A 56,677-nucleotide genomic window follows, 5' to 3' on the forward strand; every position below is an offset into this window, starting at 1 on the left:
CAACTGTAGACGGGGCCGCCGACAGTTTCTGTGCCGAGAACCCGTTATAGATAAGGGATTCCGTGATTGACCAAAACCCGCCAAGTTGTCCACAGCAACCGTAGACCTGTGGACGCAAGGGTGCCGTATCGGGCCCAGTTGTCCACAGAAACTGGCTCCCCCGAGCGCTAGTACGACAGCCGTAGTTCGTGATGATGCCTTTCGGCAGGGGTCGCGGAGGGCTGGGTGGGTGCGGCCCTGACCAAGAGTGGGGACCTGGGACAGGTAGTCGGGGCCTTGAACACGTTATTTCGTGTCCGCGGTCCCTGTTTGGTGTTCAAGGTCCCCGCTTCGTGACCGCTGCGCGCCACCGGGCCCGTCCCCGCAACATCACAGGGTCCGGCTGTAGTACTAGGGATTCGTGCTGCGGTCCAGCCAGGCAAGGGTAGCTCGGTGATCCGTGGCTGATCTCGGTGGCGGTCACCTCCGGGTTGTCCCACGGATGCTCGGTCAGCAGGTGCGCCTCCAGTTCGGCGTACCGGGTGGTCGTTGTTTTGAGGGTCACCTGCCACTCATCTCCGTCGCCGAATTCGCCGAGGTGCCAGAAGATAGTCGTCACTGGTCCGTGCACCTGGGCGCTGGCGGCGAGGCCCGCCTTGACTGCGGATCGTGCGAGCTTGGTGGCGTCCTCGCGGGTCGCTGTCGTCGTCGAGACCTGCAGGTATCCGGACATGGCGCTGAGTCTACGAATCGCCGTGCCTGCTCACGATTACCTTGCTTATGGCAATGAACTTCGTCTTCGGCACCTTCGGCCAGCTGGTCGACGTCACCGTGATGGCTATCCGGCAGACCGTTACACCCATTCAGCTGCAGGGCCGTGTCGTTGCGACGATCAACTTCATCGGCATGGGACCGACGCCGCTCCTCCCGGTATCGCGGTCAGGCCATGGCGCGGAACTCGCTGGGTAGCTGGGCGGTCACGTGGTTGAACTGTTCGTCGCCGAGGGATTCGTGCAGGGTCGTCAGTACTGCGCGGACGCCCTCGGTGGTATCGCGGACCGTGAGGCCGGTGTGTTCGCTGACGCGGCGGATGAACTCGTCGAAGCCGAAGTTGTCGGCCGCCTCTTTCGGAGTGCCGAGGGAGTCCGTCAGCTCATCGGGGAGTTGTAGCGCGAGGTGATGGACCTCGGTCGCGCTGAGTCGCTCGCCCAACGCCTGCAGCGTCGCCCTGGTCAGATCGGCCGCTTCTTCGCGGGACAGGGCCGAGCGTTCCGCCACGGTCCGGAAGAATTCCCTGGTCTCCACGTCGGTCCTCGTCTCTGTGCAGGTGACGCGTAGCGGTGCCCAAAAGAACTCGGACCATGCGCCTGACGACGCCTCCGTCAGCAGAATGTGCAGCCTGGATGCGGGATGCCGCCGGTGCCGAAACCGAGGAGCGTCGAGGGATAGGCGCGTGCCGCGTGGCGCGCGGCGGCTGACCCGAGGAGGAGCTGTGCAGCACGTCCAGGTCAACTTATTGGCGGCAGATCCGGCGCGGCTCGGCGAGGCGATCCGCTACCTGGAAGAGAAGACGCGACCGCTGCTGGAGGATCTTGTCGGCAGCCAGGGATTGTCCGTGTCCGTGAACGAGCTCGGGGTCGCGGTGATCGAGGAGTTCTGGGTGTCGCACGACGCGATGCGAGAGCACGAGAAGACCGTCGCCCCGAGCCGCGCGGAGGTGGCCCGGTTCAGTGGCGGGACGATCTCGTCCGAGCGCTTCGCGGTTGGCAGCTTCACCCGGGTCGGACGCACACAGCCTGGCGCCGGGATGCGGCTGACCAGGATGGACACCGATGCGTCGAGAATCGACGACGTCGTGGCGGGCTACGAGGACACCGCGCTGCCCTGGCTGACCGAGACGCCTGGGTTCGTCGCAGCGCTGCTGTTCATCGATCGGAAGACGGGACGCTCGATCAGCGAGACCCGATGGGACGATTTCACCACCCTCGATGCCAACCGCAGCGCCGCCGCTGCGATCCGGGCCGACCTGGTTGCGGCGACCGGTAGCTCGATCCGAGCTGTCGAGGAATACGCCCTGCTGGTCGACACCGCGGAGCCGGCCTGAGCACTGCGGGGCGAGTTCCCCCAGCGAATGGGCTAAGAACGCGCTCCTAGGCGGCCGCCACCGACGCAGTTGCTTTCGAGAGAGACGTTGCCTAATGCACCGGACCGACCTAGGGTGAGCCAACCCTGTCCCTTAACCCGCCCGTTGGGGAGAACAATGTCGGTGAAACGTCGGAGCCTGGCGCTGCTCGTGGCAGCCGCGGTCGTAGTACCGCTGGGACTGTCCGCGGTGCCAGCTGAGGCCCACAGCCAGAAGCAGGTTGTCGGTTACTACACCCAGTGGAGCGGTTACGACCGCAACTTCCTGGTCAGTGACCTGGTCAAGAACGGAACGGCCGCCAAGCTCACCCAGCTGAACTACGCGTTCGGGTTCCTGGACGAGCACGGCAACTGTGTCAGCAGCGACCCGTGGGCCGACTACCAGCGGCCCTTCACCGCCGAGCAGAGCGTCAGCGGCAAGGCGGACGAGCCGGGCCAGGCGCTGGCCGGCAACCTCAACCAGCTCAAGCAGTTGAAGCAGAAGTTCCCGAAGCTGCGGGTCAGCATCTCGCTCGGCGGCTGGACCGGCTCGAAGTACTTCTCCGACGCCGCGCTCACCCCGGCCTCCCGGGCCGCGAGTGTGAAGTCCTGCCTGGACATGTGGCTGAAGGGTGACCTGCCGGGTGCGCCGGCCGGTGCCGCCAAGGGCGTCTTCGACGGCGTCGACCTGGACTGGGAGTGGCCCGCTAGCGAGGGCAACCCGGGCAATGTGGTCCGGCCGGAGGACAAGCAGAACTTCACCGCGCTGGTGCACGAGTACCGCAAGCAACTGGACCGGGCATCCTGGCCGTTCAAGGGCCGCTACAACCTGACCGCCTTCCTGCCGGCCGCGCCCGAGCAGATCGACAACGGGTTCGAGGTCAAGCAACTGTTCCGCGACCTGACGTTCGGGACCACCCAGGGGTACGACTACCACGGTGCCTGGGACCCGGTGACGAACCAGCAGTCGGCGATCGACGGACCTGCCGGTGACCCGTCGACGGACGAGTTCAGCTCGCAGGTGACCATCGACGCGTACCTGTCCAGGGGCGCGCCGCGGAACCAGCTCGTCATGGGTGTGCCGTTCTACAGCCGCGGCTGGACCGGTGTGACGAACCAGAACAACGGGCTCTTCCAGACGGCCACCGGACCCGCGCCCGCGACGTACGAGGCAGGCTATGAGGACTATCGGTTGCTGAAGGCGAAGGCGGGTGACTTCACCGTCTACCGGGACGAGAAGGCCGGGTTCGCCTGGCTGTTCGACGGGACCACCTTCTGGACCTGGGACGACCAGACCGAGATGAAGCGCAAGGCGCAGTACATCTCCAAGCGAAACCTTGGGGGCGCGATGATCTGGTCGCTCGACGGTGACACCGCAAACGGGGAGTTGATCTCGGCGTTGCACCGTAATCTTCGCTGAGCCGATCCACGTCGCCTTCTCGCCCACAACGCACACGATCCACCGCAGGGCCCTACTGCCGGGGCCCTGTCGCCTCTGAAATAGCCAAGCGGCAGGACCGTTGAAGGTCCTGCCGCTTGGAATGTGCTGCCTGTACTACCCGCGCGTGATGCTGCCGGTACGCCGTACCGAGCGGGTGGTCAGTTGGATTCGCGGAGTTCGGTGGGGGCGCCGTGGACTGCGGGGATCGAGCCGAGCTTGCCGGCCTGGAAGTCCTCGAAAGCCTGGATCACCTCGGCGCGGGTGTTCATCACGAACGGGCCGGCCATCGCGATCGGCTCGCGGATCGGGCGACCGCCCAGGACGAGCACGTCCAGGTTCGGTTCGGCCTGCGGCTGCGAGGTAGCGGCCGAAGTACGAATGGTGTCGCCGGGGCCGAAGACAGCCAGCTGGCCCTTGCGGATCGGGCGGTGCTCGGCGCCGACCGTGCCCTGTCCGGCGAGGACGTAGACGAGTGCGTTGTAGTCCGGCTGCCAGGGCAGAACCATCTCGGCGCCCGGGCTGACCGTGGCGTGCACGAGGGTGATCGGTGTGTGGGTGGAGCCGGGGCCGTCGTAGCCGCCGACGGAGCCCGCGATCACCCGGATCAGCGCGCCGCCGTCCTCGGTGGACAACAGAGCGGAGTCACCACCGCGGATGTCCTGGTAGCGCGGCGGAGCCCACTTCTGCGCCTTCGGCAGGTTCACCCACAGCTGGATGCCGTGGAACAGGCCGCCGCTGAGCACCAGGTGCTCCGGCGGGGTCTCGATGTGGAGCAGGCCGCTGCCGGCCGTCATCCACTGGGTGTCGCCGTTGGAGATGACCCCGCCGCCGCCGTTGGAGTCGTGATGCTCGAAGATCCCGTCCAGGATGTAGGTGACGGTCTCGAAGCCGCGGTGCGGGTGCCAGGGGGTGCCCTTCGGCTCGCCCGGCGCGTACTCGACCTCGCCCATCTGGTCCATGTGGATGAAGGGGTCCAGATCCCGCATATCCACGCCCGCGAAGGCGCGTCGTACCGGGAAGCCCTCACCCTCGAAGCCGCTCGGCGCGGACGTCACAGATCGGACCGCGCGCTCGTTCGCCACGGCGGGATCCGGCTGGTGGACGCGGGGCAGGACGGTGATGTCGCTGACGGTCACGGCAGGCATAGCTGTCTCCTCAACTCAGGTAGTTCAAGAATAAACTAACCTTCCCAACTCCTGCAAGGCTCTGCTCATTCCCGACACCCGGCCGCGGGTTCACAGGAAGGTCCCAGCCGCCTCGCAGGGCGGTCGCAGTCCTGCTCGGCATCGTTTCTGATGACCGATCAGGCACGACCGACTGGAGGACGACCATGACCAACGTGCTCACGCCGCCGCGGACCTCCGCCGGCACCGACAACCCGGAGGCGCCGCCAGTTGGCCCGGGTCGGCTCGGGCGTTTTGTTCGCGGACCGGCCGACCAGCCTGGGTTCGTCCGGCCGTCGGCTTTCCTGCTGCTAGTGGGCACGGCGGTGCTGTACCTGTGGAACCTGACCGCCTCCGGCTATGGCAATACGTTCTACGCCGCCGCGGTGCAGGCCGGAACCCAGAGCTGGAAGGCCTGGCTGTTCGGCTCACTGGACGCGGGCAACGCGATCACCGTCGACAAGCCGCCAGGTGCCCTTTGGGTCGCTACGGCGTTCGCCCGGGTGTTCGGCTTCTCCAGTTTCTCGGTGCTGGTTCCGCAGGCCTTGATGGGTGTGGCCGCGGTCGCCTTGCTGTACGCGACGGTGAAGCGGACGGCCGGTCCTGCGGCTGGCCTGATCGCCGGGGCAACTTTGGCCGTCACCCCGGTCGCCGTACTGATGTTCCGCTTCAACAACCCTGACGCCTTCCTGGTCCTGTTGATGGTCGCTGCGGCCTATTGCGTCACGCGAGCGCTTGAGAAGGCCAGTGCGAAATGGCTTGTGTGGGCCGGCGTCGCCATCGGTTTCGCCTTCCTCACCAAGATGATGCAGGGATTCCTGGTCCTTCCGGCCTTTGCGCTCGTCTACCTGATCGCCGCGCCGACCTCGGTACGGAAACGGCTGCTGCACCTCGTTGGCGCATTGGGGGCGGTAGTCGTCTCAGCCGGCTGGTACGTCGCCCTGGTCGAGCTGTGGCCGGCGTCGAGCCGACCCTTCATCGGCGGCTCCACCAACAACTCGCTGCTGGAATTGGCGATCGGCTACAACGGCCTCAGCCGCATCCTGGGCGGCGAGGGCGGCAGGGGCGGCGGGGCAGGCGGCCCGGGTGGCGGCGGAGGCGGTACGAACACCTCGTTCGGCGGCAGCACCGGATTGACGCGGATGTTCGGCGACGCCTTCGGCGGCGAGATCTCCTGGCTCCTGCCAGCCGCGCTGATCGCACTGGTCGCCGGCCTGTGGCTCACCCGCCGCGCGCCGCGGACCGACCGGACTCGCGCGGCTCTGTTGCTGTGGGGTGGCTGGCTGATCGTCACGGTTGGGGTCTTCAGCTACATGAGCGGCATCATCCACCCGTACTACGCCGTCGCCCTGGCTCCGGCCATCGCCGGGCTGATCGGGATCGGGGGCTACACCTTCTGGCAGCGGCGGGCGGAGCTCCCGGCTCGCCTGTTTCTGGCAGCGATGGTTGCAGCCACAGCGATCTGGGACTACGTGCTGCTCAGCCGCACGCCGACCTTCGTCCCATGGCTGAAGTTCGCCATCCTGGCAGTCGGCCTGGCTGCGGTCGCCTTCGTACTCGGGGGTCGTCTGTTGGTCGGAGCACGAAGGTTGGTCCCAGCGGTCATCCTCACGCTGGTCCTAGCCCTGGGTCTGGGCAGCACGGCCTACGCGGTGTCGACCGCGGCCCAGACGCACAGTGGATCCATCCCCACCTCAGGGCCGGGCAACAGCGCGATGGGAACCGGCGTCGGCGGTGGTCAGGGCCGGCCGGGTGGTTCGGGCGGTCCGGTCCGTGGTTCCGGTGGCACGCCGCCCGGCGGCGACCGCGGTGGCCAGGCCAACAGCGAGCTGAGCGCGTTGCTGGCGAAGACGACCACGACCTGGGCGGCAGCGACGAACGGTTCGCAGTCCGCCGCCAGCCTGGAACTGGCCAGTGGTAGGGCAGTGATCGGCCTCGGCGGCTGGAGCGGCAGCGACAACGCGCCGACCCTCGCGCAGTTCAAGCAATATGTTGCCGAGGGCAAGATCACCTACTACGTGTCCGGCGGCCAGAACGGCGGTGGCGGTCGAGGCGGCTCGACCTCCGCGGCCAGTGAGATCCAGGCCTGGGTCGCTGCGAACTACACCGCCACGACCGTGGGGAACTCCACCGTCTACAAGCTGATCGGTTGATGGCAGTCCGGCCCGGGGCGCCTGTCCCCGGGCCGGACTACGTGGCGGTCAGTCGATGCTGACGAGTTCCTTCTCGGCGGGTGGCGGGGTGGTGACGCGGAGGTTCTCGCCTTCGATGTCGACCTTCGGGGTGATCCGGTCCAGCCACTTCGGGAAGGACCAGGCCCGGTCGCCGAGCAGGGAGAGCACGGCCGGGACCAGCGTCATCCGGACCACGAAGGCGTCGATCAGTACGCCGATCGCCAGGCCGAAGCCGATCGTCTTGATGATCGGGTCGTGCACCAGGATGAAGCCGGAGAACACCGACGCCATGATCAGCGCGGCCGCGGTGACCACCCGGGCACCGTGTCCGAGCCCTTCGATCGTCGCTTCGGTGGCATGCCGGCCATGCACGAACTCCTCGCGGACCCGGGACACGATGAACACCTCGTAGTCCATCGCGAGGCCGAAAAGGATGCCCATCATGATGATCGGCAGGAAGCTGACCAGCGGCCCCGGTACGTCGACCCCGAGCAGGCTCGCGCCCCAACCCTTCTGGAACACCGCGACCGTGATGCCGAAGGTCGCGCCGATGGTGAGCAGGAACCCGAGCGCGGCCTTCAGCGGTACCAGGATCGAGCGGAACGCCAGCAGGAGCAGGAGGAACGAAAGCCCGATCACGACGATCAGGTACACCGGCAGCGCGGCGGTGAGCTTGGCCGACACATCAACGCCGACCGCGGTGTTGCCGGTCACGGCGACGGACGCGCCGTTCGTGGCCAACGGATGCACGGCGGACCGCAGCGTGCCCACCAGCGCGGCCGTCTCGGCACTCGACGGGCTGCTTGCCGGGATCACGCTGATCAGGCGCGTTGTGCCGCTCGCGCTGGCCGGACCTGGCTGGACGGCGACGACATCCTTCAAACCCTTGGCAGTGCCGAGAACCTGATTGGCAAGGGACCCGGTCGAGGCGGCATCGTTGCCCTTGACAACCACAACGAGTGGGCCGTTGGAACCCGGGCCGAAGGCGGCAGCGGAGAGGTCATAGGCAACTCGCTGGTTCGAGCCCGATGGTGCGGTGGCGCCGTCCGGAAGCGCGAGCTGCAGGTCCATCGTCGGGATCGACAGGACACCGAGCCCGATGATGCCGGCAGCAACGACCGGTACCCGGAAGCGGGTGACCAGTCGGGCCCACCGGAAGCCGAACCCCTCGACGGACTGCTCAGCCGGAGACGCCTGCTGGCGGATCTTGCGCGGCAGGATCCGCTTGCCGACGAAGCCCAGCATGGCCGGCACCAGAGTGATGGCGATCAGTACCGCGGTCAGCACGGTGCCCGCCGCGGCCAGACCCATGGCGGTCAGGAACGAGATGCCGACGAGGCTGAGTCCGGCGAGCGCGATGACCACTGTTGCTCCGGCGAACACGACCGCCGAACCTGCCGTGGCGACCGCCCGGGCGACGGATTCCTTCTCGTCGAGGCCCTCCGCGAGCTGGGTGCGATGTCTCGAGCTGATGAAGAGGGCGTAGTCGATGCCCACGGCAAGACCGAGCATCAGCGCCAGGATCGGCGCCGTCGAGGAGACATCCACCACCGCCGTGACCAGGATCAACGAGGCCATCCCGGCGATCACCCCGATCAATGCCGTCAGCAACGTCATCCCGGCCGCGATCAGCGAGCCGAAGGTGACGACCAGGACCACGGCCGCGACGACGACGCCGATGATCTCGGTCGAGCCGATCTCCGGCGCGCCGCCGACCACGGTGCCGCCGGGCACCACCTGCAAGCCGGCCGGCGTCGTCTTGGCGAGCTGGTCGAACGCGTCCTTGGCCTCGGTGGTCAGCGCGTCAGCCGACTTGCTGAACTGCACGCTGATCAAGCCGGTGGAGCCGTCCTGGCTGATCGCCTTGGTGGTGTACGGACTGATCGCACCGGCCACCTCGGGGACCTTGGCGGCCGCGGCAACCGTTGCCTCGACATCCGCCTTCAGTGCCGGGTTGTTCAGGCTCTGGCCGGCCGGGGCCTTCACGACCACGTTGGCCGAGGCGCCGCTCGCTGCGGGAATCTCCTTCTGCAAGGCGTCCAGTGCCTGCTGGGACTCGGTGCCCGGGATCGAGAAGGTGTTGGTCGTCGACCCGCCGAGCGTCAGGGCGCCGACGCCGAGCACGACCAGCAGCACGGCCCAGACGGCCGCGACCAGCCTGCGCCGCTGATAGGAGAACCGGCCGAGCCGGTAGAGGAGGTTGGCCATCGGAGTCGTCCGTTCGCAGTGGGATGGGTCGAGCAGGTCGGAAGCAGCCGCAGTCAGGACTGACCGGGCGGGGAGGCGTGCGTCGGCCCGGGCGAAGGCCCGGTCAGCAGCCGGCGGACGGCGGTCACGCAGAGCTCCCGCAATTCGTCATCGGCGCGCTGGTGCGGCGACCGGAACTCGCCGAGCACCCCGTTGACGGCGAACCCGGCCAGATCGAGCCGGCGCGGATCGTCGCTGCCGGCCAGCAGGCGTATGAGTTTCTGCCCGTCCGCGACCATCGGACCGAACTCGGGGATCTCGGGCATCGTCGGGACCACCTCGTTGAGCACGGCGAGCAGTCCCCGGAAGCGCACAGCGAGGTCGACGAACCCTGTGATCGCTCGGTCCTGTGCTTCGGCCGGCCTTAGCTGAGTTGCCTCCTCGATCAGCGCGGTGACGGTGGCGGCCGCAGGTTCCACCACGGCGGCGAGCACGGCGGGCTTGCCGTTGAAGTGGTAGAGGACAGTCGCCTTCGAGCAGCCGGCCGCGGTGGCGATGTCCTGCAGCGAGGTGGCCTGATAGCCCTTCTCGGCGAACAGGGCCATGGCCTGCTGCTCGATCTCGCGACGGGTGCGTTCCCGGACCGGTGTGGCTGTCATGGCGACTATCCTCCTGACCGTTCGGTCAGTTCTCAACCGATCGGTCAGTTCTGTGGGTCAGGTCACGCCCGGGCTGGTGGAAAGGGGGCGATGCCAGGCGTGGCAGACTCTTACCTTGTGACGGCGGAGATTCTGGACGGCAAGGCCACCGCGGCGGCGATCAAGAGCGAGCTCGCGGTGCGGGTGGCGAAGCTCGCGGAGCAGGGCGTCGTGCCCGGGCTCGGCACCATCCTGGTCGGAGACGATCCCGGCAGTCGGGCGTATGTGGCCGGCAAGCACCGCGACTGCGCGGCGGTCGGGATCTCCTCGATCGAGATCGAACTGCCGGCCGATGCCTCCCACGACGACGTCGCGGCCAAGGTGAAGGAACTGAACGAGAACCCGGACTGCACCGGCTTCATCGTCCAGCTCCCCCTGCCCAAGCACGTCGACACCAACGAGATCCTCGGCCTGATCGACCCGGCCAAGGATGCCGACGGTCTGCATCCGGTCAGCCTCGGCAAGCTGGTGCTCGGCCAGGACGGCCCGCTGCCCTGCACACCCAAGGGCTGCGTCGAGATCCTCCGCCGGTACGACGTACCGATCGCGGGCGCGCAGGTCGTCGTGGTGGGCCGCGGGGTCACCGCAGGTCGCCCGATGGGACTGTTGTTCACCCGGAAGTCGGAGAACGCGACCGTCACCCAGTGCCACACCGGCACCCGGGACCTGGCCGCGGTTGTTCGTACCGGCGACATCGTGATCGCCGCAGCGGGATCAGCCGGTCTGATCACCGCCGACATGGTCAAGCCGGGCGCCGTACTGCTGGATGTCGGGACCAGTCGCAGCGCCGAGGGGAAGATCGTCGGTGACATCGACAACGCCGCCCGCGAGGTGGCGAGCTGGATCGCGCCGATGCCGGGCGGGATCGGCCCGATGACGCGGGCGATGCTGCTCACCAATGTGGTGGAAGCGGCCGAGTCGGCCGTCGCCGGCTGATGGCGGGCGCGGCCGAGCGGCGCAGCGAATGGCCGCTGGCGCTGTCCGGCGCGGTTGCCGCCGCCGGACTGGTGATTCTCACCTTCTACGACTGGCGCAACGGCGTACTCATCGTCGCCGGAGGTGTCCTGCTGGCAGGGGTGCTTCGCGGGGCACTGAGTGATGACGCCGCCGGTCTGCTGCACGTCCGCGGCCGCATGTTCGACACCTTCTTCTTGCTGGGCGTAGGAGCCGCGATCCTTCTCCTCGGCCTGATCATCCCGAGCTGACTGATCATCCCGAGCTGACTGATCATCGCGGTGCTGCCGGTGGTCGTGGACGCGCTGCGGTTCCTCATTGCGTCCGAAGAGCCGGGGGTCCTGCCCCTCGGCTCTTCGGACGCAAGAAACCTCGGGGGAGGATCAGCCGAGCAGGTTGAGGGCCTGTACTGCGTCGCGCTCCTCGCCCAGCTCCTTGGTGCTGGCGTCGATCCGGGCGCGGGAGAAGTCGTTGATCTCCAGGCCCTGGACGATCTCGTAGTCGCCGTCCTTGGTGGTGACGGGGAAGGACGAGATCAGGCCCTCCGGTACGTCGTACGAGCCGTCGGAGACGACCGCCATCGACAGCCAGTCACCGTCGGCCGAGCCGCGCAGCCAGTCGCGGGTGTGGTCGATCGTCGCGGCCGCTGCCGACGCCGCCGAGGAAGCGCCGCGGGCGTCGATGATGGCGGCGCCGCGCTTCTGCACGGTCGGGATGAAGTCGTTCTCCAGCCAGTTCTGGTCGTTCACCAGTTCGGCCGCGTTCTTGCCGGCCACCTCGGCGTGGAAGATGTCCGGGTACTGCGTGGCCGAGTGGTTGCCCCAGATCGTCAGCTTCTTGATGTCGGTCACGTGCGTGCCGGTCTTCTTCGCGAGCTGGGCCAGCGCGCGGTTGTGGTCCAGGCGGGTCAGCGCGGAGAAGCGCTCGGCCGGGATGTCCGGCGCGTTGCTCCTCGCGATCAGCGCGTTGGTGTTCGCCGGGTTGCCGGTGACGGTGATCCGGATGTCGTCCGCGGCGTGGTCGTTCAGCGCCTTGCCCTGGACGGTGAAGATCGCACCGTTGGCCTCGAGCAGGTCGCCACGCTCCATGCCCTTGGTCCGCGGCCGTGCGCCGACCAGCAGGGCCACGTTCGCGCCCTCGAAGATGGTGTTGGCGTCGTCGCCGATCTCGACCCCGGCCAGGGTCGGGAAGGCACCGTCCTCGAGCTCCATCACGACACCCTCGAGTGCCTTCAGCGCCGGCGTGATCTCCAGCAGCCGCAGCTCGACCGGGGTGTCCGGCCCCAGCAACGCGCCGCTCGCGATGCGGAACAGCAGGCTGTAGCCGATCTGGCCGGCGGCGCCGGTGACGGCGACCTTCACGGGTGTAGTGCTCACGACATCGCTCCTCAGAGGGTTCTCGACAGACTTGCCTTCGGACGCTAGCAAGTCCGTCCTGGTTAGGCGACGGTGGGGCAGGTCTCGCGCTCGAGTCGATGGCGTGGGTGACAAGATGCCACCGTGGAGCGCAAGGTCGGCAGTGGAACCGCCACGGTGGAAGCGGAAGCGGACGGCACCTTCGTCCTCCGGGTCGACGGCTCGCTCCAGTCCCAGATCGATCTCGCCGACCCCACCAACCTCGCCTTCGAGTACGTCCGTCGGATCGGCGACGTCCTGGACGCCGTCGCGCCCCGGAAGCAGCCCGTCTCCGTGGTCCACGTGGGCGGCGCCGGCCTGACTCTGGCCAGGTACGTCGCCGCCACTCGGCCCCGGTCGCGCCAGATCGTGCTCGAGCCGGACGAGGACCTGACCGAGTTCGTCCGCGAGGCGCTGCCCGTGCCGAAGCGGGCCGGGATCAAGGTCCGCCCGACGTCCGGCCGCGCGGGTCTGCCGGGCATCTATGCGGATTCGGCGGATGTCGTCATCGTCGACGCGTTCGTGCGGGAAGCGGTGCCGGCGAACCTGGTGACAAGCGAGTTCGTCGCCGAGTGTGTACGCGTGCTGCGGCCCGGGGGAGTCCTGGTGCACAACCTGATCGACGGGTCGGCCGGCCTTGCCTTCATCCGACGGGTCGCCGCGACTGTTCGCGCCGGACTGGGCGAGGGCGTGGTCCTCGCCGAGCGCAAGGTGCTTCGCGGCAAGGGCTTCGGCAATGTCGTCCTGGTGGCGTCACCGCAACCTGTTCCCGACCTGACCACCTCCGGTCGGCGCGCACAGCCGCCGTACGAGGCAATGCCGTTGAGCGAGCTGGCAGGCAAGGCCGAGCCGCTCACGGACACCGAGCAGTTCGTCTCGCCGGTCGCCCCGGCGGGGACCTTCGGCCGCTGAATCACACGCCGCACGAACTGGACAATCTGCGGTCAGGTTCGGTCAGGTTCGGTCAACGACCGGTCGGGCGCTGCCCGGCCTCAAGGTAGCTTTGGCGAATGTCCGTTGCCAGAGTCGCCGCCTTGACCTACTACCCGGTGAAGGGTCTCGCCGGGGTGTCCGTCGGCAGCGCCGAAGTCACCTCGACCGGGCTGCGACACGACCGGAGCTTCATGCTCGTCCAGCCCGACGGGACCTTCCTGAGCCAGCGGGTGGTGCCATCGATGGCACCACTCCGGGTCGCCGTCCTCGGTGACACGCTGCGCCTGTCCGCGGACGGAGCCGACGACCTCGAAGTACCGATCCTGTACGACGGGAAGCGGCGCGACGTGAGCCTGTTCAACAAGTGGTTCGGCGCGGGGGTGATCCAGAACCCTGCCGCGGACGAGTGGTTCTCGGAGCGGCTCGGGCAACCTGCGGCGCTGGTCCGGGTGACGCCGGAGCACGAGCGGCCGGGATGGGGCGTGCACCAGGGGTTGACCGGGTTCGGGGATGCGCATGCGCTGCTGATCACCTCGCTGTCGTCCCTGGACGGCCTGAACGCGCGGATCGTGGAGTCTGGCGGTGAGGCGATCCCGATGAACCGGTTCCGGCCGAACATCGTCGTCTCCGGTTGGGACGAGCCGCACACCGAGGACCACGTGCTGCGAGCATCTGCCGGCTCGGTAGAGCTCGGGTATTCCGCTCGCTCGATCCGCTGCGCCGTACCGACGGTGGATCAGGCGACGGGTCGCAAGAGTGGACCCGAGCCGACGCGCACGCTCGCGACGTACCGGCGGCAATCCGACTACGGCGGCGGCGTCAGCTTCGGCATGAAGGCGGCAGTGCTTGCCTCGGGCATCATCAGCGTCGGCGATGAGATCTTGGTACACGAATGGTTGCCGGAAGGCCGTGATCCGGCGCCTGACGGTCGGTAGTGTTCGACTCCGCTGACCTCAGGTCGTGGGAGTCGCCGTGCGCCGGACCGCTGTGCTGTCGCTCATCCTGCCGTTGTTCATCCTGCCGTTGCTGATCGCAACTTCTTCGGTTGCTGCTGGCAAGGGAATGCCTACGCCCGGCAGCCCGGCGTACGACGTTCAACTGACCGCGAACGAGAGCGGTAGTACTTGGACAGGGCGTGAGTGGATCTCGTTCACGAACACGTCGACGTCTCCGATGCCTGAGATCTACCTGCGGCTTTGGGGCAACTCATGGGATGGGTGCACGAACTCGCCTGTCCGGGTAAGCCGCATCGAGGGCGGGGTTGTTGGGCCTCTTGCTGTCGGCTGTACCGCGTTGAAGGTTGTGCTGGGGAAGGCGCTTGAACCTGGTGAGCGGGCTTCGATTGCCTTCGACGTGGCGATCACGGCGCCGAACCGTGGTGAGCAGTTCGGGCGGTCGGGCGCCTACAGCTTCTTCGGCAATGCGCTGCCCGTGCTGGCGGTCCACGACCAGGTCGGCTGGCATCTTGAACCGGATGTGGGGATCGGGGAGAGCTACTACACGCTCTCGGCCGACTTCACCGTCCGGCTGGATCATCCGGCGTCGTTGGTGGTGCCTGCGACCGGCGTGATGGCGGGCTCGAACGTGAGCGTCGCCAAGCAGGTCAGGGATTTCGCCTGGGCGGTCGGGCCGTTTCGGCAGGCACTTGTCACCTCGCCGGGCGGCGTGAAGGTGCGACTGTGGTGGACGTCGGCGGTGGCGTCCGCGGCCGTTGCCGATGCGCGGGCCAAGGCGATCGCCGCGATCGACGACTTCGGCCGGCGCTTCGGGTCGTATCCGTACGGCGAGGTGGACCTGGTGCTGAACGACAAGTGGGCGTCGTTCAGCGGGATGGAGTACCCGGGGTTCGTGCTGCTGATCGCGCCGGCCTTTGGAGAGGGGCCGGTCGTGCACGAGCTGGCGCACCAGTGGTGGTACGGGATCGTGGGCAACAACGAGTACGCCGATCCGTGGCTGGACGAGTCGTTCGCGGTCTACGCCACGGATCTCCACGCCGGCGACTCCCGGCCCGGGTGTTGGCCGGGGGGTGCGTGGACGCCGGGGCTCGCGATCACCAACTCGATGGGCTACTGGAAGTCGTACGGATCCGCCTGGGGCAGTTACGTCTACACCCTCGGCGCGTGCATGCTGCACGACCTGGAGCGCCTGATCGGGTCCATCCCGATGGCGCACCTACTGAAGACCTACGCCGGGGAGCACTGGTACGGCGTCTCGACCCCGGCCGCCTTCAAATCCGCCGCCCAAGCCGCCACCTCGATCATCCTCACCAGTTTCTGGGCGGATCACCACATGAACTGAGTACGCCGACCCGGCTTCGCGCCTCCTCCGTCAACGCTCGACCTACGCCCCCACGGTCGGTCGCCGCTCCTCCGTTCGCTCAGCGATGTCGCCAAGCAGGGTCTGGAGTTAAGGCTCAGGTGGCGGCGAGGTGGTCCGATCCAATGGTTGGCGTGGTGGCACGTAGGTGATCAGGTTCGGCTCAGCTGCCCGCCTTCTGTCCTCGGTGCAGTCGCCTTCCCTGCGGCGAGGATTTCGCCTAGATCGGCAGGAATCTCTGGCGCCAGTGGACAATCCCCGCGCCAAACCCTGCCCGATCCGCCACATGCGGCCCACCCCCAGGTTCGACCCGCCCACCGACGGTTCACTTCCCGGATCGACTCGCCGTGGCGGGTTCACTACCGGCCCGACCCGCCCACCGACCGTTCACTTCCCGGATCGACTCGCCCACCTACGGTCCACTTCCCGGATCGACTCGCCGTGGCGGGTTCACTTACCGGCCCGACCCGCCCACACGCCGCCGGAATTCCGGCGGGTCGATCCGTGAAGTGCATCCGACCCGGCGGGCCGATCCGGGAAGTGCGCCACCGTCCGGCGGGTCGATCCGGGTAGTGCGGCCGGTCGGGCGGGTCGAGCCGGGAAGTGCGGCCGGTCGGGCGGGTCGAGCCGGGTAGTGCGGCCGGTCGGGCGGGCCGATCCGGGAAGTGCGGCCGGTCCGGCGGGTCGAGCCGGGTAGTGCGGCCGGTCGGGCGGGTCGATCCGGGAAGTGCGGCCGGTCCGGCGGGTCGAGCCGGGTAGTGCGGCCGGTCCGGCGGGTCGATCCGGGAAGTGCGGCCGGTCGATCCGGGTAGTGCGGCCGGTCGAGCCGGGAAGAGCGGCCGGTCCGGCGGGTCGATCCGGGAAGTGCGGCCGGTCGATCCGGGTAGTGCGGCCGGTCGAGCCGGGAAGAGCGGCCGGTCGGGCGGGTCGAGCCGGGAAGTAGGCCCGCCCCCCGCGTCGGTTCGGGAAGGTCCGCCCTGCAGTCCGACACCGTCGCGCAGGGCTTCGGGTCGCTCGGCCTGATGACCTCGGTGCTGATGACCCCGGACGGCAAGACCGTCGAGGCCGAGGCGGCGCACGGCACGGTCACCCGGCACTTCCGCCAGCACCAGCAGGGCAAGCCGACGTCGACCAACCCGATCGCATCGATCTTCGCCTGGACCGGTGGGCTGAAGCACCGCGGCAAGCTGGACAACACCCCCGACGTGACCGGCTTCGCGCAGGCACTCGAGCAGGTCTGCGTCGAGACCGTCGAGGAAGGCAAGATGACCAAGGATCTGGCGCTGCTGGTCGGTCCGGACCAGGAGTGGCTCACCACCGAGGGCTTCCTGGCCGCGCTGGACGAGAACCTGCAGAAGAAGGTCGGCTGACGACCTCGGACGACAAGCTGAACGGACCGCGGCCCCTGAGGGGTCGCGGTCCGTTGGTTCTCAGCAGCTTCAGAGCAGCAGCAAAAGGGTGTAAAGCGCGGGCGCGGCGAACGTGACCAGCAGGATCCAGGCCATCATCTTGTGCCCGGGCTTGGCGCCGTCCAGCGACGAGGCGAAGTGCACGACCGCACCTTCCTCGGTATGACGGCTCAGGCCGATCCGCCGCGCGTCTTCCGGCCGGGGATCGGGTCGCTCGTCCGCGAGCGCGTCGGGGGGAATGCCGAAGAGTGCCGGCCGGGCCTGCTCGAGATCGTCGCGCTCGCCGTACATCCGGCCTCCCGCAGGGGTGGGTGGAGGCTCAAGCTAACCCCGTGCCGGAGGTTGACTCAAGCACCTTGATCCATCGTCCCATCCACAGACCACAACGGCGGCCCAGCCTCGCTGAGCCGCCGTTGGACGTAATCGTCCGGCTACTGATTGAAGTCGGCTACCCAGCTGACGCGGGTCGAGTACTTGAGGCAGAACACCAGTTGCGTGGAGCAGTAGCGCTCGCTTGCCCGGCCGACGCCGAGCTCGCTCAGCCCGCAGTTGAGTATTGTGCTCGAGCTCTGAGACTTCAGGCGGTTGAACGCCGCCTGGGCACTCATGTCGTCCCCACCGGCCGCCGCGCTGGACGTGCCCGTGGCAGAGACCTTGCCGCTGGATGCCCGGTCGACGGCTTCCTGCCGCGCCCCACCGGTGAGGTTGCTGTTCCGGCCCAGCGACGCACACCCGTTACTGGTCCGCGCGTCGTCGATCATCGAGAACAACGCGGCCTCGTCGCCCGTCATGCTGCCGTTGTCAGCCGGCGGCGGTGGCGGTGCATTCGGCGTCTTGGTCGGTTGTGCCGTCTCGCGCGGCGCCGACGTCGAACCGGTCCGGGTCGGCTCACTCGAGGGCGTCGCGCCCGGAGTGTGGGTCGAACCAGCGGTCGGTGTGTCGGTGGCACTCGCCGACGGCGTGGGACTCCCCGGCGCGGACGGCGTCGGCGTACCGCTGGGGGTTGCCGTCGGGGTCCTGCCGGGCGTGCTCGGCTTGACAGACGGCGGGTCTGTCCGCGAAGCCACCGGCTCGTTGGACGCGGTGATGTAGGTGTCGTCAGGCCTGGTGACGTAGGGCACCGAGGCATCGGCCTGTTCCGACTGTGGCTCGTGCAGCAGGATCCACGAGATCGGTGTGATCACCAGAGTGACTGTTGCGATGGCCACCAGGGTGCGCCGCAGCCGCGATCCGGCGGGCTGGGCGCTTCTCCTGCTGCGCCGGCGGCGAGCGGTGGCTCCTCGGTCTGACATTACGTACGCGTTCCCTTCACGGTCGCCCCCAAGACGTGCCTCATTCGTCCCACCGCGCGCTGGTGAGGAGAGCGCGGCTGTATAGCAAGACGGATCTACCCGCAGTGATCATGGTCCAACCGGCCGTTGACTGTGGGCTCGCCACACCGTTGCCGATGGACACGGTGGTGAGCCCACAGTGCTCAGCCTGAGCGGCCGAAGTCCTGGACCCAACTGCCCGGTCCCCACTGGGATTTGACCTGGCCGGGGTCGTAGCCGATCCCGATCTTGTTGAATCTGCAGTTCAGGATGTTCTTCCGATGTCCGTCGCTGTTCATCCAGGCGGCGAACACCTTCTGCGCGGAGTCGTAGCCGGCCGCGATGTTCTCGCCCCAACCCGAGCCACGCCAGCCGGCGGCAGCCATCCGGTCCCCGGGGTCCTGGCCGTCCGGGTTGGTGTGGTCCATGTAGTGCCTGCGGACCATGTCCGAGGCGTGCTTGCCGGCCGCCTCGACCAGGCTGTCGTCCAGCGAGAGCGGACCGCAGCCTTGGTTGCGCCGAGCGGCGTTGGTGAGGTCGAGGACCTCGCGTTCCTGTGCGTTGGTGCCGCCTCCACCGGTGGGCGGAGGTGGCGGGTCGTTCGGCGTCGGCTCGGTGGTGACCGTCTTGGTCGGGCTCGACGGCCTCGGTCGGGGCTTGGTGCCGGAGGTCGTGCGGGGCGCGCTCGGCGTGATCGTCACGGTCGTGGTGCCGGAAGGTGCCGTGGTCACCACCGTCGTCGGTCCACCGGCCGGCGTGTTGCCGGTGGTCGACTCGGCCGACCCGAGGGCCGGCGTACCGGTGGGCGTCGTCGTGGTGGTGGCGCCGTTGGGCAGCGTCGCGGTGACGGTGACCTGCGGCTTGCCGGTCTTCTGGTCACCGGCCGAGCTGGTGTCATCGACCGCGGCCGGGCCGGAGTTGTCCTCGGAGACGTTGAGGACCTTGGTGGCGTTGTCGTCGGCGACGGTCGAGCCGTCGCGAGACGTCATCACCCAGACCACCGGTCCGATGGCGAGCAACACCGACAGCGCACTCACGATCGGGCCGATCAGGCCTCTTCGCTTCGGTGCCTTTCTGCTGCGGTGTCGCCCAGGGGTAGGCGAGTCCGTCATGGGTGGGCGAGTCCTCTTCAGTTCGTCGTACCGGAAATCCGAACCCCCGTGGTTCCTTGGCCAGGCCCCCCTGGTTACCGAACAGTGACCCTAACCGATGCGCAAGGCCACTGTTACGGGTCCGCGATCGGTCTTAACAAAGCCCAGAGGTTCGTCTCACCCACCGAAGTCCTGGACCCAGCTTCCGTTGCCCCAGTCGGGCTTGACCTGCCCGCTGTCATAACCGATTCCGATCATCGTGTAGCCGCAGTCGAGGATGTTGCGGCGGTGTCCCTCGCTGTGCATCCAGCCGTCGACCACGGCAGCTGCCGAGCTGTAGCCGACAGCGATGTTCTCGGCCATCGAGCCACCTGTGAACCCGGCCGCCTTCATCCGGTCGAAGGGGCTGCGGCCGTCCTGGCTGTTGTGGTCGAAGTAGTGGTGGACCACCATGTCGGTCGCGTGCGCGTTGGCAGCGCGCGTGAGTGCGCTGTTCGTCCGCAGCGGTCCGCAGCCGGCCTTGGCCCGCTCGCTGTTGGTCAACTGCAGCACCTGGGCCTCCTTCGAACCACTGGGAGCCGGTGGCTTGGTCGTCGGGGTGGGGGTGCTCGTGTGGCTGGGCCGCGGCGTCGGCTTGGGTGACCGCGTCGCCCGCCGGCTGGGCGCTGTCGTCGACCGCGTCGGTGTAGGCGTGGCGCTGGGGGTCTTCGTCGGACTCCTAGACGGTGTCGCACTCGGCGTGGCGGTTGGCGTGGTCACGGGCGTGCTGGCGTCGTCGGCGGGCGATGAAGCTCCGGCATCCGTCACCACCGTCAACGGCTCGCTCTGCCCAGTGGTGGCCGCGTTCTTCGCGTCTCGCGTGACGTACCAGCCGCCAGCCGCCAGCACGCTAAGCACCGCCAGGGCGCCGATGATCGGCCCGGCCACACCACGACGGCGCCTGCGCCGACCGTGGCTGGGACCGTGATCCCCGTCAGGCCCGTAGTCGTCCGGCCCTTGCAGGAAAGGGGTCTGGCCGTTCGGTACGTCCGTCATGGGTACCGGACCGTAGCGGATCCCGCTGCTCACCACGAGCCCTGATGAGATATCCCACCCCGCATTGACGAACCTCTGACGTACTACGCGTCGCGTACTGCGCAGGTCCGCAACACAGCAGGGGGCGCAAAACGCGGGTTGTCGTAGGTCCAGTCGGGAGGCTCGGGACTACCTCGGCGCGAGTGCGGCCTCGCCCTGTCCGAAACCGTCGCCCACCTGGAAGGGACGGTCTAGCGAGAGCGGGCGATGACGATGTCGGCGACGACCTTCCAGCCGAGGCTGCGGTACAGCCGCAGTCCGTCGATCGAGGCGATCAGGATGCCGCGCTTGGCGCCCTGAGCCGCCGCGGTCTCGACCAGCGAGGCCATCACCGCGCTGCCCAGCCCGCGCCTTCGGTGCGCCGGGTCGGTCTCGATCCGATCCGCGACCGCGTCCTCGCCGACCACGGCCATCCGGCCGCTGGAGACCACTCCGCCGTGCAGCGTGGCGCGCGTGATGATCAGGTCGGACTCGACTTCGGAGTGCAGTGAGTAACGGTCGCTCAACTTCAGCGCGGGTTGCTCGGACAGTTGGATGGTCATCAGCCAGTCCTGCTCGCGCTGCACCTCCAGCCCGAGATCCTCGAGCTGTTCGATCCTTGCCTCACGGTCGTCGGTGGCGAGCGTGATCCAGCCGGCGCCCCGGCCGCCACCGGCGGTCAGGGCCAGCTCGGCGGCACGCTCGACCCGTTCGGGTTTGTCGTCCGCGTCGAGGACGACGTATTCCATCGCGCGATTCTCCTCGCCCGCGCGGACGGTCAGGATCCCGTCGTTGTCGTCCTCGACCTTGGTCCAGCCCCGCGACACAGACCACCCGGCCTGCCAGCGGCGGACGAGTTCCTCACGATCTCTCACTCGTCGATTCAACCAGTCAGAACGTCCCACGGCGAGGGGAAGTGGTGTCGGGTGCGTCATCCGTGGCGAGGAGGTCGAAGCTGAGGAGGTTGTCAAAGATGTTGTCGCGGAGTGGGCCGGCGGCTCGGGCAGTGCCGGTGAGGGTGAAACCGTTGGCGATGGCAACGTGAGCTGACGCGGTGTTGCCTTCGGCAGCGAAGAGCATCAGGCGACGCCGGCCGAGACCACCCTGCTCGATCGGTTTGAACGCTTGCTTGATCGCCAGCCCGACCGCCGCCGTCATCACTCCACGACCGCGGGCCTCGGGGTGCGACCAGTAGCCGATCTCACCGCTGGTGTTGTCGATCCGGTTCTTCAGGTCGAACACACTGACGTTGCCGAGCAGGTCGTCGGTGTCCGGATCCGCGATCACCCAGGACACCCCTTCGCCACTCGCGAGCAGCTCCAGCCGTCCCTGGATGAACGCCTCGGCGTCGTCGATCCGGTAAGGCGACGGCAGACCGGCCAGCCAGTGCTGGGTTCGCTCGTCGTTGCAGGCCTCGGTGATCCGCTTCGCGTCGGAGCTGCGGAACTCTCGCAGTCGCACGCCAGCTCCTTGGAGCACCGGCACCTGCCACCAATGGCCCTGCGGCTCGCGTTGGTCGTCCTGCGCGATCGAGGCGACCCACTCGTCCTTGCGGATGCCGCGAGCCACGCCGCCATCGGGAACCATGACGAGATTGCGGAACCCGTTCTTCCAGGCAACGCGCCGTGACCCGTAGTTGCCGACGTACGCTCGCCAGATCACCCGCCGCCAGCCCTGCTCGAAGGCGTGGTCGACCGCGAGCCCCAGGCCTCGCGTCATCACCCCGTGGCCCCGGGCCCAGGGAGCCGTGGCGAACCCGACCTCCCCGACGCCGCCCTCGCCGGGGCGTAGGTCGATCGTGCCGGCATAGCGCCCGTCGTACTCGATCGCCCACCCCCAGCTGGTGCCGTCCCGCCAGCCGGCGGGGATGAACTCGGTCAGGTACTGCACCGCGTGCTCACGCTCGTACGGCACCGGGATGGTGGTCCAGCGCTGCATCTCCGGGTCCTGGCACACCTGGTAGGCGGCCTCGACATCGGCCCGGGTGTGCGCACGCAGCGTGATCACACCATCGGCCAGAACCGGGACGTCCTCGGGAAATCGCATACTCCAGCCTCGCCTGCGGGCGGACGCCACGGCAACGTCATTTCCGGCAGCGCAGAAATCAACGCGGTTCCACCGCAATGCGTCACCACAGGTCTTAGGCTGTCGTCTGTGAACGCAGCCGGAGCGAACGCCGAACCGTCCCGCGGCCGGGGTGGACAGCTGGCTGCCCAGCGGCAGGCCACGATCGTTGCCGAGGTCAACAGCCGGGGCGCGATCACCGTGGCCGAGCTGGTGGACCGCTTCGGTGTGTCCGACATGACGATCCGGCGCGATCTCGACGCGTTGGACTCCAGCGGCCTGCTGCACAAGGTGCACGGCGGCGCGACCTCGGTCGGGTTGCGCAGCGCCCATGAGCCTGGCTTCGACGCCAAACTCACGCAGGAGTCGACCGCCAAGCACGCGATCGCCGCTGAGGCGGCACGCCGAGTGCAGCCGGACAGCGCGATCGGCATCGGAGCCGGTACGACGACCTACGCCCTGGCCCGGCAGCTCCTCCGGGTCGAGAACCTCACGGTGGTGACGAACTCGGCCCGCATCGCCGACGTGTTCCACGGCAACGGCAGGTCGGATCGCACTGTGGTCCTGATCGGCGGCATCCGTACTCCGTCGGACGCGCTGGTCGGCCCGATCGCGACCGCGGCCCTGCAATCGCTGCACCTCGACCTGCTCTTCCTCGGCGCACACGGCGTGGACGCCGAGCACGGCCTCAGCACCCCGAACCTGATGGAGGCCGAGACGAACCGGTCCTTCATCGCCGCCAGCCGCGAGGTGGTCGTGGTCGCCGACCACACCAAGTGGGGCACCGTCGGCCTGAGCACCTTCGCCGGCTGGGGTGACCTCGACCTGGTCATCACCGACTCCGGCCTGTCCGCAGCGGCCCGCAAGGCGATGCGCGACACCGACTGCGAACTGATCATCGCCTCCTGAACCACGAGCAGCTCCCCGGCGTTCCCCGGTGGCGCGCAGCGGTCACGAAGTGGCGACCTTGAACACCAAACAGGGACCGCGGACACGAAATAGCGTGTTCAAGGTCCCGACTACCTGTCCCAGGTCCCGACTCTTGGTCAGGGCCGCACCCTCCAGCCCTCCGCGGCCCCCTTGCCGAGAGGCATCATCACGAACTACGGCTGTCGTACTGGTTCAGCTGATCCGGGAGGCTCCGGGCGACGGGGTCGCGGCCAGTGACGTCGGGGCGGTGAAGCCGTGGTCGGCGAAGGCCTTCTCGATGGCGGCGAGGGTCGCGTCGACCGCGTCGGCTTCCACCAGCGCGATGATGCAGCCGCCGAAACCGCCGCCGGTCATCCGGGCACCGACCGCGCCCGCGGCCAGGGCGGCGTCCACCGCGACGTCGAGTTCGGGCACGGTGATCTCGAAGTCGTCCCGCATCGACACGTGCGACGCGGTGAACAGAGGTCCGACCTCGCGCAGCCGCCCGGCCCGCATGAGTTCCACCGCCTCTTCCACCCGGCGGATCTCCGTGACCACGTGGCGCACCCGGCGGCGTACGACGTCGTCTGACAACCGCGCGAGCGCCTCGTCCAGCTGATCGAAGGCAATGGAACGCAGAGCGGGTACGCCGAGCTCGGCGGCCGCTTGTTCGCAGCTCCTCCGTCGTGCGGCGTACTCGCCGTCGACATGGCGGTGCGGCGCCTTCACGTCGACGACCAGCAGGCCGAGTCCGTCGGCCGCCGGGTCGAAGGGGATCTGGTCGGTCGTCATCGCCCGGATGTCGAAGTACAAGGCGTGTCCGGCGGTGCAGCACATCGACGCCATCTGGTCCATCAAGCCGACGGGCGCCCCGACGTACTGGTTCTCCGCCCGCTGCGCGAGGCGCGCGACCTCGGCCGGATCGACCTCGAGGCCACGCAATCCGAGCAGAGCAACGGCTGTCGCGCACAACAGCGCGGCGGACGAGGACAGGCCCGCACCCGACGGCAGGTCGGAGTCGACCAGCAGGTTGGCGCCGCCGATCTCGAAGCCGGCCTCACGCAGTACCCACGCCGCGCCGGCCGGGTAGGCCGCCCAGTCCGCCACGGAACCTGGCTCGATGCCGGCGAGGGAGAACTCGATGGTGTCGCTGTGTCCGGAGGAAGCAACGGCGAACTGGCCGTCCGAACGAGCGGAGGCCGTCACCACGATGCGGTTGGGCAGTGCGATCGGCAGCACCAGGCCGTCGTTGTAGTCGGTGTGCTCGCCGATCAGGTTGACCCGGCCGGGAGCCCGCCAGGCACCGTCCGGTTCGACGCCGAAAACCTCGCTGAACTTGCTCACGAACCGACCTTCCGCAGTGTCTCGGCGACGTCCTCGGGCCGGGTGTCGCTGATGAACGCGCCCATCCCGGATTCCGAACCAGCAAGGTACTTGATCTTGTCCGCGGCCCGCCGGATCGAGAGCAGCTCGAGGTGTAGGTAGCCCAGCTCGCGGTCCACCCGGACCGGTGCAGAGTGCCACGCGGCGATGTAGGGGAGCGGATCGCCGTACAGGCCGTCGAAGCGGCTCAGTACGTCGAGGTACAGCTCGGCGAAGTCGTCGCGCTCAGAATTCGACAGCTCCGAGATGTCGGCGACCTGGCGGTGCGGATAGAGGTGCACCTCGACCGGCCAGCGCGCGGCCTCGGGCACGAAGGCGGTCCAGGTGTGGTTCTCCGCCACCACCCGGGTGCCCTCCTTGCGCTCCGCGGCCAGGATGTCGGCGAAGAGGTTGCTGCCGGCAACCTCCTGGTGCTCGCGGGCGCGGGCCATGAGGGTCCGCATCCGTGGCGGCAGGAACGGGAACGCATAGATCTGCCCGTGCGGGTGGCTCAGGGTGACACCGATCTCGCGACCCCTGTTCTCGAACGGGAAGACGTACTCGACGTCCGGCCGGGCGCTGAGCTCCGCGGTCCGGTCCGCCCAGGTCTCGACGACCAGTCGGGCCTGGCCCTGGGACAGGTCGGTGAAGGACTTGTTGTGGTCGCTGGTGAAGCAGACGACCTCGGCTTGGCCCGGTCCGGCGAAAGAGGGAAACCGGTTCTGGAACACGGCCACGTTGTAGTCGTGGTCCGGGATCTCGGTCGGGTTGCCGGGCTTGCTGGCGCACAGCGGGCACTGGTCCGCGGGCGGCAGGTACGTCCGGGTGTTGCGGTGGGTGGCGTAGGTGATCACGTCGCCGGTCAGTGGGTCGGTCCGCAGTTCGACCTGGGGCTTCGGCGCCGGCAACCCGCGGGTGTCCTCGAGCGGGACGCGGACAGGCGCGTCGAGGGGGTCGTAGTAGAACAGGGTACGTCCGTCGGACAGTTCGGTGTCCGTCCGGCGGGCGCCGCGAGGTGTGTTCATCGTCCGACCTTCGGTAGCGGGAGTGGCCGCAGGGGACGGCCGGGGCAACAAGTCTGCCATCAACCATCGTAAACCAACATATTCGAACATGCATCGTGAGACCCGCCACCGCTACCATCGAACGATGGACAGCGCCCAACCATCGCGTCCTCTCCCCCTGATACGGAGAGGGCGCGCGATCTCCCTGCCATGAACGAAACCCTGCTCAACATCGTTCTGATCTTCGTCTTCGTACTGATCGGCGGCGTCTTCGCGGCGGCCGAGATGGCCCTGGTCTCGCTGCGCGAGAGCCAGCTCAAATCGATCGCCCACCGCGGCAAGCGCGGCGAGACGGTGGCCCGGGTGGCCGCCAACCCGAACCGGTTCCTGTCCGCCGTGCAGATCGGCGTCACGCTGATGGGCTTCCTGTCCGCCGCCTTCGGTGGCGCGACGCTGGCCGACGGCCTGTCGCCACACCTGCAGAACCTCGGCCTGCCCGAGTCGCTGGCGAACACGGTCGCCCTGATCCTGATCACCATCGCGATCTCGTATGTGTCGATCGTGCTCGGCGAGCTGGCGGCCAAGCGGCTCGCGCTGCAGCGGGCCGAGACGTTCGCGCTCGGCCTGGCCCCGCTGGTGGACCGGATCGCCTCGATCGCCCGGCCGGTGATCTGGCTGCTGTCCAAGTCGACGGACCTGGTCGTCCGCGCCCTCGGCGGCGACCCGAACGCGAACCGCGAGGTGATGTCGGACGAGGAGCTCCGCGACCTGGTCTCCGCGCACGAGTCGCTCGGGGAGGAGGAGCGCCGGATCGTCGACGACGTGTTCGAGGCCGGTGGGCGCCAGCTCCGCGAGCTGATGCTGCCCCGGACCGAGGTGGATTTCGTCGACGCCGAGATGCCGGCGTACAAGGCGGTCAAGTTCGCGGCGGAGCGGCCGCACTCGCGGTACCCGGTGATGAACGGCTCGGCCGACGACATCGTGGGATTCGTGCACGTTCGCGACCTGTTCGATCCGGCGGTCGCGTCGCGGTCGGTCCGGGTCGGCGACCTGGCGCGCGACGTACTGATGCTGCCTGACACCGCGAAACTGCTGCCGACGTTGACGGAGATGCGGCGGCGGAGCACTCATCTGGCGATCGTGCTGGACGAGTACGGCGGGACCGCGGGCATCGTGACGCTCGAGGACCTGGTCGAGGAGCTGATCGGCGACATCAAGGACGAGTACGACGAGGAGGCGGGCGAGACGACCCGGCTGCGCAGCGGCGACGTCGAGGTGGACGGCCTGCTCAATCTGGACGACTTCGCCGACGAGACGGGGGTGGAGCTGCCGGACGGCCCGTACGAGACGGTCGCCGGATTCCTCGCCGCCCAGCTGGGGAGGGTCCCCGAGGTCGGCGACGAGGGTGCCGTCGAGGGGTACAAGCTCACGGTCACCGAGATGGACGGCCGCCGCGTCGCCCGGGTCCGCGTCCACCACGTCACCCCCGACGAGCCCGTGCCCTGATTCACAGGTCACTGCGTCCGAAGAACCCGAGGGCAGGCCCCACGGTTCTTCGGACGCAGCGACGTGTGCAGGGACTAGTCGCCAGCTGGGGTCGCGTTGGGAGTGGTGGGCACGACCGAGGGGGATTCGGTGGTCGGCTCTGGGGTCGGGTTTGTTGTCGGTGCGGTGGTCGGCGGTGCCGTCGGAGCCGTGGTGGGTGCGCTTGTAGGCGCTGTGCTCGGTGGGGCGGTCGACGAGGTGTCGGACGGAGTGGTCGGCCCGCCGGTAGGTGAACTGGTTGGTGTGGTGGTCGGCCGCGTGGACTGCGGCGTGGTGGGGCTGGTCGCGCCGGCCTGGGCTGCGGTGGAGGGCGTCCCGACGGAGCCCGACGTACCGGGCGTCCCGACGGAGCCCGACGTACCGGGTGTGGGCGCTGGCTTGCCTGCCGGCGTGATGACGCCGGGGTGCGGGGCGAGGTCGTTGGTGGTGGGGAGCTTGAGGGTGTCGCTCTGGAGCAGGATGCCGATGGTGGTCGCCGAGATCGCGATGATGGCCGCGGCCAGTCCGGCGAGCACAGCCTGCGACGGCCCCCGGCGTCTGGGAGGCTGCGGGGAGGCCTGCGGCGCTGTGAGGGGTCCGCTGCCGGCAACACCATCGATCGGATCGGCCGCCACCAGGACCGGTGCGGCGACACCGTCGATCGGATCGGCCGCCACGAAGACCGGTGCGGCGACACCGTCGGCGACCTGTCGCGCGGTGGGCCGTTGGTCCGGGTCCTTGGCGAGCGTCCAATAAAGGAGATCCTCGAACTCTCCGGCGAGCTCCGGGCGCGCCAGGCTGGGCCGGGTGGGGGCCATCTCGACATGCTGATACATGATCGACGCGGGGTCGTCCGCCAGGAACGGGGGCTGCCCGGAGACCAGTTGGTACAGCACGCAGCCCAGCGCGTAGACGTCCGAGGCTGCCCCGGCCGTCCCGCCCAGCGCACGCTCCGGCGCGAGGTACTGGCTGGTGCCGATGATCTGGCCTGTCCCGGTCAGGGTGGCGTCGGCATCGGCGTCGGCGTCGAAACGGGCGATGCCGAAGTCGGCGACCTTCACCAGGCCGTCGCCGGTGAGCAGCAGGTTGCCCGGCTTGATGTCGCGGTGCACGATGCCGTGATGATGGGCGGCGGCCAGTCCTGCGGCCGCCTGCCTGACGATGTCGACCGCGCGGTCGGCCGGAAGCGGTCCGAGCCTGCGCAGTTCCTGGCTGACCGTCGGACCCTCGACCAGTTCCATCGCGATGAAGTAGCCGCCTTCATGGCTGCCGAAGTCGAGAGCTGCCACCACGTGCGGGTCGTCGACCATCGCGGCTGCCCGGGCCTCACGCAGGAACCGTTCCTTGGTCGCCAGGGTCTCTCGGACCGGGAGCAGCAGCTTGATCGCCACGTCACGGCCGAGCACCTCGTCGGTCGCCCGGTAGACCTCTCCCATACCGCCGCGTCCCAAGGGATCGCCGAGCCTGTACCGACCAGCCACCAGCACCGGTGACACACCTCCTGATTGCCTCATCAGATTGTTGGTACCCACCGATGACACGGGTAAGCGGTCAGCTCAGGCATGCCGGCGCAACCACTCCAGGCCGGATTCGGCCTGGCCGAGGATCGAGATGTGCGCGCCCGAGGGGGAGAGCCGCAGCTCGGCGTCCGGAATGTGCTGAGCGAGCCACTGGCCGTGGCCGGCCGGAATGATGCCGTCCTGGGCGCCGTGCACAACCAGGACGGGAACGCTGATCGTGGTCGGGTCGCACCCCCATGGAATGACGTAGGAGATGTCGTCGTCGATCTGGCCGAACGGGCCGGCGTCGAGGGCCGGGCCGACCACCTTGCCGAGCCAGGACCACGGGCCGTCGAACATGGCGAGGTCGGCGGCGGTGAACTCCGGGTCGTACTCGATCCCGGAAGTCTCGTACGCCGTCTTCGCCTCGCGCCCGCGGACCGCCGCCCGCAATGCGGCGACCCCCGAGGGAACCATCCCGGCGTACCAGTCCAGCCCGTCCGCGTCGTACGGGGCGATGGCGGCCATGGTCAGCACGGCTCGCACCCGATCGCCGAGAGTGGCGGCGGCGCCGAGGGCGTAGCACCCGCCACCGGAGTGGCCGACGACGGCGAACCGGTCGATTCCCAGTGAGTCGGCGACGGCCGCGACATCATCGGCGACCGAGGCCATCGTCCGGCCGGGAGCAGGAGTGGACCCGCCGTACCCGGGCCGGTCGAAGGAGACCCACCGGATGCCGAGCCGCTCGGCCGTGGCGAAGAGGGGCTCGGGTGGTGCGCCGAGGTTCGGCGTGCCGTGATGCCAGAAGACCGGCAGTTCGCCGGTGCCCGTGTCGTACACATGCAGCATGCGGCCGTCGCTCAGCCGCAGCTCGGTCTCGTTCACGTTATTCACCTTAGGGTCGGCACCGCTGAAAACCGGTACGTCGGACCCGGCCTGCACCGGTCGACATTCCGGAATGTCGAGAACCCGCGGGTCCCTCCGACCTCTGCTGCGAAGATCGAATCCAGACGGAAAGGAACCGCCGTGAAGTACCTGATGTTGATCCACAGCAACCCGATCACCTGGGCACACCCCTCCTTCCTGCACACCAAGGAGGGGCTCGCGCTGTCGCAGCGGGAGCGTGACGAACTCTCCGCGCAACTGGAGAAGCTGTTCACCGAGCTGACCGAGTCGGGTGAACTCGTCGTGGCCGAACCGCTCGCCGCACCGATCGACACCAAGGTGGTCCGGGTTCGCAAGGGCGTCCGCGCCACCACGGACGGCCCGTACTCCGAGGCCAAGGAACAGCTCGCGGGCGTGTTCATCGTCGACGTCGCCACGCCCGAGCGAGCCGAGGAGATCGCCGCCCGGATCCCGGAGGCCCAGTACGCCGGCGTGGAGCTGCGCCCGATCGCGACCATGGACTGACCCCCCGCGCCCCGGGCCGAGCCGCCAGGTCGGGGCACTACCCGGCTCGACCAGCCGGAGCCGGCGAGACTTCCCGGACCGACCCGCCCGTGGCCCTGTACAAGTCACGCAGTACTGCTTGTACTACGGGACTTGTATGGGACACGGCGCGGGCGCCGCACCAAGCCTTCTAGCTGACGAGGCGGGCGTGGTTGGAGCGGGTGGCCAGGGCCGGGTCGAGGACGCCGAGCGCGAGCCACGTCGCTCCACCCACACCGTCGCGGGCAGTCAGCACTTCCCCGTTGAAGTGTTCGTGGATTGTTTGCCGCAGCAAGCGGCCGACCGGCGATGATTCACCGGCAACACTGCCGGCGAGGACGAACGGGCCCATGTCCGACGTTGTCCGAAGGCGGCTGACCGTCTCTGTGAGCAGTTCGGCTGCGCGTTTCACCAAGGCGTGAGCCGTCTTGTCGTTCTGCTCGTAGGCCGCGACCACCGTGCGGGCGAGCTCGGCCAGCAGCACGGGTGGACGGGAGTTCACGGTGCGAACCAGGTCGTCACGGAGCCGGTTGTAGCCTTCACGCTCCGCATTTGCCTGCTCATCGCGGTTCGGCAGCACCGCTTTCACCACGGCCTCGCCGAGTGCGCCGATCGGTTCGCCGAGATCGAGAGCGCGCAACAGACTGCGCAACGCCTCACGACCGAGCCAGAACCCCGAGCCGTCGTCGCCGAGCAGCCAGCCGTGACCGTCGGCGGTCCGGACCAGCCGGTGGTCGCGGACCAGGCCGGCCGCGCTGCCGGTGCCCGCGATCAGCACGGTGCCGTCAGGCTCCGGTGTACCGGACGCGAAGGCGACCTCGAGATCACCGATGAAGTCCGGTTCGACGATCAGGCCCGCCCCGTTCCAGACGGCGTCGAACTCGGCCCGGACGCCCGGGTTCGACAGCGCCGAGCCGCCGGCCGCACCGATCACCGCAGTGCGCACCAGGGCCGGGTCCAGGTCGCCCAGCGCCTGGTGAATAGCCTGTCCGAAGTTGGCCGCGGCGCTCGCGGGGTGGCTGGTGGGGTTTCCGCCTGCCGCGGCCCCCCGCCCCACTACGTTGCCGTCATGGTCAGCGATCACGATCCGGGTGGAGGTGCCGCCGAGGTCGCCGCCCAGAACCAGTGCGGTGGCTGGCATCAGGACCACTGGATCCCGTGGTTCCGGAACCGGGCGTTCGAGCGACATAGGCGATGCTCCAAACTGCTCAAAATAGACTACTTATGAACAAAAACAAGCAAGGTCACGCAACGGTCCCGATCTGGAGGGAAGAGTGAGATGAGCCTTGACTTTAGCTGCCAGGTGAGAAAAGTTCTGTCCAGCAAACCGCAAACTTGCGCACTTGTCGGCACCAGGTGTGTCGCGGCGAACACATTAGTCGAGGGGTGGGGCCTCTGATGGCCAGCACGGAAGACGGCGGAACGATCGTCGACGGGGGCAGCCCGGGCGTGAGTGCGCAGTCCTTTGTTCAAACGCTGACGCCGATCATGGCGGCGGTGACCGAGCAGATCGACGGCCCGATCCAGCAGGCGGCCGACCTGATGACCGCGTCGCTGCGCAAGAACGGCGTCATCCAGGCCTTCGGCTCCGGGCACTCCGAGGCGCTGGCGATGGAGATCGCCGGCCGCGCGGGCGGCCTGATCGCGACGAACCGGATCGCGCTGCGCGACCTGGTGCTGCTCGGCGGCGAATCACCCGAGCTGCTCCGCGGTGGCGAGCTCGAGCGCGACCCGTCGTACTCGCGCAAGCTCTACGAACTGTCGGCCGCCCGCCCCGGCGACCTGTTCGTGATCGCCTCGAACTCCGGCGTGAACGGCTCGATCGTCGAGCTCGCCACGGTGGTGAAGGAACAAGGCCACCCGCTGATCGCGATCACCTCGCTGCAGCACACCAGTGGGGTGACCTCGCGGCACCCGTCCGGCAAGAAACTGATCGACTTCGCCGACGTGGTGCTCGACAACCATGCGCCGTACGGCGATTCTGTGCTCGACCTGCCCGACGGCGGCAAGGTCTGCGCAGTGTCGTCCATCACTGCTGCGCTGATCGCGCAGATGATGGTGGCCGAGGTACTGCGCCGGTTCACCGAGGCCGGCGAGACCCCGCCGGTCTACCTGTCCGCGAACATCCCCGGCGGCGACGACCACAACCATGCCCTTGAAGCCCAGTACGCCGGCCGGATCCGTCGTACTGCTTGAAACACTCTCGGAAGGCGGGACCAATGAGTACTCCCAACAACCTGTCGCGGCGGCTGTTCCTGCAGCGCGCGGCGGTCGGCACCCTGCTGGCCACCGGCGGCAGCACGCTCCTGGCAGCCTGCGCCAGTAGCGGCAGCGACAACAGCGGTTCCACCGGTGGCGGCAACAAGACGGCGGACAACCCGTTCGGCATGGCGGACAAGGCGACCGTCGACTCGGTGATCTTCAACGGCGGCTACGGCTACGACTACGTGTCGTTCGCGGCCAACATCGCGCAGCAGAAGTTCGCGGGCTCGACGTTCAAGGTTGCGCCGTCCACCCAGATCGCCCAGCAGCTGCAGCCGCGCTTCGTCGGCGGCAACCCGCCGGACCTGATCGACAACTCCGGCGCGAACCAGATCGGCTTCAACACGATCCTGGACCAGCTGGCGACGCTGGACGACGTCTTCGAGGCCAACAACTACGAGGGCACGAAGATCGCCGACACCCTGTACCCCGGCGCCAAGCTTCCCGGTACCTTCGACGGCAAGTTCGTCGCGATGAACTACGTGCTCACGCTCTACGGCCTGTGGTACTCCGAGAGCCTGTTCAAGGAGAACGGCTGGGAGCCGCCGAAGACGTACGACGCGCTGCTCGACCTCGGCGCCAAGGCCAAGGCCAAGGGCAAGTACCTGTTCGTCTGGGGCAAGGAAGCCGCGACGTACTACCACACCCTGGCCGTCGACTCCGCGATCAAGGAGGGTGGCGACGACGTCCGGCTGTCGCTGGAGAACCTCGAGGCGGACTGCTGGTCGAAGCCGCAGATCCAGGGCGTCTTCAAGGCCATGGAGACCATGGTCAAGAACGGCTACTTCGTGCCCGGCGGCGCCGGCACCCAGTTCACCGCCGCGCAGGCGAAGTGGAGCAACGACCAGCAGGCCATCCTCTACCCCTCGGGCTCGTGGATCGAGAACGAGATGAAGAAGGCCACCAAGAGCGGGTTCCAGATGAAGGGCATCCCCGAGCCCACGCTCACCGACGCCCCGAAGCTGCCGTACGCGGCGCTGCGCAGCGCGGCCGGTGAGCCGTTCATCGTCCCGGCCAAGGGCAAGAACGTTGCCGGCGGCAAGGAGCTCCTGCGGGCCATGCTGTCCAAGGAGGCGGCGACCAACTTCGCCAAGACGCGGCTGGCGCCGACGATCGTCAAGGGTCTTGTTCCCGCCGACGGTTTCGGTTCGACCGCGCTGCAGTCGCAGACCGCGATGCTGGACGCCGCGGGCACGGACATCTTCGACTACCAGTTCGTCGGCCTTTACGGCATGAACACCGACAACCTCGTGGTCTGGAACTCGTTCCTGTCCGGCAAGCTCGACGCGGCGGGCCTGACGAAGGGCCTGCAGCAGATCACTGACAAGGTGCGGAACGACAGCTCCGTCAAGAAGATCCCGGTCACCAAGTGACCATGACGCCAGATGTCGTGCCGGGCGGCGGACCCAAGCGGTCCGCCGCCCGGCGGCGCCGGCCGCTGACCTTCGACCGCGCCAGCTTCATGGTCGTGTTCCTCGGCCTGCCGCTGGCGGTGTTCGTGATCTTCGTGGTCTCGCCGTTCGTGCAGGCGCTGTGGTTCTCGATGACCGACTGGTCGGGTTTCAGCTCGAAGATGAACTTCGTCGGCTTCGACAACTACGTCAAGCTGTTCCACGACGACATCTTCCTGAAGTCCGTGCGCAACAACGTCGAACTGGCGATCGTCGTGCCGATCGTGACGATCGTGCTGGCGCTCACCCTGGCCACGCTGGTCACGATCGGCGGCTCGGGGACCGGGACCGTTCGCGGCCTGCGCAACTCCGGCTTCTACCGGATCGTCTCGTTCTTCCCGTACGTGATCCCCGCGATCGTGATCGGCCTGATCTGGGCCCAGGTGTTCACGCCGAGCTCGGGCGTGCTGGACGCGCTGCTGTCGAAGATCGGGCTGCACCAGTTCGAGAACTACGCCTGGCTCGGTGACGCCCGGACCGCGATGCCGGCCTCGATGTTCGTGATGATCTGGGGCTTCGTCGGCTTCTACATGGTGCTGTTCATCGCCGCCATCCGTGGGATCGACCCCGAGGTGTTCGAGGCGGCCCGGATCGACGGTGCCGGCCGGTTCCGGACGGCGGTGTTCCTGACCCTGCCGCTCATCCGCGACAACGTGCAGACGGCGTACATCTATCTGGGCATCGCTGCCCTCGACGCCTTCGTCTACATGCAGGCGCTGAACCCCGGCGGTGGCCCGCAGAACTCGACCCTCGTCATGCCCCAGCAACTGTTCACCACGGCCTTCGCCAAGGGGCAGTTCGGTTACTCGACGGCGATGGGTGTGATCCTGGCCGCAGTGACGATGCTGTTCGCGCTCGCGGTCTTCGTGGTGAACGCCCTGACCGGCGGACGTGTGCGGAAGGTGAAGGAACGCCGATGACAACAACCACCGCCGACCGGGCCGTCGTGGCCGGGTCCCGCGCGCCGGACAAGCGGGCCCGGGAGGGCAAGGGCGTCGCCACGACCGCGCACATCGCGCTGATCCTGTGGTCGCTGCTGGTGATCCTGCCGCTGGTGTGGACGGTGCTGTCCTCGTTCAAGTCGACGCAGGAGGTGCTGGGCAACCCACTGGCGCTGCCGGGCAAGCTGCGGTTCAGCAACTACGCCACCGCCTGGACGACAGCCGGCATCGGTCGCTACTTCGCGAACACGGTGATCGTCGTGGCCTCCGCGCTGGTCCTGGTGATGATCCTGGGGGCCATGTGCGCGTACGTGCTGGCCAGGTTCTCGTTCCCCGGCAACCGGCTGATCTACTACTCCATGCTGGCCGGGCTGACTTTCCCGGTCTTCCTGGCGATCGTGCCGCTGTTCTTCGTGCTGAAGAATTTCTCGCTGCTCAACACCCTTCCAGGGCTGATCATCACGTACGTCGCGTTCGCGCTGCCATTCACCGTCTTCTTCCTGCACAGCTTCTTCAAGGCGCTGCCGGGCGAGATCTACGAGGCGGCGCAGATCGATGGGGCAGGTGAGTGGCGCACGTTCTTCTCGGTGATGTTGCCGATGGCGCGGCCGGGGATGGCGTCGGTCGCCATCTTCAACTTCCTGGGGCTGTGGAACCAGTTCCTGCTACCCGTTGCCCTGAACACCGACTCGAACAACTACGTGCTCTCGCAGGGCATGGCCTCGTTCGCATCGCAAGCCGGTTATGCGGTGGACTTCGGCGCCCTGTTCGCGGCCGTGGTGATCACTGTGGCGCCGGTTCTGGTCGTCTACATCATCTTCCAGCGTCAGCTGCAGGTCTCCGTTACCGCCGGAGGCGTGAAGTAGCCAAGACCTGTCCGTACTACGCGCTGCGGGCGCCCGGCAGTAGTCGCCCGTACTACGGGCGCGCTGCCGGGCGACCGGGCGATTCAGGAGCGCGTGCCCGCATCCTCGAGTTCGCGGACTTCGGCCCGCATGACTGGGCCAATCCCGGGGTGCCGTCTGCGGCGATTGGCGAGCGCGACTCCGATCGCCAGGGCCAAGGCAGCCGTCAATGCGGCCGCAGCACTGGTCCAGGGCGCCAGCGGGGTGTTGGAGACGACAACGGGACGCGCTGCCAGCCCGCTCGGCACTACCCACGTTCCGGTGACCGTCGCGGGCCCGGGATGGCTGCGGACGGCTACGATCCGCAGCGGCAGGGCACCGGTGGCTTCGACATCCACCGCGGCCTGCCACTGCCCATTGCCTTGGGCAACGACCGGTGCGCGCCGGAGCGTGATCCCGGTGCTCGTCCCCAGGTCGGCGGAGACCGCGGTGACCGGTGCCGGGACGGGGCGCCGACTGCTGACCACCTCGACTACCAGCAGGCTGCGCCCGGGCTGGTTGGGCCGAAGCGCCACCGTGATCAGCAGGTCGTCAACTTCGTACGTGGTCCGCGTCGGCGCTGTCGCGCTCCTGGCGAACTGCGGACCACGCGCCGGCGGCGTCGCTGTCAGCACGACCGCGAGGAGCAGTACGCCGACACCCAGCAGCGGGCCGATCACCTGGCCGCGAGCCGTCGGGGCCACTGGTTCTCGGGCCGGCTGCCTGGTCAGCCAGGGGTGTAGCCGCCGGGCGTGCCGTAGACCGAGAGCAAGCACCACGGCCACCAGTACTGATTTGACCAGCAGAGCCCTGCCGTAGGTGGTGCCGAGTGCGGCATCCAGGGTGGCCACCTGACGTCCTGCCAGCAGGAGCCCGGTCACAGCCAGGACGGCCACGCAGCCGGCGGTCAGCGGCCCGAATGCCTTCCAGACGCGGAACGCGTCTGCGCGTTGCTCACGAAGCTGGCTGGTCAGAAGAGCGAGGAGACCGAGTCCGCCGATCCAGGTCAGAGCCGCGGCTTGGTGGGCCGAGAGGACCAGCAGCGACACCGGACCTCCCTGAGCATGGCTGCTGGCGGAGCGCAGCACGATGTCGCAGACGAGCAGAACCACCAGCAACGTCGTACCGACTGGTCCGGGTCGCGACCCGCGGGCACGCCTGACCAGGAGCACGAGCACACCCATGAGGGCCAGCTCGCGAAGAGTCCATCGCGTCAGCTGACCCGAGCCGGTGAGAACTGCGAGACCTGATTCGGAGTTGCTGGCTTCGGACCACTGTCTCGCGCTGCGCATGACCGAGGTGACCGCCGACAGAAACCCGAACGCGACGACCAGTCCGAGCACGGTCGCCACCACTGGTTCCGGCAGAGACGGCTTTGAGCGACGGGTCAGCAGGATGGCCAGGAACGCCCAGCCACAGAGGGCCGCAGTACCGGCGATGTCCATCCAGCCGAGGACGACGTCGGCGGCGGCTGCCGCTGGTCCGGTGACCGATCGGGCCGGTTCTCCGGTGGAGGTCGCCGCCAGACCCACGCCGAAGACGAGCGTGCCCTGCAACCTGTGCAGGTCGTACTTCGACACGACACTCCAGCGCAGCTCGTACACCGAGCGCGGCAAGGCCGGGAATCCGGACACCACCAAGTGGATCCCGCGGTCCTCGATCCGGGTTTCGCCGACCGGGACGGCCTTGCCCTCACGGTCGAACAAGGCGACCTCGATACCAGCCGCCGTCGGAGGCTCGGAGAACCAAAGGTCGATCTGAGTCGGGGCCGCCTGCACCGTCTGCCCGTCGGACGGCGTGGACCGCAGCAGCACCGGATGAGCCTGCGCGACTCCGCCTGCAGACAGCCAGACAGCAGCGGTGACGACCGACAGCAGGACCGCGCGCACGCACCATTTCCGGCGGTCAGCCCGCCGTCCCATGACGATAGTGGACACGGTCGCCCCCCTCGGACCTCGACGGTGATATCCCAGACCGTCCACCGCATCGGTGTGCCGAGGGCCATAAATGACGAGGCTGTCATCTGATTGTCAGAACCAGCCCGCGATAGGTACAGAAGTGGGGGTGAGGTCCCGCACAGATCAAGGCACGCGGCGGTGGAGGTCTTCCCATACCTCCATGGCGTCCTTCTTCGGCCTCGGACCTCCATTGATCGCTTTGTTGCGCCTGTCCTCGACAACCATCACCACGGCGAAAGCGATCGCGAGAACCACGCAGAGCGAACCGAGGAACCAGTAGGGCGCAACACTGCCTGAAGGTGCCCAGCTCAGGGTGCCGGCCACGGTGACCGGTGTGCCGTCGACCAGCAAGCCGATCGTCCAGTTCTTGATCAGATGAGGCCTGCTGGGGTCCTGAGCGACAACGGCTGGACGATCGTTGCTCATCCAGTGGATGCGGTGGTCGTGGTACCGGTAGCTGTTCGAGGCTGAGATCTGCTGCCAAAGACCATGATGTTCCACCCAGTCACGATCGGGCCAGTCACCATAGTTGCGACCCTCTGTCGGCCGAAGGGCCGCCCGGCTGTGGATCCGGCCGGGGACGCTGGCAGAATCGGGCCCATGTCAGCAGCCGTCCCCGACGACACCCCGGTGCCTGTGACCGGATCCGAGCGTCGCCCGCGCGTCCTGTCCGGGATCCAGCCGACCGCCGATTCCTTCCATTTCGGCAACTACCTCGGCGCGGTCCGCCAGTGGGTGGCGCTGCAGGAGGACCACGACGCGTTCTACTGCGTGGTGGACCTGCACGCGATCACGGTCGAGTACGACCCGAAGGTACTGCGGGCCCGCACCCGCCGGTCCGTCGCTCAGTTGCTGGCGGCCGGGATCGACCCGGAGCGGTCGACGTTGTTCGTCCAGTCGCAGGTGCCCGAGCACGCCCAGCTGGCCTGGGTGCTCGGCTGCATCACCGGGTTCGGCGAGGCCAGCCGGATGACGCAGTTCAAGGACAAGTCGGCCAAGGGCGGCGCGGACCGGGCCACCGTCGGCCTGTTCACGTACCCCATCCTGCAGGCGGCGGACATCCTGATCTATCAGGCGGACCGCGTGCCGGTGGGCGAGGACCAGCGCCAGCACCTGGAGCTGACCCGCGACCTGGCGCAGCGGTTCAACCACCGCTTCGGCAAGACCTTCCGGTCGCCCGAGCCGTACATCGTCAAGGAGACGGCGAAGATCGCCGACCTGCAGGACCCGACCGCGAAGATGAGCAAGTCGGCCTCGTCGCCGGCCGGCATCATCGAACTGCTGGACGACCCGAAGGTGAGCGCGAAGAAGATCCGCTCCGCCGTGACGGACTCCGGCCGCGACGTGTTGTTCGACCCGGAGAACAAGGCCGGCGTGTCGAACCTGCTGACCATCTACACGGCCCTGACCGGCCGCAAGCTCAGCGAGCTCGAGGACGAGTACGCCGGCCGCGGCTACGGCGATTTCAAGAAGGACCTGGCCGAGGTGGTGGTCGACTTCGTCACCCCGTTCCGGGAGAAGACGCTGGCCTTCCTCGACGATCCCGCCCAGCTCGACGCGATCCTGGCCGCGGGGGCCGAACGCGCTCGCGCGGTGACGGCGCCGACGCTCGAGCGGGTCTACGACCGACTCGGTTTCGTGCCCGCCTCAGGGTCCGTCTCAGGGCCCGTCTCAGGGCCCATCTCAGGGCCGGACCGGTAGGCGCCCGGATGGCGATCATCGGTGTCGCAATCCCGATCGCGGAACCCTACGGCTCGGAACTGCAGAAATACCGGGCCGAGTTCGGCGATCCGATGGCCTCGTCGATCCCGACCCACGTGACCCTGCTGCCGCCGACCGAGGTGGCCGACGCCGATCTGGCCGCGGTCGACGATCACATGCTCGAGGTGGCGGCGCGGTTCCCGAGCTTCCGGATCAGGCTGCGCGGTACTGCGACCTTCCGGCCGATCTCGCCGGTCGTGTTCGTGCCGTTGGCGGAGGGGATCTCGTCATGTGAGGTTCTCCAGTCACAGGTCCGGTCCGGGCCGCTCGCGGTCGACCTCCGGTTCCCGTACCACCCGCACGTGACCGTGGCGCACGACCTGGACAAGGACGCGCTGGATCGCGCGTACGACGCGTTGTCGGAGTACGACTGTGCCTTCGATGTGGCCGAGTTCAGCCGCTACGAGCACGGCGCCGACGGCGTGTGGCGCCCACAGCGTTCCTTCCCGCTGGCAGGCTAGCCTCCTCACTCGCCAGGGTAGGCCTGGTCACTCGGGGTACAGGGGACGCATGGGGATCAAGGATCGGGCCAAGGCGGTCTGGGCGCGCATCAGCCGGACGCAGCTCTGGCGGGCCTGGAAACGGTTCGGTGCCCAGCGCGGGAACCGGTTGGCGGCGGCAACGAGCTTCTACGCCTTCCTGTCCATGTTCCCGCTGATCGTGCTGGCGGCGGCCGTTACCGGCAAGCTGCTGAACGAGAAGGCCGTCGAGGACCTCAAGCAAGCGCTGAAGACGAACCTGCCCGGGATCGGCGACCAGATCGACCTCGATGCCCTGATCAATCACGCCGGCGCGATCGGCCTGGTCTCGGGCGTCTCGCTGCTGCTCACCGGCCTTGGCTGGATCGACTGCCTGCGGGCCTCGATCCGCTCGATGCACGAGTTGGACGATGAGCCCGGCAACGCGATCAAACTGAAGCTCGAGGACCTCGGTGCCCTGATCGGACTGGGCCTGATCGGGCTGATCGCGACCGGCGCCTCGTCGATCCTGACCGGCCTGTCCGACCGCATCGTCAAGGCGATCGGCCTCGACGGCACCTGGCTGGCCAGTTGGGGTCTGACCCTGATCAGCATCATCGTCGGCATCGGGGCGGGCGCGGTGCTCTTCCTCTACCTGCAGACCGCGCTGCCACGGATCATCCTGCCGCGCAAGGTCGCGCTGATCGCGGCACTGGCCGGCGGGATCCTCTTCTATATCGCCCAGCAACTCGGGAACACCTACGTCAAGTCCGTGATCGGCAACAACGCAGCCTACGGCGCACTCGCCCTGCCGCTCGCCTTGCTGGTCTGGATCTACCTGATGACCAGGGTGATCATGCTGATCGCCGCCTGGGCCAAGGAAGCCACTCTCGACTACCGCTGGCACACCGGCGAGGCTGAGGAAGCCGCCCGCGCAGCAATGCCCTTCAAGACCCCCTCGTACGCCGCTCGCCCGGCTGGGCCTGGTTCCTCGAACGGCTCGGCTGCGCCGGCCAACGGCTCGACTGCCACAGCGGCCAGGAGCTCAGCTGCCTCGCCCAACGGCGCAGCGGCTATGGGTTCAGCGGCTATCGGCTCGGACGGCCTGATCCCGGGTCCGCCCGGCAAGAAGTACAAGGTCATTCCGATCCCGGCTCGCAAGGCCGACACGGTCGCGGTCGCGGCAGGTGCCGTCCTCGGCGCCACAGCCACCGCCATCGCAGTACAACTGTCCCGCGCCGCCCGCTCCTTCCGCCGCTAGCCCCAGCCCGCGCGCCCGCCGTACAGGCCGTCGGTGTTACAGGCCGCCGGCGCATGGATCAGTGGCGGCGGCCTCGGAGGCGGCGGGCGTGGATACGGAGGGCGCGGGGCCGGCGGAGGAAGAGGCCCAGGAGCAGGATGGGTGGTGCCGCGTAGAACCAGACCGGGATTCGGAGCGCCAGGGCCTGGACTGCTTGCCCTGGCGCCAGAACTGTCCTGCTGCGCCTCGGCAGCTGAGTACCAGCTGCGGCCTTGTTCGCAGCATTAGGCTCGCTAGCTGTCTTGGGCCCAGCTGCAGCCGGCTTGACCAGCGCACCGACGGGGGACAAGGCGGAGTAGTTCTTGAAGGTCCAGTCGAGCAGGTGCGAGGCGTCCTCGGTGATGCCGTGCGGGGCGTTCATCAGCGTGACCACCAGCGTGTGGCCGTCACGCCTGGCGGCTCCCACGAACGTGTTGCGGGCCAGCGTCGTGTAGCCCGTCTTCACCCCGAGCGCGCCCGCGTAGTTGAACAGCAACTTGTTCTGGTTGGCCACCTGGTACGTGCCGGTCTTCGCCAGCGGGAAGTTCGTGTACTTGGTCGACGCGTACTTCGCGAAGTCTTCCCGGCGGAGCCCTGACTGTGCGAACAGTGCCAGGTCGTACGCACTGGAGTACTGCCCGTCGGCATCGAGGCCGGTCGGATCGGTGACGTGCGTGTCGAGCGCACCGATCTCCGCGGCCTTCTGGTTCATCCGCTGAACGGTCGCCGGTACGCCGCCCTGGTCATGCGCGGCCAGCGCGTGCACGGCATCGTTGCCGGACGCCAGGAACATCCCCTGGAACAAGAGGTCGACCGAGTAGCGCAGGCCGGGATAAACGCCGACCTTGCTGCCGATGATGCCGGCGTCCTGGCCAGTGCCGATCACCTGGTCCGTCTTGTTGAGCCGGGGCAGCAGGACCAGCGCGGTGAGGGTCTTGAGCGTGCTGGCCGGGCGGAGCTTGGCGTGCGGGGCCTTGGCCGCCAGAACCGAACCCGTGTCCAGGTCCGCGACGACGAAGGCAGACGCCTGCACAGCCGGCGGTGTCGCTCCGTCAGCGACCACCGTCGGCTCCGTCGTCAGCAGCGCACCGCCGACCGGGCTCTGGGAGCCCTGGCCGGCGGCGGTCGCCGCAAGAGGACCTGCCACCACCATCAAGGCGGTAGCGCAGGCCGTCAGGAGGACACGCATCGGCGGCACTCTAGACGGCCTCCAGTCCACGAGTCACGCGGACCTCGGTCCACGAGTCATGCGCGGTAGGCAGTCCAGGCGTTGCTGATGCGGGTGCTCTGGCCGGGGGTGAACTGGTTGTAGCAGGAGTCGTAGGAGTAGTCCATGTAGTTGTGGATCGGGTCCACGCCCGGCAGCGAGCAGGAGTTCCGGCCGGTCGGGCAGCCGCTGCTGGCGCTGCTCTGGGCCGGGGTGTCGGCGACCGAGTCGTTCGTGCTCGTGCAGCCGCCCTGGAACGTGTGGTAGAGCCCGAACCAGTGGCCGGCCTCGTGCGACGCGGTCTTGCCGAGGTTGAAGTTCGTGGCCGAACCGCCCGGCAGCGAGGTGTACTGCACCCGGATGCCGTCGATAGACGGGTTGCTCGCGTAGTCCCACGGGAACGTCGCGATGCCGAGGTAGGCGAAGTCGACCAGCCAGATGTTCAGCGCGTTCTTGCCACCCTTGCGGGTCTGCGCGCGGTACGTGGTGCTCTGGCCGTCCGTGTGCCAGGTGTCGTTGTTGTACCGGTAGGTGCCGGCCAGATAGAAGCTGAAGCCGGTGTTCGCCGCGGCCGACGACTCGCCTCCGGCGAAGTCCTGGTTCAGCTCCGCGATCTGCTGCGAGATCTGCGTGGCGGTCACATCGCCGGCGCCCGAACTGCTGCGCATCACGTTGATGTAGACCGGCACACTCGCACCGGCGAGCTTGCCGGCCGCCGGAGCAAGACCGCGTGCTTGCTTGGCCGCGACCAGCTGCGCGGTCTTGGCGTCGATCGCCTTCTGCTCGGCCACACTCAGCTCGCGAGTATCGGCACCATGGCCGCCGCGGGCGGACGGCCCCTCCTTCGGGGTGAAGCACGGGTTGCTCAGCTGATCCACGGGCAACTTGGCCGTGGCCTGACCGCCGAGCGGGCTGAAAGCGAGCGCCGTACCGGCCAGCAGCACAGCCAGGACGCGGGGACGGGTGATGAGAGATCGCATGGATGCGCTCCTCTTGATCATTGGCCGCTGGGCGGGCGGCCGGATCAGCCGATTTTGAGCGTCATTCCGCTAAGTGAAAAGGCGTTCACTGTCCGTCTAGTGCCAAGGCAGTACTGCGCCTACTCCGTCCGCCCCCGCCGCCCCCGCGGCTCCTCCGTCACAGCTCACAACAGCGGGGCGGTCGTCGGCTCGGCTAATCCCGAGGCCGGGCGGTCCGCGGCCCTGATCCGCCGTGGGTTACCCACCGAAATTGTGGGTTGCCCCATCAAATTACCGGCGGGCAACCCACAAGGTCAGTGGGTAACCCACAAGGTCAGCGTGCAGCCACAAGGTCAGCGGCTAACCGGGCGCGTCAGGCCGGCTGCGGTACTGCGCCTGGTCGTGCGGATGAGTTGCGCCGTCAGCAAGCAGGCGATGGCTGACAGGGCTGCGGGGATCGTGTGGCCGACGGGCCAGGAGGTGTGTTCGATGATGATCGCGAGGACCGGCGGGGTGAGAGCCGCGGCGAGGAACGCCACCGTGTTCTCCAACCCCAGTGCGGCCCCGGCGCGCTCTGGTCCGGCCAGCTCGGCGGCCACCAGGTTCGCGAGTCCGTTCCACGAGATCGCGAAGGTGGCAGCGATGACGACAACAGCCACCACCACAGGCAGCGGTGCCCAGCCGGTCCCCGCCACAGCCGCGCACCCCACCGCAGTAAGGCCAGCGATCTTCGCCAGCGGCCCTAAGCGATCCCCGACCCGATCCGACCAAGCGCCGTTCACCAGCCGTGCCACAGCGCCAGAACCCTGTGCAACCGCAAGCACCACAGCTGCCCCTGCCACCGTCATGCCCTGGCGACCGTGCAGGTATTCGACGAGCAGAGCGGTCAAAGCAAACTGCGGCACCACCAGCAAGCCAGCTACGGCGCAGATCACCCACAAGCGCCGGTCCAGTAGCACCGACGGCCGCGGCTCGTGCACGACGGCAGTAGCCCGCGCATGCGGAGCTGGCCGCATGAACAGCAGTACAGTTACTGCACCAGCAGCGCAGAAGCCCGCAAGGGACAAGTACACAACCGGTACGCCGTACGCCCGGGCGATCCCGGGCAGAGCCAATGCCGCAAGGCCGGCCCCCAGCGGCGACGAGGTCTGGCGGATCGCCATCGCCATGCCACGCCCTTCCGCGGGGAACCACTGCATGACAGCGCGCCCGCTAGCCGCGTTCACCGAAGCGCTGGTGGCTCCACCGAGCACCAGCAGCACGATCACCGCGACCAGGTGCTTCTGATAGGCGAGCAGGACCAGCACGGCCGAGGCCGACAGCATCCCCAGAGCCATTACCGGGCGTTCGCCCCAGCGGTCCGCCGCAAGTCCCCAGGGCAACACGGCCGGCACAATCCCGAGGGACACGGCCCCCAGCAGGACGCCGATCGTGCCGAGCTCGATCCCGTAGTACTCGCGAAGCGCCGGAGTGATCGAGGCGAGGCCCTGCGCCGCGGCGGCTCCAGCGGTCATGGCGAACAACCCGACGCACAGCACGACCCACCGGTAGGAAGCCTTCACCCGACCGATGCTAGGACACGATGTCCAAAATAAGAGACCACTATCTCAACGATAGAGACGCTGCCGCCAAGCGCGCCGGCGGAGTTGACAGCAGTCGACGCCCGCGGCCTACGATTGCTTTAATGGACTGACAGCAGACCAATAGAATTCACCGGGAGCGACAGTGGCCTCTGAGACCGGCAAGCTGACCGTGCAGGCACTCCGAGACCGGGTCGCGGCCGGTGGGGTCGACACCGTGCTGGTCGCCATCACCGACATGCAGGGGCGGCTCCAGGGAAAGCGGTGCGGGGCGCGCTACTTCATCGAGGAGGTGCTCGCGCACGGGACCGAGGGGTGCAACTACCTGCTCGCAGTCGACGTGGACATGAACACCGTCGACGGCTACGAGATGTCCTCCTGGGAGCGTGGCTACGGCGACCTGCTGATGGCTCCGGACCTCGACACGTTGCGCCTGCTGCCCTGGCTCGAGGGCACCGCGATGGTGATGTGCGACGTGCAGTGGCTGGACGGTACGCCGATGCCCGCCTCGCCACGGCAGATCCTCAAGGCCCAGCTCGACAGGCTCGCCGAGCGCGGGTTGAAGGCGTACGTCGGCACCGAGCTCGAGTTCATCGTCTTCAACGACACCTTCGAGTCCGCCTGGGACAAGTCCTACCGCCACCTCGAACCGGCGAACCAGTACAACGTCGACTACTCACTCCTCGGTACTGCGCGGATCGAGCCGCTGCTGCGGGACATCCGCAACTCGATGGAGAGCGCGGGGATGTATGTCGAGTCGGCCAAGGGCGAGTGCAACCTCGGCCAGCACGAGATCGCCTTCCGGTACGACGAGGCGCTGGCGACCTGCGACAACCACTCGATCTACAAGACCGGGGCCAAGGAGATTGCGGCCAAGCACGGCAAGAGCCTCACTTTCATGGCCAAGTACGACGAGCGCGAGGGCAACTCGTGCCACATCCACCTGAGCTTCCGCTCCGACGAGGGCGACGCCGTGCTGGCGGGTGACCGCGAGCACGGCTTCTCCGAGTTGATGGAGCAGTTCATCGCCGGCCAGCTCGCATGCCTGCCCGAGTTCACCTATCTGCTGGCCCCGAACATCAACTCCTACAAGCGTTTCGTGGCCGGGAGCTTCGCGCCGACGGCGGTCGCCTGGGGGCTCGACAACCGCACCTGCTCGCTGCGGGTGGTGGGACACGGTGAGTCGCTGCGGGTGGAGAACCGCCTGCCCGGTGGCGACGTGAACCCCTATCTCGCGGTCGCCGCGTTGATCGCCGCCGGGCTGCACGGGATCGAGAACGAGTTGGAGCCGGAGCCGATCTTCGAGGGCAACGCCTACACCTCGGACAAGCAGCACGTGCCGACCACCCTGCGCGAGGCGTCGGCCTTGTTCGGCGGGTCGAAGATCGCTCGTGAGGCGTTCGGCGACGAGGTGGTGGACCACTACACCAACGCGGCCCGGGTCGAGCTCGACGCGTACGACGCAGCTGTCACCGACTGGGAGCGCATCCGTGGCTTCGAACGCCTCTGAGGTCCACGCCGGCAGACCGCACATCGGCATCACCACCTACCTGGAACCCACGATCTGGGGAGTGTGGGAGCGCGACGCCGCCCTGCTGCCGCGCGTCTACCTCGACTCCGTCGTCGCGGCGGGCGGCATACCGCTGTTGTTGCCGCCGGTCGGCACCGACCCGACCGTGCTCGACCTGCTGGACGGGCTGGTGATCGCCGGCGGGTGCGACGTCGATCCAGGCTCGTACGACGCAGTGCCGCATCCGGAGACGGTTGGCACCCGGCCAGGACGCGATGAGCACGAGTCGGTGTTGATCCGCGCCGCACTGGAACAGGACTTACCGTTGCTGGCGATCTGCCGCGGTCTGCAGATCCTGAACGTCACGCTCGGCGGAACACTCCAGCAGCATCTGCCGGACGCCGTTGCCCACGACGAGCATCGCCCGTCGCCTGCTGTGTTCGGCCAGACCGAGGTCAAGGTCGAGCCGGACACTTTGACCGGGCGGCTGTTCGGCGATCGTGCCACCGTGCACTGCTATCACCACCAGGCCCTGGACGTGGTTGCGCCGAGCCTGCAGGTGACTGCCCGCGCCGGCGACGGGACCGTCGAGGCAGCCGAGGTCATCGGTCACGCCTTCGCGCTCGGTGTGCAGTGGCATCCCGAGGAGAACCCCGACGACCTCAGGCTCTTCACCGCCCTCCTGGAGGCGGCTTCGACAAGGAGAACAACCCGGTGACGTATGACGTGATCAACCCCGCTACGGAGAAGGTGGTCCGGACGATCTCGCCGGCCTCCGAGCAGGACACGGATGCGGCGATCGCCCGCGCGGCCGAGGCTTTCACCACCTGGCGGGCGGTGAGTCCGGCCGATCGTGGCCGGCTGCTGCGGCGTTTCGCGGACGCGGTGGATGCGGATCTGGACAACCTCGCGCAGTTGGAGGTGGAGAACGCCGGGCACACGATCGGCAACGCCCGCTGGGAGGCGGGCAACGTCCGCGACGTGCTCACCTACTACTCGGCGGCACCCGAGCGCCTGTTCGGCAAGCAGATCCCTGTTGCCGGGGGCATCGATCTCACCTTCTCCGAGCCGCTCGGCGTCGTCGGCGTCATCGTGCCGTGGAACTTCCCGATGCCCATCGCCGGCTGGGGTTTCGCGCCCGCGCTCGCGGCGGGCAACACCGTAGTACTGAAGCCGGCTGAGCTGACTCCGTTGACCGCGCTGCGGCTGGGGGAGCTTGCCCTGGAGGCAGGATTGCCGGCCGGCGTGCTGGAGATCGTGCCGGGCGCGGGGACCGTGGTGGGACAACGGTTCGTGACGCACCCCGCAGTACGGAAGGTCGTCTTCACCGGGTCGACCGGGGTCGGCAAGCAGATCATGGCCGGCTGCGCGGAGCAGGTGAAGCGGGTGACGCTCGAGCTCGGCGGGAAGTCCGCGAACATCGTGTTCGCCGATTCGGAGCTGGACAAGGCCGCGGCCCAGGCGCCGTACGGCGTGTTCGACAACGCCGGCCAGGACTGCTGTGCGCGGTCGCGGATCCTGGTCGAGCGATCGGTGTACGACCGGTTCATGGAGTTGCTGGAGCCGGCGGTGAAGTCCTTCAAGGTCGGCGATCCAGCTGATCCCGCGAGCGAGATGGGCCCGCTGATCTCGGCGAAGCAGCGGGACCGGGTCGCGGCGTACACCCAGGAGGACGTGGCCTTCCGGGGCTCGATGCCCGAGGGACCCGGGTTCTGGTTCCCGCCGACCGTGCTGGCGCCGGGATCGCCTGACGCGCCGGCTGTGCGGGAGGAGATCTTCGGCCCGGTGGTCGCGGTGGTCCCGTTCGAGGATGAGGCCGACGCGCTGCGGATCGCGAACGACTCGCAGTACGGGCTGTCCGGGTCGATCTGGACGCGTGACATCAGCCGCGCGATCAGGGTCGGTCGCGGGGTCGAGGCAGGCAACCTGTCGATCAACTCGCACTCGTCGGTGCGGTACTCGACGCCGTTCGGCGGGTACAAGCAGTCCGGGCTCGGCCGCGAGCTCGGGCCGGACGCGCTGGACGCGTTCACCGAGACCAAGAACATCTTCATCTCCACGGAGGACTGATCCATGACAGACGACGTCAAGGCGCATCGGCTCGAAAACCGCGTCGCGGTGGTCACGGGCGGGGCGAGTGGGATCGGTCTGGCCAGTGTCCGGCGGCTCGCGGCCGAGGGCGCCAAGGTCGTCGTCGGAGACCTCGACCCGGCAGCCGGCAAGGCCGCCGCGGACGAGGTCGGCGGCCTGTTCGTGCCGACCGATGTGACGAACGAGTCGGAGGTGGACAACCTCTTCCGGCAGGCCTTCGAGACCTTCGGCAGTGTCGACATCGCCTTCAACAACGCGGGCATCTCGCCGCCCGAGGACGGCTCGATCCTGGAGACCGGCCTGGAGGCCTGGCGCAAGGTGCAGGAGGTCAACCTCACCTCGGTCTACCTGTGCTGCAAGACCGTGATCCCGTACATGCAGCGCCAGGGCAAGGGCTCCATCATCAACACCGCGTCCTTCGTCGCCGTGATGGGCGCGGCGACCTCGCAGATCTCGTACTCCGCGTCGAAGGGCGGCGTGCTCGCGATGAGCCGTGAACTGGGCGTCGAGTTCGCCCGGCAGGGCATCCGGGTGAACGCCGTGTGCCCGGGGCCGGTGAACACCCCGCTGCTGAAGGAGCTCTTCGCCACCGACGTCGAGCGGGCCAACCGCCGGCTCGTGCACGTGCCCATGGGGCGGTTCGGTGAGCCGGAGGAGATCGCCGCGGCGGTCGCGTTCCTGGCCAGCGACGACTCGTCCTTCATCACCGCCAACACCTTCCTCGTCGACGGCGGTATCTCGGGGGCCTACGTCACGCCGCTCTGACGACCTCCCGCGGCGGCGGGCGGGGGCTGTCCTACCCTGAGGTGAGCAACGGGGAAGAGGTGGCAGGTGACAGGCGGTGCGGTGGTCGAGCCAGCGGGAGTCAGCGGGGCGGACGAGGCGTTGTTCCGGCCGGTCCGGACCGGCAACCCGTTCGAGGAGACCGTCGAACGGTTGCTGCAGGCAATCAAGTTGGGCGTCGTCGCCCCCGGCGACCGGCTGCCGTCCGAACGCGACCTGGCCGCCCGCCTCAACGTCAGCAGAGTCACGCTCCGGGAGGCGATCCGGGCCCTGACCGAGTCCGGGTACGTCGAGTCGCGCCGCGGCCGGTACGGCGGTACGTTCGTCAACGAGCGGCTCCCCAAACCGCGCCGGGTGACGCCGAAGCAGCTCAGCCGCGAGTTGAGCGGTGGGATCGACGACGCGCTGGTGCTCCGTTCGGCCCTGGAGACAGGAGCCGCCGAGGCTGCCGCCTTGCGGGAGTTGAGCGAGGCCGAGATCGACCATCTGCGGCGTTGTCTGGTGGAGACCTCGTCGGCGCGGCTCGCGGACTACCGGCGGATGGACTCGCGCCTTCATCTGGCGATCGCCGAGGTCAGCGGTTCTGCGTCGCTGACGTCGGCGACGGCCGAGGTCAGGATGCGGTTGAACGAACTGCTGGACGCGATCCCCCTGCTGGAGGTCAACCTCGGGCATTCGAACCGGCAGCACGAGGCGATCGTCGAGGCGATCCTGGCCGGCGATCCGGAGGCTGCCCGACGCGCGATGCAGGAACACCTGTCCGGCACAGCCGCCCTGCTCCGCGGGTTCCTCGCCTGATTCCTTGACAGCGGTTGTGGTGCATGTCTCAATGGGGGTTCAAAGGTCTGTGTGAAGACCATTGGTTCGATCGCGCCGTCACTCCGCCGGCAGTACCGAGGAGGCCCTCGTGAGCAAGGACAACAGCATCGGGCAGCAGGCGGGAGTGCCCGCGGCATCATCGAGTGAGGACGAGAAACGCCTGCACCAGTTGGGTTATGCGCAGGAACTGTCCCGGACGATGTCCGGCTTCTCGAACTTCGCCGTGTCCTTCACCATCATCTCGATCCTGTCCGGCTGCCTGACCCTCTACGGGTTCGGGATGAACACCGGCGGCCCGGTGATGATCGTCTGGGGCTGGCCGATCGTCGGCCTGATGACGTTGCTGGTCGGGCTGGCGATGGCAGAGGTCTGCTCGAGCTATCCGACCGCCGGCGGCCTGTACTACTGGTCCGCCAAGCTCGCGCCTTCCAACGGGGCGGCCTGGTCGTGGTTCACCGGCTGGTTCAACTTCCTCGGCCAGGTCGCTGTGACAGCGGGCATCGACTTCGGTGCGGCCTTCTTCCTGAATGCCTTGCTGGACTTGCAGTTCGGCTTCTCGGCGACACCCGGTCACACCATCTTGCTGTTCGGCCTGATCCTGCTGGTGCACGCGTTGCTGAACTCGCTCGGCGTCAAACTGGTGGCCCGACTCAACGACATCAGCGTCTGGTGGCACATCGTCGGCGTCATCTTCATCGTCGCCGTGCTGGCGATCGTGCCCGACCACCACCAGTCGGCCGGCTTCGTGTTCGGGCACTTCGTCAACAACACCGGCTGGGGTTCCACCTTCTACGTCGCGCTGCTCGGCCTGCTGCTCGCGCAGTACACCTTCACCGGTTATGACGCCTCCGCGCACATGACCGAGGAGACTCACGATGCCGCGCGATCCGGGCCGCGCGGCATCGTGATGTCGATCCTCGTCTCGCTGGTGGCCGGCTGGGTGCTGCTGATCGGCCTGACGTTCGCCATCCAGAGCTACGACGGCGCGCTGAACAGCGACATCGGCGTGCCACCGGCGCAGATCTTCATCGACGCGGTCGGCTCTTCGCTCGCCAAGGTGCTGCTGTTGGTCGTGGTCGGTGCGCAACTGTTCTGCGGGATGTCCTCGGTCACCGCGAACTCGCGGATGATCTACGCGTTCTCCCGCGACGGCGCGCTGCCCGGGTCGAAGTTCTGGCACAAGATCAACCCCGGCACCCGGACGCCTACCAACGCGATCTGGCTGGCGGCCGCCGGAGCGTTCCTGCTCGGCCTGCCGTACCTTTGGAACGCGACGGCGTACGCGGCGGTCACCTCCATCGCGGTGATCGGGCTCTACATCGCCTATGTGCTGCCGACACTGCTACGGCTGCTGCAGGGCGACCGGTTCAAGCCCGGTCCGTGGAACCTCGGCCGTTGGAGCAAGCCGATCGGTGTGGTCGCGATCATCTGGGTCGCGTTCATCACCGTGCTGTTCATGCTGCCGCAGGTCAGTCCGGTCAGCGGGAGCACGTTCAACTACACGCCCATCGCGGTCCTGGTCGTTCTCGGATTCGCCGGGATCTGGTGGCTCGTCTCGGCGCGACACTGGTTCACCGGTCCGAAGGTCCAGGGCAGCGAGGAGGAACTCGCCGCGATCGAACGCGACCTCGAGTCGATCTGATCGCACCGGGTTCTCCCCAGCACCGGGTTCTCCCCAGCACCGGGTTCTCCCCAGCACCGGGTCGGCGCCGCGCAGGCGCCGGCCCGGTCGTGCTTTGTGCGCCAGGCCGCTTTCGGAGCGGCTTTCGCGGGCGACACGCCGGGCGTGTGCGCGCCACCGAACGTGGGCACGCGTGAACAGATAGGTCACGAGGTGATGGCCGGAGGGTTTCTTTATGTGACACTCGCCGTGTCCGTTGGCACTCGACTGTGATGTGGGCGAAGGTAATCCTTCGGGGAGAATGTGGATCGATGACTGACGACGAGCTGGTCGGGCGCGCCGGACTGGTCGAGCGTGCGCGCGAGCAGCTCGTGACCAGCGGCAGCGTCCTGCTGTACGGGCCTACCGGGATCGGTAAGTCCGCAGCCGGCCGTGCCCTGGTCGCGGATCGCACGCGGGCCGGTTGTCGGGTGCTGAGCGCTGCCCCGTCGCAGAGCGAGGCGGGTCTGCCGTATGTCACGCTCCTCGACCTGCTGTCGAACCAGCTCGAACTCGCCTGGCAGGTGCTGCCGGACCATCTGCGGCAACCGCTGGAGGTCGCGCTGCTCAAGGCCAGCGCGCCTGACACCGTGAGGGACGAGCTGGCCGTGCGCTTGGCAGTGCTGCATGTACTGCGGCGCCTGGCGGCGTCCGGGCCGGTGCTGCTCGTGGTGGACGACATCCAGTGGGTCGACCCGTCGAGCCTGGAAGTGCTGACGTTCTGCGCGCGCCGGTTGACCGAAGGCGTGCAAGTGCTCGCCACAGAGCAGGTGGCCGACGGGGATCTCCCGATCATGGCAGAGGCCTGCCCTGAGCCGGTGCTGCAGCTGGAGGTCCCCCCGCTGACCGAGCCCGACGTACTGTCGCTGCTGCGGCAGAGGCTGTCCAGCCCGCTCCCGGTGCGCACGGCCCGGCGGATCTTCACCGCCAGTGCCGGCAACCCGTTCATGGCGCTGGAGCTGGGTCGGGCCGTGCTGCGACACCCGCAAGGGGTCTCGCCGAACGACCCGCTGCCGGTGTCGAGCCGTCTGAAGACCTTGCTCGGAGACAGGTTGTCGGACCTGAGCCCCGCCACTCACGAGGTGCTCCTGCACGCCGCGTCGTCGCCGCGCCCGACCACGGGTCAGCTCAGCCAGTCAGTCGGTCGTCCGGTCGACGCAGAGCTTGCCGAGGCCGAGGGGCTCGGGCTGATCGATGTCACCGAGCAGCGGTTGCGGTTCACGCATCCGCTGCTCAGGGAGTTCGTGTACGCCGAGGCGACGTCCGCGGCTCGTCGGCAGGTCCACGCACAGTTGGCCGCAGCGGTCGACGAGCCGGTGGAGAACGCCACGCACCGAGCGCTGGCCACTCAGGAGGCGGATGCGGACCTGGCGACCACCATCGAGGCGGCCGCCGCCGTGGCTGGGCAGCGGGGCGCTCTCGGCGCGGCAGCGACCTTGTGGCGACTTGCTGCCGAGCGCACTCCGGCTGAGCAGCGGGACGAGCGAGCCCGGCGCCTGACCCGTGCTGCGGATGACGCTGCGGCCGCAGGGCACCTCGCGGAGTCCGCCGACACGGCGCGACTCGCAGTACAGGCTGCGACCAGTCCAGAGACCAAGGTGGCGGCGTTGCTGCTGCTGGTGGATGCCGCCTGGCCCGAGCGGGAGCAGCGGCTCGCGTTGCTGGCCGAGGCGTTCGAGGCGGCCGCTGGGGACGACCGGCTCGAGGCGCGGGTGCGGATCAGCCGCAGTACGAGCGCGTACTTCGACCGGCGGTTCGACGACGCCCGTGAGGACGCCCGGGTGGCGGAGAGACTTGCCCGCGCCTCTGGTGACATCGAGGCCGTGGTGGATGCGTTGAGCGCGGCCAGCTCGATCCAGATCGCCGCCGGGGGTGGGCACACCTCCGACGAACTGCTGGAGCAGGCGGCCGAGCTTGCGATCGGGCTGCCGCTCACCAAGACCGTGATGGGCGCGCGCCAGATGGCGGCAATGCGGGAGCTGTTCCGCGGCCGGACCGACGAGGCGATCACGGCGATCAATGCGCTGGTCGCGGAGGTCCGGGCCGGTGGGGCGATCCGCTGGCTGGCGTCCGCACTGATCTCGGCGACCGCGATCTACGAGCGCAGCGGCCACGGCGCGGAGGCACTCGCCGCCGGCCACGAGTGCTACCAGCTCCTGCAGGACATCGGCGACGAGACCGAGGTGGGGCTGGTGGTCGCGAGCCGTGCCGAGTGGGCCGGTGGCACGGCGGCGATGGCGCGCGAGCTGGCCGAGGCGGCGCTCGAAGGCGTGCGGGTGGTCGGCAACGACGAATGGACGGGTCCGGCGCTCGCAAGTCTGGGCATGGTCGGCGTCCTGACCGGCGATCCCCAGCGGGCTGTCGAGGCCTTCGACGCGATCGCGGAGTCCGGCGAGGCCGCGATGCCGTATGACCCGGCGGTGATCCCGTGGCATGCGGACTATGCCGAGGGCCTGGTCGCCGCTGGTCGGCTGGACGACGCGGCCGCCCTGATCCGGGAGATCCGCGAGCGCGCTGAGACCTTGGATCGTGGCGTGGTCCGGGTCGGACTGGCTCGTTCCGAGGCTCTCCTGATCGCGAAACAAGGCGATCCGGCCGCCGCTCTGGAGCTGCTGGAGAAGACCATCACCACAGCGGGCGACCGGGTGTACCCGCTCGATATCGCCCGCTGCGAGCTGACGAGGGGGCGGGTCGCCCGGCAGGCCCGTCGCCGTTCGGTGGCGCGCACCGCCTTCCTGGACGCGATCGAGCAGTTCGAGGCGTACGGAGCTCCCGCCTGGCGCGAGGTGGCGGAGACCGAGCTGGCGCGACTCGACGTACCGAGCCGGAGCCGGCAACCGTCCGAGCTGACAGACAACGAGTTGCAGATCGTCGCGATGGTCCGCGACGGATCGACCAACCGCGAGATCGCGGCGGCGCTCTACCTCAGCGTGAAGGCGGTCGAGTCGCAGCTGACCAGGCTGTACCGCCGCTTCGGCGTCGCCAATCGCACCCAGCTGCTCCGCACCGTCGACCGCGGCGGACCGGACCTCACCCGCTGACCCCACCCCGCCGGCCGACCTCGCCTGGAATCACAGCAGCGTCCGAACAACCGCGGGGCACGACCCCGGGTTCTTCGGACGCAAGTAGGGAGATCGCGCGTGCGGGCTCTGTGCGAGCATCGTGCGGGCTCCGTGCGGGTTCCGCGCAGAGGGAAACCCTTGTCGTGACCCGTCAGTAGCGTCGATCGTCTTGCCCGGCCGAACGCCGATCAGCCAGCCTCGGTCTCACGTAGAGAGCTCGCCCCTCGGTCGGGGCGGCCGAGTGAGGCGCGGCCGCCCCGCTACGCAGTACTGCGTAGCTCTCCGAGCCGGGGGACTAGCCTGATGGTGTGAGACTCGAACGCAAGCACGCACTGATCCTGATCGGCATCGCCGTCTGGAACGTCGTCACCTACGTGACCTTCATCAAGAACCTGGCCGGCACCTCGGGCCGCCCGACCGGGTACTACGTCGCCCACACCGTGCTGATCATCGTGAACCTGCTGATCGCCGCGCTGCTCGGCACCTGGGGCTACCGCGCCTACAAGGCGTCCCGAGAGGCGAACGTCAAGGTCTGACGAAACGGCTGGGGGAGACGCCGAGCATCTTCCGGAAGTGCCGGTTGAGGTGCGACTGGTCGTAGAAGCCGGCCAGTGTGGCGACCTCCGCTGCCGGCCGTCCCTCCAGCAGGTAGCGCCTGGCCAGGTCCACCCGTCGGCCGGTCAGGTAACGATGCGGCGGCATCCCGTACTCCCGACTGAACGCCCGCACCAGATGCGCGGGGTGCGCGTGAACAAGTTTCGAGGCCTCATCCAGCGTGATCCCGGTCGGCAGATGCCCGTCGAGCACCTCGCGCAACCGGCTCGCCACGCCCGCATCGCGTTGGTCCGTCGGATCGGTGACCCGTTTCCGCAGGTGCTGCTCGAGCCGCTCCTCGATCAGCGTCAACCGACTCTGCGCCTCCAACTCCTCTCGCCCGTCCGCCAGTACGCCGTGCAACTGGTGGATGCGGCGGCGCAGCATCGGATCCACCAGTTCGGGCTGATCCACCGCCGCGCCGACCAGGCCATCGCCCAGCCGGTCCGGCTCCAGGTACAACACCCGCTTGCGGAACCCCTCGGGTCGTACCGATCGGCCGTCGTGCGGCACGTTCGGCGGTAACAGGGACACCTGCGCCTGCGCCAATCCGTGCTCGCGGTGATCCAGGTCGTACTGGACCACACCCTCGTCCACGATCAGCACGGTCCACGCGTCGTGGGTGTGACTCGGGTACGCATGCGACGGGAAGTATGCGTGCAGCACCTCGACGACCCCGCCGATCCCGGGTCGCCAGGCCCTGACCTGCGCGCCACCGCTCATAGTTCAGAACATACCCTCGGGATCGCAACGGGATCGCGGCGGCGAAGGTGCCGCTGGCCCCGGCGAAGCGGAGAGGCGGAGGGTTGAAGGTCTACATCAGCGCGGACATGGAAGGCATCACCGGCCTGGTCGACGCGGAGGACGTCCAGCCGCCGGGCCGCGACTACGAACGCGGCCGGGTGATGATGACCGAGGACGTGAACGCGGCGATCCGTGGCGCCTACCAGGCCGGCGCGACGTCCGTCCTGGTGAACGACGCGCACGGCCCGATGCGCAACCTGCTGCCGGAACTGCTCGAACCCCGCGCCATCCTCATCAAGGGCCGCCCGAAGCCGATGGGGATGATCGAGGGCCTGACCCCGGAGTACGACGCCGTCCTCTGCCTCGGCTTCCACGCGCGTGCCGGGGTGCTCGGCGTACTCAGCCACAGCTTCATGGGCCACGAGATCGAAGACATCTGGCTCGACGACCAGCCCGTCGGCGAGATCGGCCTGCTGCACGCCGCCGCCGCGTCGCTGGGTGTTCCAGTCGCCCTGCTCACCGGCGACGACACGGCCTGCGCCGAGATGACTGCCTGGGACCCGTCGGTCGCCACGGTCCCCGTCAAGTACGCCAAGGACCGCTTCGCCGCCCAACTGGTTCCCGTCGCCCAAGCCCGCGCCGCGATCGAATCCACCACCGC

At 68.2% G+C, this 56,677-nt stretch carries 53 protein-coding genes (1 of these 53 cut by a window edge); 30 read left to right on the plus strand and 23 right to left on the minus strand.

Going from position 1 to position 56,677, the window contains the following annotated elements; all coding sequences use genetic code 11:
• Positions 1-316 precede the first annotated feature (316 nt).
• A complete protein-coding gene (gene cutA, locus ABD210_RS30660; protein WP_344116302.1) occupies positions 317-712 on the minus strand; it encodes a divalent-cation tolerance protein CutA in 396 nt (131 codons plus the stop codon).
• 53 nt (positions 713-765) lie between these two features.
• Here cutA and ABD210_RS30665 point away from each other — a divergent pair, with 53 nt between their 5' ends.
• Entirely contained in the window at positions 766-948 is a 183-nt protein-coding gene (locus ABD210_RS30665) for a hypothetical protein (RefSeq protein ID WP_344116304.1), read from the plus strand.
• Here the strand turns inward: ABD210_RS30665 and ABD210_RS30670 are convergent.
• Positions 919-1,284, minus strand: a complete 366-nt coding sequence (locus tag ABD210_RS30670) for a DUF2267 domain-containing protein (protein WP_344116306.1) — start codon at positions 1,282-1,284, stop codon at positions 919-921. The two genes, ABD210_RS30665 and ABD210_RS30670, sit on opposite strands and share 30 nt — an antisense overlap.
• A gap of 187 nt (positions 1,285-1,471) precedes the next feature.
• Here ABD210_RS30670 and ABD210_RS30675 point away from each other — a divergent pair, with 187 nt between their 5' ends.
• Complete coding sequence (locus tag ABD210_RS30675; RefSeq protein WP_344116307.1) at positions 1,472-2,083, plus strand: hypothetical protein; 612 nt, start codon at positions 1,472-1,474, stop codon at positions 2,081-2,083.
• 156 nt (positions 2,084-2,239) lie between these two features.
• Positions 2,240-3,520, plus strand: a complete 1,281-nt coding sequence (locus ABD210_RS30680) for a glycoside hydrolase family 18 protein (protein ID WP_344116308.1) — start codon at positions 2,240-2,242, stop codon at positions 3,518-3,520.
• A gap of 179 nt (positions 3,521-3,699) precedes the next feature.
• On the opposite strand, the gene ABD210_RS30685 is transcribed toward ABD210_RS30680, so the two are convergent.
• Positions 3,700-4,686 (minus strand): pirin family protein, encoded by a 987-nt coding sequence (locus ABD210_RS30685; RefSeq protein WP_344116309.1) that lies wholly within the window; start codon positions 4,684-4,686, stop codon positions 3,700-3,702.
• A 185-nt stretch (positions 4,687-4,871) separates the two neighbouring features.
• Here ABD210_RS30685 and ABD210_RS30690 point away from each other — a divergent pair, with 185 nt between their 5' ends.
• On the plus strand, positions 4,872-6,857 hold the full coding sequence (locus tag ABD210_RS30690) for a glycosyltransferase family 39 protein (RefSeq protein WP_344116311.1): 1,986 nt from the start codon (positions 4,872-4,874) through the stop codon (positions 6,855-6,857).
• A 48-nt stretch (positions 6,858-6,905) separates the two neighbouring features.
• On the opposite strand, the gene ABD210_RS30695 is transcribed toward ABD210_RS30690, so the two are convergent.
• Together ABD210_RS30695 and ABD210_RS30700 are read right to left on the minus strand one after the other, a co-directional pair.
• Positions 6,906-9,086: an MMPL family transporter gene (locus ABD210_RS30695; protein ID WP_344116314.1), complete on the minus strand. Its 2,181-nt coding sequence runs from the start codon at positions 9,084-9,086 to the stop codon at positions 6,906-6,908.
• A 53-nt stretch (positions 9,087-9,139) separates the two neighbouring features.
• Complete coding sequence (locus ABD210_RS30700; RefSeq protein ID WP_344116315.1) at positions 9,140-9,724, minus strand: TetR/AcrR family transcriptional regulator; 585 nt, start codon at positions 9,722-9,724, stop codon at positions 9,140-9,142.
• 117 nt (positions 9,725-9,841) lie between these two features.
• On the opposite strand from ABD210_RS30700, the gene ABD210_RS30705 reads away from it, so the two are divergent.
• The gene (locus tag ABD210_RS30705) at positions 9,842-10,699 is read left to right on the plus strand and encodes a bifunctional methylenetetrahydrofolate dehydrogenase/methenyltetrahydrofolate cyclohydrolase (RefSeq protein ID WP_344116317.1); all 858 of its coding nucleotides are present in this window, start codon (positions 9,842-9,844) and stop codon (positions 10,697-10,699) included.
• Positions 10,699-10,968, plus strand: coding sequence for a DUF3017 domain-containing protein (locus ABD210_RS30710; protein WP_344116318.1), 270 nt, complete (start codon positions 10,699-10,701; stop codon positions 10,966-10,968). The genes ABD210_RS30705 and ABD210_RS30710 overlap by 1 nt, the downstream gene beginning before the upstream one ends.
• Before the next feature lie 132 nt (positions 10,969-11,100).
• Here ABD210_RS30710 and ABD210_RS30715 read toward each other — a convergent pair whose 3' ends face one another.
• Positions 11,101-12,093, minus strand: coding sequence for a malate dehydrogenase (locus tag ABD210_RS30715; RefSeq protein ID WP_344116319.1), 993 nt, complete (start codon positions 12,091-12,093; stop codon positions 11,101-11,103).
• Between the two features lie 123 nt (positions 12,094-12,216).
• On the opposite strand from ABD210_RS30715, the gene ABD210_RS30720 reads away from it, so the two are divergent.
• From ABD210_RS30720 to ABD210_RS30735, 4 genes are all read left to right on the plus strand, one after another.
• Complete coding sequence (locus tag ABD210_RS30720; protein ID WP_344116320.1) at positions 12,217-13,023, plus strand: spermidine synthase; 807 nt, start codon at positions 12,217-12,219, stop codon at positions 13,021-13,023.
• Positions 13,024-13,121: 98 nt separating this feature from the next.
• Positions 13,122-13,979, plus strand: coding sequence for an MOSC domain-containing protein (locus ABD210_RS30725; protein ID WP_344116321.1), 858 nt, complete (start codon positions 13,122-13,124; stop codon positions 13,977-13,979).
• Between the two features lie 25 nt (positions 13,980-14,004).
• Positions 14,005-15,342, plus strand: coding sequence for a M1 family metallopeptidase (locus ABD210_RS30730; protein WP_344116323.1), 1,338 nt, complete (start codon positions 14,005-14,007; stop codon positions 15,340-15,342).
• Between the two features lie 995 nt (positions 15,343-16,337).
• On the plus strand, positions 16,338-16,730 hold the full coding sequence (locus tag ABD210_RS30735; protein ID WP_425552772.1) for an isocitrate/isopropylmalate family dehydrogenase: 393 nt from the start codon (positions 16,338-16,340) through the stop codon (positions 16,728-16,730).
• A gap of 69 nt (positions 16,731-16,799) precedes the next feature.
• Here the strand turns inward: ABD210_RS30735 and ABD210_RS30740 are convergent, their stop codons facing one another.
• The 4 genes from ABD210_RS30740 to ABD210_RS30755 form a co-directional block, all read right to left on the minus strand.
• Positions 16,800-17,060: a hypothetical protein gene (locus ABD210_RS30740; protein ID WP_344116325.1), complete on the minus strand. Its 261-nt coding sequence runs from the start codon at positions 17,058-17,060 to the stop codon at positions 16,800-16,802.
• 140 nt (positions 17,061-17,200) lie between these two features.
• Positions 17,201-17,953, minus strand: a complete 753-nt coding sequence (locus ABD210_RS30745) for a spore germination YkwD domain-containing protein (protein ID WP_344116327.1) — start codon at positions 17,951-17,953, stop codon at positions 17,201-17,203.
• Between the two features lie 290 nt (positions 17,954-18,243).
• Positions 18,244-19,116, minus strand: a complete 873-nt coding sequence (locus ABD210_RS30750) for a CAP domain-containing protein (protein ID WP_344116328.1) — start codon at positions 19,114-19,116, stop codon at positions 18,244-18,246.
• 231 nt (positions 19,117-19,347) lie between these two features.
• A complete protein-coding gene (locus ABD210_RS30755; protein WP_344116330.1) occupies positions 19,348-19,722 on the minus strand; it encodes a CAP domain-containing protein in 375 nt (124 codons plus the stop codon).
• 46 nt (positions 19,723-19,768) lie between these two features.
• Here ABD210_RS30755 and ABD210_RS30760 point away from each other — a divergent pair, with 46 nt between their 5' ends.
• Positions 19,769-20,137, plus strand: coding sequence for a hypothetical protein (locus tag ABD210_RS30760; protein ID WP_344116331.1), 369 nt, complete (start codon positions 19,769-19,771; stop codon positions 20,135-20,137).
• A 298-nt stretch (positions 20,138-20,435) separates the two neighbouring features.
• Here ABD210_RS30760 and ABD210_RS30765 read toward each other — a convergent pair whose 3' ends face one another.
• Both ABD210_RS30765 and ABD210_RS30770 read right to left on the minus strand, forming a co-directional pair.
• Positions 20,436-21,098 carry a GNAT family N-acetyltransferase gene (locus tag ABD210_RS30765; protein ID WP_344116333.1) on the minus strand — a complete coding sequence of 221 codons (663 nt, stop codon included), beginning with the start codon at positions 21,096-21,098 and terminating at the stop codon, positions 20,436-20,438.
• 16 nt (positions 21,099-21,114) lie between these two features.
• Positions 21,115-22,269 carry a GNAT family N-acetyltransferase gene (locus ABD210_RS30770; protein WP_344116334.1) on the minus strand — a complete coding sequence of 385 codons (1,155 nt, stop codon included), beginning with the start codon at positions 22,267-22,269 and terminating at the stop codon, positions 21,115-21,117.
• Between the two features lie 108 nt (positions 22,270-22,377).
• Here ABD210_RS30770 and ABD210_RS30775 point away from each other — a divergent pair, with 108 nt between their 5' ends.
• Positions 22,378-23,196 (plus strand): DeoR/GlpR family DNA-binding transcription regulator, encoded by an 819-nt coding sequence (locus ABD210_RS30775; RefSeq protein WP_344116336.1) that lies wholly within the window; start codon positions 22,378-22,380, stop codon positions 23,194-23,196.
• A gap of 213 nt (positions 23,197-23,409) precedes the next feature.
• Here ABD210_RS30775 and galK read toward each other — a convergent pair whose 3' ends face one another.
• Together galK and galT are read right to left on the minus strand one after the other, a co-directional pair.
• On the minus strand, positions 23,410-24,540 hold the full coding sequence (gene galK, locus ABD210_RS30780) for a galactokinase (RefSeq protein ID WP_344116338.1): 1,131 nt from the start codon (positions 24,538-24,540) through the stop codon (positions 23,410-23,412).
• Complete coding sequence (gene galT / locus ABD210_RS30785; RefSeq protein ID WP_344116339.1) at positions 24,537-25,583, minus strand: galactose-1-phosphate uridylyltransferase; 1,047 nt, start codon at positions 25,581-25,583, stop codon at positions 24,537-24,539. The genes galK and galT overlap by 4 nt, the downstream gene beginning before the upstream one ends.
• A gap of 189 nt (positions 25,584-25,772) precedes the next feature.
• Here galT and ABD210_RS30790 point away from each other — a divergent pair, with 189 nt between their 5' ends.
• Positions 25,773-27,068: a hemolysin family protein gene (locus tag ABD210_RS30790; RefSeq protein WP_344116341.1), complete on the plus strand. Its 1,296-nt coding sequence runs from the start codon at positions 25,773-25,775 to the stop codon at positions 27,066-27,068.
• A gap of 74 nt (positions 27,069-27,142) precedes the next feature.
• Here ABD210_RS30790 and ABD210_RS30795 read toward each other — a convergent pair whose 3' ends face one another.
• Both ABD210_RS30795 and ABD210_RS30800 read right to left on the minus strand, forming a co-directional pair.
• Positions 27,143-28,600 (minus strand): serine/threonine-protein kinase, encoded by a 1,458-nt coding sequence (locus tag ABD210_RS30795; RefSeq protein WP_344116343.1) that lies wholly within the window; start codon positions 28,598-28,600, stop codon positions 27,143-27,145.
• Between the two features lie 42 nt (positions 28,601-28,642).
• Complete coding sequence (locus tag ABD210_RS30800; RefSeq protein ID WP_344116344.1) at positions 28,643-29,470, minus strand: alpha/beta fold hydrolase; 828 nt, start codon at positions 29,468-29,470, stop codon at positions 28,643-28,645.
• Positions 29,471-29,611: 141 nt separating this feature from the next.
• Between ABD210_RS30800 and ABD210_RS30805 the strand changes: the two genes are divergently transcribed.
• The gene (locus tag ABD210_RS30805; protein WP_344116346.1) at positions 29,612-29,995 is read left to right on the plus strand and encodes a YciI family protein; all 384 of its coding nucleotides are present in this window, start codon (positions 29,612-29,614) and stop codon (positions 29,993-29,995) included.
• A gap of 169 nt (positions 29,996-30,164) precedes the next feature.
• Here ABD210_RS30805 and ABD210_RS30810 read toward each other — a convergent pair whose 3' ends face one another.
• Positions 30,165-31,154, minus strand: coding sequence for an N-acetylglucosamine kinase (locus tag ABD210_RS30810; protein ID WP_344116348.1), 990 nt, complete (start codon positions 31,152-31,154; stop codon positions 30,165-30,167).
• A 257-nt stretch (positions 31,155-31,411) separates the two neighbouring features.
• On the opposite strand from ABD210_RS30810, the gene ABD210_RS30815 reads away from it, so the two are divergent.
• From ABD210_RS30815 to ABD210_RS30830, 4 genes are read left to right on the plus strand one after another with little or no spacing between them, the layout of a single operon-like run.
• On the plus strand, positions 31,412-32,209 hold the full coding sequence (locus tag ABD210_RS30815) for a sugar isomerase domain-containing protein (protein WP_344116350.1): 798 nt from the start codon (positions 31,412-31,414) through the stop codon (positions 32,207-32,209).
• Positions 32,210-32,232: 23 nt separating this feature from the next.
• Positions 32,233-33,648, plus strand: a complete 1,416-nt coding sequence (gene ngcE, locus ABD210_RS30820; RefSeq protein WP_344116352.1) for an N-acetylglucosamine/diacetylchitobiose ABC transporter substrate-binding protein — start codon at positions 32,233-32,235, stop codon at positions 33,646-33,648.
• Between the two features lie 2 nt (positions 33,649-33,650).
• A complete protein-coding gene (locus ABD210_RS30825; protein ID WP_344116354.1) occupies positions 33,651-34,646 on the plus strand; it encodes a carbohydrate ABC transporter permease in 996 nt (331 codons plus the stop codon).
• Positions 34,643-35,533 carry a carbohydrate ABC transporter permease gene (locus ABD210_RS30830; protein WP_344116356.1) on the plus strand — a complete coding sequence of 297 codons (891 nt, stop codon included), beginning with the start codon at positions 34,643-34,645 and terminating at the stop codon, positions 35,531-35,533. Before ABD210_RS30825 ends, ABD210_RS30830 begins: the two co-directional genes overlap by 4 nt.
• An 83-nt stretch (positions 35,534-35,616) precedes the next feature.
• Here the strand turns inward: ABD210_RS30830 and ABD210_RS30835 are convergent, their stop codons facing one another.
• Together ABD210_RS30835 and ABD210_RS30840 are read right to left on the minus strand one after the other, a co-directional pair.
• The gene (locus tag ABD210_RS30835; RefSeq protein WP_344116358.1) at positions 35,617-37,488 is read right to left on the minus strand and encodes a copper resistance CopC/CopD family protein; all 1,872 of its coding nucleotides are present in this window, start codon (positions 37,486-37,488) and stop codon (positions 35,617-35,619) included.
• Between the two features lie 144 nt (positions 37,489-37,632).
• Positions 37,633-38,010 carry a hypothetical protein gene (locus tag ABD210_RS30840; protein ID WP_344116360.1) on the minus strand — a complete coding sequence of 126 codons (378 nt, stop codon included), beginning with the start codon at positions 38,008-38,010 and terminating at the stop codon, positions 37,633-37,635.
• 99 nt (positions 38,011-38,109) lie between these two features.
• Between ABD210_RS30840 and trpS the strand changes: the two genes are divergently transcribed.
• Genes trpS through ABD210_RS30855 form a run of 3 tightly spaced genes read left to right on the plus strand, consistent with a single transcriptional unit; the run spans position 38,110 to position 40,989 of the window.
• Positions 38,110-39,210, plus strand: coding sequence for a tryptophan--tRNA ligase (gene trpS / locus ABD210_RS30845; RefSeq protein ID WP_344116362.1), 1,101 nt, complete (start codon positions 38,110-38,112; stop codon positions 39,208-39,210).
• Between the two features lie 8 nt (positions 39,211-39,218).
• Entirely contained in the window at positions 39,219-39,731 is a 513-nt protein-coding gene (locus ABD210_RS30850; protein WP_344116364.1) for a 2'-5' RNA ligase family protein, read from the plus strand.
• 49 nt (positions 39,732-39,780) lie between these two features.
• Entirely contained in the window at positions 39,781-40,989 is a 1,209-nt protein-coding gene (locus tag ABD210_RS30855) for a YihY/virulence factor BrkB family protein (protein ID WP_344116366.1), read from the plus strand.
• Positions 40,990-41,047: 58 nt separating this feature from the next.
• Here ABD210_RS30855 and ABD210_RS30860 read toward each other — a convergent pair whose 3' ends face one another.
• The 3 genes from ABD210_RS30860 to ABD210_RS30870 form a co-directional block, all read right to left on the minus strand.
• Positions 41,048-42,196: a D-alanyl-D-alanine carboxypeptidase family protein gene (locus tag ABD210_RS30860; protein WP_344116368.1), complete on the minus strand. Its 1,149-nt coding sequence runs from the start codon at positions 42,194-42,196 to the stop codon at positions 41,048-41,050.
• A gap of 56 nt (positions 42,197-42,252) precedes the next feature.
• Positions 42,253-43,194 carry a zinc metalloprotease gene (locus tag ABD210_RS30865; RefSeq protein ID WP_344116370.1) on the minus strand — a complete coding sequence of 314 codons (942 nt, stop codon included), beginning with the start codon at positions 43,192-43,194 and terminating at the stop codon, positions 42,253-42,255.
• A gap of 332 nt (positions 43,195-43,526) precedes the next feature.
• A complete protein-coding gene (locus ABD210_RS30870; RefSeq protein WP_344116372.1) occupies positions 43,527-44,735 on the minus strand; it encodes an MFS transporter in 1,209 nt (402 codons plus the stop codon).
• A gap of 163 nt (positions 44,736-44,898) precedes the next feature.
• On the opposite strand from ABD210_RS30870, the gene ABD210_RS30875 reads away from it, so the two are divergent.
• The 8 genes from ABD210_RS30875 to ABD210_RS30910 all read left to right on the plus strand — a co-directional run bounded on the left by ABD210_RS30875 (position 44,899) and on the right by ABD210_RS30910 (position 55,214).
• Positions 44,899-46,263, plus strand: coding sequence for a glutamine synthetase family protein (locus ABD210_RS30875; protein ID WP_344116374.1), 1,365 nt, complete (start codon positions 44,899-44,901; stop codon positions 46,261-46,263).
• Positions 46,244-46,981, plus strand: a complete 738-nt coding sequence (locus ABD210_RS30880) for a gamma-glutamyl-gamma-aminobutyrate hydrolase family protein (protein WP_344116376.1) — start codon at positions 46,244-46,246, stop codon at positions 46,979-46,981. The genes ABD210_RS30875 and ABD210_RS30880 overlap by 20 nt, the downstream gene beginning before the upstream one ends.
• Positions 46,978-48,333, plus strand: a complete 1,356-nt coding sequence (locus ABD210_RS30885) for an aldehyde dehydrogenase family protein (protein WP_344116378.1) — start codon at positions 46,978-46,980, stop codon at positions 48,331-48,333. Before ABD210_RS30880 ends, ABD210_RS30885 begins: the two co-directional genes overlap by 4 nt.
• Before the next feature lie 3 nt (positions 48,334-48,336).
• Positions 48,337-49,119: a 3-oxoacyl-ACP reductase gene (locus tag ABD210_RS30890; RefSeq protein ID WP_344116380.1), complete on the plus strand. Its 783-nt coding sequence runs from the start codon at positions 48,337-48,339 to the stop codon at positions 49,117-49,119.
• A 66-nt stretch (positions 49,120-49,185) separates the two neighbouring features.
• Positions 49,186-49,935, plus strand: a complete 750-nt coding sequence (locus tag ABD210_RS30895) for a FadR/GntR family transcriptional regulator (protein WP_344116383.1) — start codon at positions 49,186-49,188, stop codon at positions 49,933-49,935.
• A gap of 109 nt (positions 49,936-50,044) precedes the next feature.
• Positions 50,045-51,598, plus strand: coding sequence for an amino acid permease (locus tag ABD210_RS30900; RefSeq protein ID WP_344116385.1), 1,554 nt, complete (start codon positions 50,045-50,047; stop codon positions 51,596-51,598).
• Between the two features lie 290 nt (positions 51,599-51,888).
• On the plus strand, positions 51,889-54,657 hold the full coding sequence (locus ABD210_RS30905; protein ID WP_344116387.1) for an AAA family ATPase: 2,769 nt from the start codon (positions 51,889-51,891) through the stop codon (positions 54,655-54,657).
• Between the two features lie 329 nt (positions 54,658-54,986).
• A complete protein-coding gene (locus ABD210_RS30910) occupies positions 54,987-55,214 on the plus strand; it encodes an SCO4848 family membrane protein (RefSeq protein WP_344116389.1) in 228 nt (75 codons plus the stop codon).
• Here ABD210_RS30910 and ABD210_RS30915 read toward each other — a convergent pair.
• Positions 55,204-55,995 (minus strand): AraC family ligand binding domain-containing protein, encoded by a 792-nt coding sequence (locus tag ABD210_RS30915; RefSeq protein WP_344116391.1) that lies wholly within the window; start codon positions 55,993-55,995, stop codon positions 55,204-55,206. The two genes, ABD210_RS30910 and ABD210_RS30915, sit on opposite strands and share 11 nt — an antisense overlap.
• 83 nt (positions 55,996-56,078) lie before the next feature.
• Between ABD210_RS30915 and ABD210_RS30920 the strand changes: the two genes are divergently transcribed.
• Positions 56,079-56,677, plus strand: the 5' portion of a protein-coding gene (locus tag ABD210_RS30920; RefSeq protein WP_344116394.1) for a M55 family metallopeptidase. The gene runs 235 nt beyond the window's last position; only the first 599 of its 834 coding nucleotides appear in the window; the start codon lies at positions 56,079-56,081; the stop codon falls past the right edge of the window.

It is taken from the genome of Kribbella alba, assembly GCF_039529635.1.
GTDB lineage: Bacteria > Actinomycetota > Actinomycetes > Propionibacteriales > Kribbellaceae > Kribbella > Kribbella alba.

Bases quoted from the DNA above. Each gene is read 5' to 3' on its own strand.
- ABD210_RS30905 (WP_344116387.1), top strand. From the start codon at position 51,889: ATGACTGACGACGAGCTGGTCGGGCGCGCCGGACTGGTCGAGCGTGCG.
- ABD210_RS30810 (WP_344116348.1), bottom strand. From the start codon at position 31,154: ATGCCAGCCACCGCACTGGTTCTGGGCGGCGACCTCGGCGGCACCTCC.
- ABD210_RS30795 (WP_344116343.1), bottom strand. From the start codon at position 28,600: ATGAGGCAATCAGGAGGTGTGTCACCGGTGCTGGTGGCTGGTCGGTAC.
- ABD210_RS30690 (WP_344116311.1), top strand. From the start codon at position 4,872: ATGACCAACGTGCTCACGCCGCCGCGGACCTCCGCCGGCACCGACAAC.
- ABD210_RS30685 (WP_344116309.1), bottom strand. From the start codon at position 4,686: ATGCCTGCCGTGACCGTCAGCGACATCACCGTCCTGCCCCGCGTCCAC.
- ABD210_RS30850 (WP_344116364.1), top strand. From the start codon at position 39,219: ATGGCGATCATCGGTGTCGCAATCCCGATCGCGGAACCCTACGGCTCG.
- galT (WP_344116339.1), bottom strand. From the start codon at position 25,583: ATGAACACACCTCGCGGCGCCCGCCGGACGGACACCGAACTGTCCGAC.
- ngcE (WP_344116352.1), top strand. From the start codon at position 32,233: ATGAGTACTCCCAACAACCTGTCGCGGCGGCTGTTCCTGCAGCGCGCG.
- ABD210_RS30890 (WP_344116380.1), top strand. From the start codon at position 48,337: ATGACAGACGACGTCAAGGCGCATCGGCTCGAAAACCGCGTCGCGGTG.
- ABD210_RS30830 (WP_344116356.1), top strand. From the start codon at position 34,643: ATGACAACAACCACCGCCGACCGGGCCGTCGTGGCCGGGTCCCGCGCG.
- ABD210_RS30680 (WP_344116308.1), top strand. From the start codon at position 2,240: ATGTCGGTGAAACGTCGGAGCCTGGCGCTGCTCGTGGCAGCCGCGGTC.
- ABD210_RS30740 (WP_344116325.1), bottom strand. From the start codon at position 17,060: ATGTACGGCGAGCGCGACGATCTCGAGCAGGCCCGGCCGGCACTCTTC.
- ABD210_RS30710 (WP_344116318.1), top strand. From the start codon at position 10,699: ATGGCGGGCGCGGCCGAGCGGCGCAGCGAATGGCCGCTGGCGCTGTCC.
- ABD210_RS30725 (WP_344116321.1), top strand. From the start codon at position 13,122: ATGTCCGTTGCCAGAGTCGCCGCCTTGACCTACTACCCGGTGAAGGGT.
- ABD210_RS30860 (WP_344116368.1), bottom strand. From the start codon at position 42,196: ATGCGTGTCCTCCTGACGGCCTGCGCTACCGCCTTGATGGTGGTGGCA.
- ABD210_RS30855 (WP_344116366.1), top strand. From the start codon at position 39,781: ATGGGGATCAAGGATCGGGCCAAGGCGGTCTGGGCGCGCATCAGCCGG.
- trpS (WP_344116362.1), top strand. From the start codon at position 38,110: ATGTCAGCAGCCGTCCCCGACGACACCCCGGTGCCTGTGACCGGATCC.
- ABD210_RS30700 (WP_344116315.1), bottom strand. From the start codon at position 9,724: ATGACAGCCACACCGGTCCGGGAACGCACCCGTCGCGAGATCGAGCAG.
- ABD210_RS30790 (WP_344116341.1), top strand. From the start codon at position 25,773: ATGAACGAAACCCTGCTCAACATCGTTCTGATCTTCGTCTTCGTACTG.
- ABD210_RS30695 (WP_344116314.1), bottom strand. From the start codon at position 9,086: ATGGCCAACCTCCTCTACCGGCTCGGCCGGTTCTCCTATCAGCGGCGC.
- ABD210_RS30770 (WP_344116334.1), bottom strand. From the start codon at position 22,269: ATGCGATTTCCCGAGGACGTCCCGGTTCTGGCCGATGGTGTGATCACG.
- ABD210_RS30665 (WP_344116304.1), top strand. From the start codon at position 766: ATGAACTTCGTCTTCGGCACCTTCGGCCAGCTGGTCGACGTCACCGTG.
- cutA (WP_344116302.1), bottom strand. From the start codon at position 712: ATGTCCGGATACCTGCAGGTCTCGACGACGACAGCGACCCGCGAGGAC.
- ABD210_RS30825 (WP_344116354.1), top strand. From the start codon at position 33,651: ATGACGCCAGATGTCGTGCCGGGCGGCGGACCCAAGCGGTCCGCCGCC.
- ABD210_RS30815 (WP_344116350.1), top strand. From the start codon at position 31,412: ATGGCCAGCACGGAAGACGGCGGAACGATCGTCGACGGGGGCAGCCCG.
- ABD210_RS30915 (WP_344116391.1), bottom strand. From the start codon at position 55,995: ATGAGCGGTGGCGCGCAGGTCAGGGCCTGGCGACCCGGGATCGGCGGG.
- ABD210_RS30865 (WP_344116370.1), bottom strand. From the start codon at position 43,194: ATGCGATCTCTCATCACCCGTCCCCGCGTCCTGGCTGTGCTGCTGGCC.